Source organism: Embleya sp. NPDC050154, assembly GCF_044460165.1.
GTDB lineage: Bacteria > Actinomycetota > Actinomycetes > Streptomycetales > Streptomycetaceae > Embleya.
Map to the genome: position 1 here is coordinate 1 of NZ_JBITJP010000035.1, position 57,671 is coordinate 57,671.

Consider the following 57,671-nt stretch of genomic DNA (forward strand, 5'->3'; position numbering starts at 1 on the left):
CGCCCCTGACCGTAGGTCGCCAACAACGCCTGCGCCTCGATCGGATCACCCAACCGCGTACCCGTACCATGCGCCTCGACCACATCGACCTCGTCCGCCACCAGAGCGGCATTCGCCAGGGCCCGCCGAATGACGCGCTGCTGCGCGGGCCCGCTGGGGGCGGTCAGACCGTTGCTGGCACCGTCCTGGTTGATCGCCGAGCCGCGCACGAGGGCGAGTACCTCGTGGCCGTTGCGACGGGCATCGCTCAACCGCTCCAGGAGCAGTACGCCCACGCCTTCGGCCCAGCCCGTGCCGTCCGCGCCCTCGGCGAACGCCTTGCAACGGCCGTCCTGTGAGAGCCCGCGTTGGCGGCTGAACTCCACGAACATGCCGGGGCTGGACATCACCGTGACGCCGCCCGCCACGGCCAGCTCGCAATCGCCCACGCGCAGTGCCTGCGCGGCCAGGTGCAGGGCGACCAGGGACGAGGAGCAGGCGGTGTCCACGGTGACGGCGGGGCCGCGCAGACCGAACGTGTAGGGGACACGGCCGGAGAGCACCGAGATGAAGTTGCCGGTCAGCAGATATCCGCCGGCCTTCTCGTCCGCCTCGTGCAGTCGCGGCCCGTAGTCCTGGGCGAGCGCGCCGAGGTAGACCCCCGTGCTGCTCTCGCGCAGCGCGGCCGGATCGATCCCGGCCCGCTCCAGGGATTCCCACACGGTCTCGAGAATCAGGCGCTGCTGCGGGTCCATGGCGAGGGCCTCGCGCGGACTGATACCGAAGAACTCGGCGTCGAACCCATCCGCGTCGTGCAGGAATCCGCCCTGGCGGGTGTACGAGCGGCCCGCGCGGGACGGGTCGTCGTCGAAGAGGGTGTCCAGGGGCCATCCCCGGTTGACGGGGAAGCCGGAGACGGCGTCCTTCTCGTCCAGGACGAGCCGCCACAGGTCTTCCGGTGAGGCCACGTCACCGGGGAAGCGGCAGGCCATGGAAACGATGGCGATCGGCTCGTCCGGCGCGGCAGCGGTGATCACCGGTTCGGCGGGCGCCGCCTCGGCGGCGGTGCCGGTCAGTTGCGCCGCGAGGTGGCGGGCGAGTTCCGCCGGCGTCGGGTGGTCGAAGAGCAGGGTTACCGGGAGCCGCAAGCCGGTGGCCTCGACGAGGCGGTTGCGCAGTTCCACCGCGCGGGCGGAGTCGAGGCCCAGGTCCCGGAACGACTCCGCGCCGTCGACGCCGCCGTTGGGGTCGAGCCCGACGACCAGGGCGGTCTCGGCACGCACCAACTCCAGGAGACCGTCCGTGACCTCATCCGAGACGCGCGCGCCCGCCGTGGCCGCGGCCTGCTCGTCCGCGACCCCGCCTCGCGACGGGGCCGGGCGCGCGGGCAGTTCGGTGAGCGCGGAGTCCGGGCCGAACGCCGGCCGCCAGTCCACGGTGACGCCGCCGGTGTGCAGCCGCGCGAGCGAGGCGAGGAAGCGGCGTGCTCCGGGTTGGTTGCGGCGCAGCGACTCCACCAGGATTGCGTCGGACCCCAGGTCGTCCAGGGTCTGCTGGAGCGCCATGGTGATGACCGGGTGCGGGCTGACCTCGATGAAGACCTGGTGGTCCGCGTCGAGTGCGCGCACGGAGCGCTCGAAGCGCACGGTGTTGCGCAGGTTGGCGTACCAGTAGGCGGCGTTCAGCGCGGTGGTGTCGAGGAAGTCGCCGGTCACGGTCGAGTGGAACGGCACGGTGGCGGTGTGGGGCTCGATCGGCGCCAGTCCGGTGAGCATCTCCTCGCGCAGTGCCTCGATGTGCGGGGAGTGGGCCGCGAGGTCCACCGGGATCCGCTTGGCCGCGATGCCCTCGGCGGGGAGTTCTTCGAGCAGCCGGTCGATGACGTCGCGGTCGCCGGACAGGATCACCGCCTGCGGTCCGTTGACCGCGGCGACGGCGAGTCGGTCGCCCCACTCGACGAGTTTCGGCTCCAGCGAGGCGAGCGACGCCGCCACGGAGATCATCGCGCCCCGGCCCGCGAGTCGTGCCTGGGCCTTGCTCCACAGTGAGACGACCCGCGCCCCGTCCTCCAGGGACAGGCCGCCTGCGACGACGGCGGCGGCGATCTCGCCGTTGCTGTGTCCGAGCACGGCCGCGGGCCGCACCCCGAAGGACTTCCACAGCTCGGCGAGGGCCACCATCACCGCGAACAGGGCGGGTTGCACGACGTCGTCACGGTCGAGGGACGCGGCGCCGGGTGTTCCGCGCAGCACGTCCTCCAGCGACCAGTCGATGTGCGGGGCGAGTGCCCGGGCGCCGGCCCGGATGCAATCGCGGAACACGTCGGAGTCGTCGAGGAGTCCGGCAGCCATGCCGATCCACTGGGAGCCCTGACCGGGGAAGACGAAGACGACCCGGTTTCGCGCCTCGGCGTTGCCGCTGATCCGGGTGGCGCTGCGCTCGCCGTGGGCGAGCGCGGTCAGTTCGTCGGTGAGTTGCCGGCCGTCGTCGGCCCAGGCGACGGTCCGGTGGCGCACGGCGGAGGGTTCGGAGTCGGCGTGCGCGGCCGCGAGGGACAGGGCGAGGTCGCGTGGCGCGGACCGGTTCTCCTCCCGGTGCGCGAGCAGGTGACGTGCCCGCTCCCGTACGTCGTCCTGGGTCGCTCCGGAGACGATCAGGGGCAGTGTGGCGGTGCGAAAGCCCGGGCGTCCGGTGGCGAAGTCCCCTTCCGCGGCGGCCTCGACGAGGATTCGGCAGCCCGCGCCGCTCGTGCTCGACGAGGACCGGCCGTGCCGGACCGACAGCACGGCCTCCAGCAGCGCCGCCATGCCGGATGCCGGGCCCGACTCGCGTGGCGCCCCGTCCGGTCCGTCCGTCGCGTCGGTGTCGTCGGCGTGCAGTACCGCGTGTACGTGATCGCGGTCGGCTCGGGCCCGGGTGAGCGTCTTGAGCACCAGCACGACGCCGGCGGTGCTTTCGGGGCCGTCGACCCCGCCCGCGAGCGCCACGTCGGTCCGGCCCTCGCGCAGGCTCCGCGCGGCCAGGAGTACGGCCCGCGGCGCGGACGCGGCGCCGGTGGTAACGGTCGGCGCGAGTCCGCGCGGGCCGACGGTGCGGCCGGTGTCCGGCACCGCGAGGAACAGTTCGTCCCCGCCGCCGCGGAGGTCTTCCGGCGCGATGCCGGCGGTCGCCAGTGCCTTGCGGACCAGGGTGCGGAGCCGTCTGCCGGCGCCGGCGGTGGAGCCGGGCTTCGGGGCCGGCACCCGCCCCTGGGTGAGCAGCTTCCAGTAGGACTCGGGGTCACGGGCACCGGGGAGGCTGCAGGACATCCCGACCACGGCCACGGGGTCCCCGGCAAGTCCTGCCGCGCTGCGGGTGTCGTCAACAGACATGCCATTCCTCACTGGTGGTCAAGTGGTGTCCGGGGAGGGCCCGCGGCGGGCGGTTCGCGGCCGGCGGGGCGGACGGGTGTGTTCCGTCCGTGCGGCGCGGACCGGGTTCCGCACCGCGGCCCGCGTCGGCTCCGGGTGCTCCCCGTCGGCATCGACGACCGCGGCCCCCGGGATGTCCCGGTGTCCGCCCCGGTGGACCCATCGGGTTCGGTGGGCCCACCGAGGGGCGGGGCCGCGCGGTGTGCCGCGCGGCCGGACGACTCCGGTCGTTGCGCCGCGGGCGGCGGACGAGCCGGTTGCGGGGCGGCTGCTGGGTGCAGCGGCCGCCCCGGGTTCGAGGGCGACGACGGCGGGGACTCCCGCACCGTCGTCGCCGGAGCGGGCCAACCCGTCGCGGGCGTCGAGGAACGAATCCGAGGTCGCGGTTGCCGACAGGGACCGGAATTCATCCGGGTCGTGCGCGCCGGGGGCATCGCACGACATCGCGATGTCGGTGCTGTCGGTGGCCGTGGCACACATGCGAACCCCCTTCCGGTTCCCTCGACGTACGGCTCTCACGGGTTGCGCTGTGGTCACCGCCGGGAGGCCAACAGCTTCAGCAATGCGTCCGGCGCGTGCATGAAGTCGTGGTGGCCGCCGTCGACGACCCGGATGTCGACCGAGTCCGAGTACGCCCGCCATCCCTCGAGTTGGTCGAGGCTGACGTCGGGGTCGTCCCGCCAGTGCAGTACGACGATGGGACAGTGCAGCACGACCGGCTCCACCCGCCGGTACTCGCGCGCCGCGGCGAGGTCGCGCAACAGCACGGCCATGCCCAGGTCGACCATGTCCGGCCGCGGCTCGATCCCCCGGCCGCGCACGACCGACTCCAACTCGGCGCGCAATCGGGTCTCGCTCATGGTGAGCATCCGGTCGTTCGAGGCGTCGTGCGGTGCCGGCTGGCCCGACACGAACAGGCACTCCGGCCCCGGCAGGCAGCGTTCGGCGAGCCGGATCACGGTCTCGAACGCGGGCAGCGCGCCCGCGCAGTGCCCGAAGAACGCAAACGGCCGGTCGAGCCGCGGCACCAGGGATTCGGTCAGGTCGGCGGCGAGGTTCTCGTAGGTGTCGTAGTGGGGTTCGGCCAACCGATTCTCCCGGCCGGGGAACTGCACCGGGCAGACCTCGACGTCGTCGATGGCGGCCGGCCAGGCGCTGAAGGCCGAGGCTCCGGACCCGGAGTAGGGGAAGCAGAAGATCCGGGCGCGGTGGTCGCCGGTCTGCGGTCGGACGAACCACGGCGACGGGGCGGCGGAACCGGAGGTCATGGCGTCGTTCGTTTCTGGGCGACGATGGGGAGGTGGGTCATCCCGGCGATGAAGTACGAGCGCAAGTGCTGCGGTTCACCGCCGAGTTCGATCGATCCGAACCGTCGGAACAGTTCCTCGAAGAAGATCCGCAGGGTCATCCGGGCCAGCGGTCCACCGATGCAGTAGTGCGGGCCGAAGCCGAACGCGACCTGACGGCTCGCGTTCCGCGTCACGTCGAAGGTGTGTGGGTCGGTGAACCGGGTCTCGTCCCGGTTGGCCGACCCGATCCACGCGACGGTTGCCCCACCGGCCGGGATCGTGCCCTCGCCGATCCGGGTGTCGCGCACCGCGTACCGCATGAAATTACAGGCGGCCGAGGTCCAGCGCAGCCCTTCCTCGACCAGGTTCGGTACCAGCGACGGGTCGGCCCGGACCTTGTCGAACTGTTCGGGCCGCTCGATCAGCGCGAGCACCGTGCCCGAGACGGTGTGCGGCGTCGTCACGTTGGCGCCCAGGAGGATGCTGTAGCCGTCGAGGGCGATCTCTTCGTCGGTCAGCGGCGCGCCCCCCGCCCGCACGCTCATGAGGTGGTCGAGCAGGCTCCCGTCCTCACCCCCGGTGGATCGCCGCCGTTTGACCCGGTCCGTGACGTAGGTGACCAGTTCGTGGTGGGAGATGGCCAGGGTCGCGGCTTCGCTGCCGTGCTTGAAGTGCGGATCCGAGGGCGCCGTCACCATCGCGGTGAGCTGCACGAGCTCGTCCCAGTCCCGCTCCGGGATGCCGAGGAGCGGCCCCGTGACGATCGCCGGGAGGCGCAGCGCCTGTTCGGCCAGGTCCCAGGTGTCGCCGTCGAGCGCGGGTTCGAGGAAACGCGCGACCGACTGCCGGATCCGGTCCTCCCAGGGCGCCACCGCGCGCGCGGTGAGCTTGGCACCGATCGCCCTGCGGACCTGGGTGTGTCGGGGCGGGTCGGTGGAGGTCAGCAGTTTGCCTGCCGCGACGTCGTCCACCCCGAGGTGGGTGACCACCGTGCCGCGCTCCGAGGTGAACTCCCGGTGGTCGCCGAGCACGCGGCAGACATCGTCGTAGCGGGTCACCGACCAGAACTCGCGCCCGTCCGGCAGGACTTGGTGGTGCAGGGGGGCCTTGGCCCGCATCACGTCCCAGATCGGGTGCGGATCGCCCGAGGTGTACAGGTCCAGGTCGAACAGGTCGACCCGGTCGAGGTCGACGTCGCGTGCTGCACCCGGCGTCAGCCTCACGTCCCTCCCCTCCCCCGCTCGATCAGCGCGGCGACCCGGGAAGGGGTCTGCGCCAGGTAGAACTCGCGCACGGACAGTGCGACGCCGTAGTCCTCGGACACCCGGTCGATGATCTTGATCCCGATGAGCGAATTGCCGCCGATCGCGAAGAAGTCGTCATCCGCCGCGACTTCGCGACCGTCGAGATATTCGCTCCACAACGCGGAGATCTCCCGCACGAGTGACTCCGGTGCGCTCGAAGGCGCGGCTTGCCCGTCCGATGCCTCGTCCTGCCCACCTCGCCGATGGACCTGCGGCGACGATTCCATTGCCAGCCTTTCCTTTCTCCGCCGAACCGGAGTGCCCACCCATGCCATTACCGGCACCATCCATCGGACCGTCACCGCCTTCGCGGCCGCCGGGGGTCCCTTTTCCCTGTCGGCCCGGCGAGACGAATTCTCTTGAACAGCCGGGCGAATGTCTTGCGAATGTCTTCCGCGCACGCCGTGCCGGTGGTGTTCGGCGGTCGGATCACGCCGCGGTTTCATCGGTGCGAGTTTTCGACCGCGCACCGGGGTCATCGTGCGGCCAACGTATTTGGCCGGGAAAGCCAGGGCAAGAGACGTCGGTACGGACCCTGCTCCGGACACCTCTTGTCCCGCCGACGGGACATGCCACGTGGCACCGATCCCCGACCCGCCGTGAAGTCGGCACGAATCACCCGGGTATCGAATCCGACACCGGCGCCTCGATCCGTCCTCCGGCCGGAGCGGTGCCGTAATCCGTCCGGAAATTCACGATGTCGCGCCGATGGCGGGAATCGGGGTGTCACGCATACAGTCGGAGCGGATGGCGCAGGAAGAAGGCGCCTAGCGGGCCGTCTCCCGGGCCGTGGCGGAGAGGCCCCGGACGGTGCCGGAGATGAGGTCGGTGACCTCCCGGCTGTGCTCGTCGAGGTAGAAGTGGCCGCCCTGGAAGACGTGCAGGGCGAACTCGCCGGTGGTGTGCTCCCGCCAGGCTTCGGCCTCGGCGATCGTGGTGTGCGGGTCGTCGGTGCCGACCGACATCGTGATGGGACAGTCGAGCCGGACATCGACGACCCGGGGGTGGGTCTCGATGGCCGCGTAGTCGCCGCGGACGGCGTACAGGATCGAGGCCATCATGTGTTTGTTCTCCAACCAGACGGGGTCGGTGCCCCCGACGGAGCGCAGTTCCTCGAGGATGCCGGCGTCGTCACGACGGTGGACCGTTCCGCCGCGCAGTCGCGAGGGGGCGGGGTAGCCGGAGGCGAACAGCCAGGCGGGCGGAGCACCGGTGTCCTCCTGGAGGCGGCGGGCCACCTCGAAGGCAAGGGTCGAGCCCATGCTGTGGCCGAAGAAGACGGTGGGCCGACCGTCCTCGCAGCGGCGCAGCGCCGCGTAGGTGAGGTCGGCGAGTTCGGCCACGCTGTCCACGCAGCCCTCGGCACGCCGGTCCTGCCGTCCGGGGTATTGGATGGCGAGCACGTCCAGTTCCGGCGAGAGGGCTTTCGAGAGTGTGTAGTAGTAGCTCGCCGAACCCCCGGCGTGCGGAAAGCAGACGACTCGGAACTCGCTGTCGTCGCGGGGATGGAAGCGTTGGATCCACTCCCCTGTGAATTTCGCCGATCCCGTCATGCCCAACCCTTCCGTGAGTCTGCCGATTTCGCTGTGCGGCCCCGCCTGTCGGCGGCGGCTTCAGGAGGCCCGGTCGGCCGAACGGGCGGCCTGCTCGTCCAGCAGGGACGCCACCAGGCGTGGCTCGACGTTGCCGCCCGAGACCAGTACTCCGATGTCTCGGGCGCGCCCGTCGGCGGCGAGACGCAGGGCCCCGGCCACGGCCGTGGCGGCGGCGGGCTCGATCAGCAGTCGGGCACGCAGAAGCACCAGGCGCATCGCCTCGGCGATGGCGCTCTCCTCGATCGTGAAGACCCCGGCGACCGTGTCGTGGACCAGGTCGTAGGGCAGTCGGCCGATCCGGTCGGGGCGCAGTCCGTCGGCGATCGTGGGCTTCGCGTCCACGGTGACCGGTCCCCCGGCGCGCAACGCCTCGGTCAGGGCCGGTACGGCGCCGGGCTCGGCACCGTAGACGTCGATGCCTCGGCCGGCGGTGGCCAGGCAGGCGCCGGCCACCGCGCTGCCGCCTCCGACGGGCACCACCACCGCGTCCAGGCGGCCGTCGGCCGCGGCCACCTGGTGGATCAGTTCCGCGGTGGCGGTTCCCTGGCCGACCACCACGTCCGGGTTCTGGTAGGGGTCGATCTCGTCGTAGCCGCGGGTGTGCCCGAGTTCCTCGACCACCGCGATCCGCTCGGCCAGGGTGGTGCCGGCCAGGAGCACCTCGGCGCCGGTCTCACGAATGCGCCGCACCTTGGTCGGCGCGGCGTCGGTGGGCAGTACCAGCACGGCCGGCAGTCGGCATCGGGCGGCGGCCAGGGCCACGGCTATGGCGTGGTTGCCGGTGGACTGCGCGACCACGCCGACGCTGCCGGCTCCCGTCAAGCGATCCATGGCCAGGAGCGCGCCGCGTATCTTGAAGGAGCCTCCACGCTGGAGGTTCTCCGCCTTCAGCCAGAGCCGGGCCCCGGTCGGCCGCTCCAGTTCCTCGCTGCGGACGACGGGCGTCCGCGTCACGCGGCCGGCGATTCGCCGCCGAGCGTCCTGCACGCCTTCGAAGCTCAGCAGCGGTGGCTGGTCGGTGACGGCCACGGCGTCCCGGCCGATCGGCATCACGCGTCTCCGTTTCGCCGCGACGTCGAGGTGTCCTTCGCGGATCCGACGGAAACGACCCGGTGATCGCGGGCGGATTCCGCCGCTATCACCTCCAGCACCTCGCGGCCGAGATCGACCAGGTACATGTGGTCGCCCGGGAACTCCACATAGCTGAACGCGCCCGTGGTGGCGTCCCGCCACTGGCGGGCCTCTTCGGCGGTGACCAGGCCGTCGGAGTCGCCTCGCAGCGAGCAGATCGGCACCGACACGGGCTCGTCGACGCTCGGGACGTAGTTCTCGTGCATCTCGCAGTCGGCCTGCAGCACCGGCAGGATCAGTTCACGCATCTCCGGGTGGTCGAGGGCCTCGTGCCTGAACCCCGCGAACTCCTCCACCCGGGCCAGGAATTCCTCGTCGGGGAGCCCGGTCGCCCGCCGCTCCCGCTGTGTCCACGGGCCCGGCGAACCGCTGACGACCAGCCGCTCGACGTGCACGTCGCGCTTGCTCAGCAGATGCACCAGCTCGTACGCGAGCACCGCGCCCAGGCTGTGCCCGAACAGCACCACCCGCGCCCCTTCGCCGAGGTCCGCGACGATGCCCTCGATCTCGTTCTCGGCCGCCTCGACGACGTTCCGGTACGGCGTCTCCAGGATCCGTCGCTCCCTGCCGGGCAGTTCGACCGAGAGCACGCGCCACCGGTCCGCGGCCGGCGCCCGCCACGGGTGGAAGAACGACGGTCCCGCTCCCGCGAACGGCACGCACAGCAGCGCGGTCCGGTCCCCGTTGTCCGCGGACATGCCGGGTTCTTTCACCCCGACCAACCCCAATCATGCATTCGATGGTTCGGCGAATCGGTTCCGGGAAATCGTTGTCCGGTCATTCCGCCAGCTTGCGGACGATGACCTCCATGGCTTCGGCCACGGGTGCGGGCATATTCATTTCGTGGTGCGAGGCGTGCACGTCGTGCACCTCGATGGAACCGAGGACGTACGGCCGCCACAGGTGCGCGTACGAACCTTCCTGATCCGTCGCGCTGAAGAACAGCACATCGCCGCGGTAGACCGGCGATTGGAAATCCATCATCAGGTTCGTGTTGTTGGCCAGCACCTTCGACATGGTGTCCAGGGCGGATTGCAGATTGTCGGTGCCGATGTATTGGCCGAAGTATTCCTCGAGTTCCGCCCGGTAGTCGGAGAGGGTTTTGCCGGCGTGGATCTCGGTGAACCCGTGCCCTCCCGGTTGGGAGTCCAGGATGGCCGTGAGAGCGACTCGGTGCCCACGCCGGTCGAGCCCCTCCGCGACGGCTTGCACGAGTGTGCCGCCGTAGGACCAGCCGACGAGGTGGAAGGGCCCTTCGGGCTGGATCTTCAGCATCTCGGCGATGTAGTCGTCGACCATCTCCTCCACGGACCCCACCGGCGTGTCCACGCCGTCGGAACCGCGGGACTGCAGGGCGTAGGCCGCCCGGTCCCGCACGTACGGCACGAAACCGAAGAACGCCCAGCCCAGCCCGCCGCCCCCGTGGAAGAACCACAGCGGCGGCTTGCCCGTGCCGGGATCGTTGTTCAACGGCAGCACCACCGCGAACGGGTCGGGGTTGTCCACGGGTATGCCGCCGATCACCACCAGCGAGGCCAACTCGGCCACCGTGGGGTACTTGAGGATCGTCCTGAGCGGCATGTCGACGTCGAATCGACTGCGGATGCGGTCGCTGAGCCGGGTGGCCAGGAGCGAGTGCCCGCCGAGCGCGAAGAAGTCGTCGTCGATCCCGACCTTCTCGATGCCGAGCAACTCGGCGAAGAGGGAGCACAGTTCCTCTTCGTGGGCGTTGCGCGGCTCGCGACCGACCTCGGTGTTCGCATCCTCGGCCGGCAATGCCTCGCGGTCGAGTTTCCCGTTCGGGGTCAGCGGGATCTCCGAGAGCGGAATCACCGTGGCGGGCACCATGTACTCCGGGAGGCGCCCCCGCAAGTACTCGGGCAGCTCGGCGAGCAGCGCCTGCACGCCGTCGTCGGCCTCGGCCGGCTCGGGCATCACATAACCCACGATGCGCTTGTCGCCGTCCTGGTTCTCCCGCACCACGGCCGCCGCCTGGGCCACGCCCGGATGTCCGGTCAGCACATGTTCGATCTCGCCCAGCTCGATCCGGAAGCCCCGGATCTTCACCTGGAAATCGGTGCGCTCGATGTAGTCCAGCAGACCGTTGCCGTCCCAGCGCACCACGTCCCCGGTCCGGTACATCCTCGCGCCGGCCGGGCCGAACGGGCACGCCACGAACCGCTCCGAGGTCAGCTCGGGCCGACCCTGGTACCCGCGGGCCATTCCGGCACCGGCGATGTACAGCTCACCCCGCACCCCGGGCGGCACCGGATGCAGCCGCGAATCGAGCACGTACACCTGGGTGTTCCCGACCGGCAGTCCGATCGGCACACCGTCCCCCACCTTCAGGCGCGCCTCGGTGCACCACGTCACCGTCTCGGTCGGGCCGTACATGTTGAACACCTCGGCGGCCTGGGCCGCCAGGGTCTCGGCCAGGCGCAGCGGCACGGCTTCCGCGCCGATGATGATCCGCAGGCCCTTCGCGGCGGTCGGCTCGTGCATCAACAACATCTGCCAGAACGCGGGCGTGGCCTGCACCGCGGTGACCTCGTGCCGGCGCAGCATCGCCAGCACGGCCGACGGATCGGTGACGGTGTCCTTCCCCGCCATCACCATGGTCGCGCCCGCGATGAACGGGAGGTACAACTCGGTGTTCGCCATGTCGAACGCCACCGTCGTGCTGAACAACATCCGGTCCGCGGCCGACAACGGGAACCGCCGCTGGGTCGTGGCCAGGTAGTTCGCCACCGCGCCGCGCGGGATCGCCACCCCCTTCGGTTTGCCCGTCGACCCCGACGTGTAGATCACGTACTGGGCGTTCTCCGGGCGCACGACCACCTCCGGTGGCGCGTCCGGATACCCCGAACAATCCGCGCCGGCCAACGCGTCGGCGTCGAGCACCAGCAGCGGGTCCGCGTGCTCGAGGATGAAGTCGATCCGGGAACGCGGGTGATCCGGATCGATCGGCACGTAGGCGCCACCGGACTTGAGCACCGCCAGCAGCGCCACCACCAGATTCACCGTCCGGGGCAGGAGGACGGCGACCCGCGACTCCGCCCGCACACCGCGCTCGACCAGCCAGTGCGCCAGCCTGTCGGATCGCGCGTCCATCTCCCGGTAGCTGAGCGACTCCTCTTCGCCGATGATCGCGAGTGCCTCCGGGGTCGCCTCCACCTGCCTGCGCACCGCCGCGATCAGGCCGTGCTCCAGGGTCGGTTCGGCAGTGTCGTTGACCTCCGTCACCAGCCGCTGCCGCTCGCCCGCACTCAGTACGTCGACATCCCCGACGCACATGCCCGGATCGGCGACCGCCTGCTCCAGGACACGCACGAACCGGGCGGCGATGGCCTCGACCGTCTCCCGCTCGAACAGGTCGGTCGCGTACAGGATGTTGCCCCGCAGCGCCCCCGATTCGTCCGCGATCACGTTGAAGAACAGGTCGACCTTGGAGGTCGACGGGAGGGCCTGCTCGGCCTCCAGGGTGAGCCCGGCCAGTTCCAGGTCGGGCCGCTCGTAGTTCTGTAGGCCGAGCATCACCTGGAACAGCGGCTGGTAGGCCGCGGAGCGTTCGGGGTTGATCGCCTCGACCACCATGTCGAACGGCACGTCCTGGTGCTCGTAGGCGGTCAGCGCCTTGTCCCGCACCTGCGCGAGCAGGTCGATGAACGACGGGTCGCCGGAGAGGTCCACCCGCAGTACCTGGGTGTTGACGAAGAACCCGATCAGATCGGCCAGCGCTTCGTCGGTCCGTCCGGCGATCGAGCTGCCGATCGTCACGTCGTCCCCGCCGCCGAGCTTGCGCAGCAGCACCGCCAACGCGGCGTGCAGGACCATCGACATGCTCGTCCCGCGCTCGTCGGCCAGCTTCTGCAGCCCCTTCGCCACCTCCGGCTCCACCACGAGGTCGACCATGGCGCCGCGCCCACTCGTCTCCGCGGGTCGCGGGCGGTCCAGCGGCAGGTTCAACGGCTGTGGCACTCCGGCCAGTTCCCTGCGCCAGTACTCGACCTGTGTCGCGGCGAGACTGTTCGGGTCCGTGACGTCGCCGAGTACCTCCCGCTGCCACATCGTGTAGTCCTTGTACTGCACGGGCAACGGCTCCCAGCGCGGCGCCTCGCCGTCGCGGCGGGCTGTGTAGGCCGTGGCCAGGTCCCGGGCCAGCGGCGCGCCCGAGCTGCCGTCCGAGGCGATGTGGTGAAGCACCAGGACCAGCACGTGTTCCTCCGGCGCGCAGCGGAACAGGCGTACCTGAAGCGGAAGTTCGGCGGTCAGGTCGAAGCGGTACGCGATCGCCTCCTCGATCGCGCCGGCCATGTCCTCCGCCGCCACCTCGACCACCGACACCTGCGGCGAGGCCGCGGCGGTCGGGAGGATCCGTTGCCCGAGCTCACCGTCGTCGTCCGTCACGTAGATGGTGCGCAGGATCTCGTGCCGCTCGACCACGTCGCGGATCGCCGCGGCGAGGGCGGCATGGTCCAGGGGTCCGGTCAGCCGGAAGGCCGCCGGCATGTTCCAGTTCTCCGACCCGCCCTCCATCTGGTGCAGAATCCACATGCGGCGCTGGGCGAATGACAGCGGAATCATGGCTTTTACTCCTCTACGAACATCTTGCGCAGCCCGGGGCGACGGGGAGCGGCCGATTCCTCCGACCACGCGGCGAGCGCGGACACGGTCGGCAGGTCGAAGATCTTGCGGATGGGGATCTCGATCCCCAGTTCGGCGCGGGCGCGGCTGATCAGCCGGGTGGCGAGCAGGGAGTGCCCGCCCAGGTCGAAGAAGCCGTCGTCGAGGCCGACCCGGTCCACGCCGAGCACCTCGGCGAACAGCGCGGCCAGGGCTTGTTCCCGGGCGGTGCGGGGGGCCCGGTAGGCGGCACCGGTGTACTCCGGCTCGGGCAGCGCGGCCCGGTCCAGCTTGCCGTTCGGGGCCAGTGGCCACCGGTCGAGGACGACGAAGGCGGACGGCACCATGAAGTCCGGCAGCCGCTCCGAGACGAAAGCGTGCAGGTCCCTGGGATCCGGGCCCAAGGGGGCCTCGGACGTCGTGCCGTCGTCGGTGACCGAGGGCACGACATACGCGACCAGTCGCCTGCCGGTGTTGCCGCCGCGCCCGTCACGGGCGATCACGGCGGCCTGTGCGACGGCGGGGTGTGCGGTGAGCGCGGCCTCGACCTCGGCGGGCTCGACGCGGAAGCCGCGCACCTTGACCTGGGTGTCGCCGCGACCCACGTATTCCAATTCGCCGTTGCCGTTGACCCGGGCCAGGTCACCGGTGCGGTACATGCGTGTGCCGGCCGGACCGAACGGGTCGGCGACGAAGCGTTCGGCGGTCGGCGCGCCGCGGCCGTGGTAGCCGCGGCCCACGTTCCCGCCGACGTACAGCTCGCCGATCGCCCCCGGCGGCACCGGAGCCAGGCCGGGGCCCAGGACGTAGGTGCGCATGTTGCCGAGGGGGGTGCCCACCGGCGCGCTGCCCGACCGGCCCCGGGGATCCGCGTCGACGGCGCAGGTGGTGGCGTAGAACGACTCGCTCTGCCCGTAGGCGTTGACGATCCGTACTCCCGGGAAGGCGGCCCGGGTCCTCTCCACGAGCGACGAGGGCAGGGCCTCGCCGGCGAAGACGACCGTCTCCACGGCGGTGCGATCGGAGATCTCGTCGACGAGTTCGGCGAAGGCGGACGGCACGGTGGAGATGACGCTGCCGCTCCAGCCCTCGCGGTCGCCCAGGACCAGGACGTCCTGGACGACGTCGACGACGCCGCCGGTGGCGAGGGTCGTAAAGATCTCGAAGGCCGAGACGTCGAAGTTGATCGACGTGCCCGCGAGAAGCCGCTTGCCCGGCCCCATGCCCACACGCGCGGCGAGCCGCAGCACGCCGTTGACCACGTTCGCGTGCGTGATGGCGACGCCCTTGGGCTTGCCGGTGGAGCCGGAGGTGTACATCACGTATGCCAACTGCTCGGCGTGGATCCGACGTTCGAGATCCGGGGCGTCCTGGGAAGGCTCGAGTGTGTCGAGGAGCAGATCCGGGGCGTCGTGCTCGGGCAGCACCGCGACCGTCGCGGAGTGCGCCACGACCAGGTGCGGCCGCGCCTCCTCGAGGATCGCGACGAGGCGGTGGCCGGGATACCTGGGATCGACCGGCAGATACGCGCCGCCCGCCTTCAGGACCGCGAGCAGTGCGATCACCAGGTCCGCCGTCCGCGGCAGCGACACCGCGACCAACGCTTCCGGGCCCACGCCGCGGTCGACCAGTTCGCGCGCCAGGCGGTCGGCCCGGGCGTTCACCTCGCGGTACGTGAGCGACTCGCCCCCGGCGACCACGGCGACCTCGTCCGGGGTCCGCGTCGCCTGTGCTTCCACGAGCCCGGCGATCGTGACGTCCGGGGTCGGGACGGCCGTGTCGTTGAACTCGACGAGGAGTCGGTGGCGTTCGGCCGGGTCCAGGACGTCGAGCTGCGCGATCCTCAGCTCGGGCGTGGCCGCGAGTTGTTCCAGGACGCGCACGAATCGGTCCGCGTACACCTGCACCGTGTCCCGGTCGAAGACACCGGGCGCGTACTGGAGGAGGAACTCCAGGCCCGGATCGGCCGCCGCCATCAGCGCCAGGGGGTAGTGGGTGCCGTTGGACGGGCGCATGCCGAGGAAGGCGATCCCGTCCGCGGCCTCGGTGGCGGCGCCGATGCCCTCCCGGTCGACCGGATAGGACTCGAAGACGACCAGCGTGTCGAAGAGGGTCTGCAACCCCACCACACCCTGGATCTGGGTGAGGCTGTAGTGGTGGTGCTCCAGGAGGCCGGCCTGCCGGTGTTGAAGGCGGGTGACGACCTCGGCGAGGGTGTCGCCGGGCGCGTACTCCACACGCACGGGCAGGGTGTTGATGAACATCCCGACCATCGACTCGACCCCGGTCACCTCGGCCGGGCGCCCGGAGACGGTCGCGCCGAACACCAGATCCCGGCGGCCGGTGAGTTGGCCGAGCAACAACGCCCAGGCGGCCTGGACCACGGTGTTGATGGTCACGCCCAACTCGGACGCGCGCCGGTTGAGTCGGCTCGACAAGTCGAGGGGGAGTGCGAACTCGACCTGGTCGAGGCCGTCTTCGCTCGCGCCCTTGGAGCCGGGAGCCAGCAGGGTCGGCTCCTGGACCCCATCGAACTCGGCCGCCCACGCCCTTGCCGCCTCGTCCTGGTCCTGCCGTGCGCGCCAGGCCAGGAACTCGCCGTAGCTCCGCGTTTCGGGCAGCTCGACGCGGTCGCCGTCGGCCGCGTAGAACAGCAGCAGTTCGCGCATCAGCAAGGGCGTGGACCAGCCGTCGTAGAGCGCGTGGTGGGTGGTCAGCACGAGTTCGGCCCGATCGGGCCCGAGCACGACCAGCGCCAGCCGCGTCAGCGGCGGGTTCTCCACGTCGAAGTGGGCGGCCCGATCCCGGACGAGGAACTGCTCCAACGCCTCGGTTCGCTCCGCCTCGCCGCGCCCGGTCAGGTCGAGGTGCTGCCACGGCAGGGTCACCCCGGCCGCCGGCACCACCTGCACGAAGTCGCCGTCGGATCGGTTGACGAACGCCGCACGGAGGTTGGCGTGACGCTCCAGCAGTGCCTGCCCGGCCCGGCGCATCCGCTCCGGGTCCACCGCACCGGCCAGGTGGAACGCCATTTGCACGTGATAGGCGTCGAACGAGGATCCGGCCAGCATCGAGTGGAAGAGGATCCCGGACTGCGCCGGGGTCACCGGCCACACCTCGGCCAGCCGGCCGAATCGGGCCTCCCAGGCGTCGATCTCCCCCTGGCTCACCCCGACCAGGGGCGCGTCCGTCGGGGTCATCCCGCCCGCGTCGGGGCTCGCGGCGTGCCGGGCCAGGGCGGTCAGTGCCTCGACCCACAGCCCGGCCAACTCGGTCGCCTCCTCGCGGGAGAGCACACCGGTGGGGAAGGCGAACCAGGCGGTCAAACGCTCGCCGTCGGGGGCGCCGGCGGCCACCGCGTTGATCTCCAGCGCCGACAGCACCGGCATGTCCGCGTCCGGCGCGGCGATCAGGTCCGGCTGTGTGGTGTCCGGTGCCCAACCCAGGCCCCGCAGTTCCTCGGGGATGTCCGCGCCGGAAGTCCGACCGAGGTAGTTGAACCCGATCTGCGGTTCCCGTTCCGCGGCCAGCGCGGCGGCGGTCTCCGGGTTGAGCCGGCGCAGCAGGCCGAAGCCGATCCCGTTGTCCGGAACCGCCCGCAGTTGCTCCTTGACCGCCTTGATCGCCCGACCGGCGGCCGGACCGCCGGCGAAGGCTTCCGCCACGTCGACGCCGGCCAGGTCCAGCCGCACCGGATACATCGCGGTGAACCACCCGATCGTGCGCGAGAGGTCCGCGCCGGGCACCACCTGCTCCTCCCGGCCGTGCCCTTCCAGGCGGACCAGCGTCGAGGAGGCGGGCACGCCCCGCGTGCGACGCCAGTGGGCCAGCGCGAGCGCCAGAGCGGCCAGCAGCCCGTCGTCGACGCCGCCCCCGAAGATCGCGGGCACCGTGTTCAGCACTGCCTCGGTGACCTGTGCCGGTACCTGGACGCGCACCGTGTCCACGGTGGCGGCGACATCCCGCGCCGGATCCGGCTTCCGTGCGCCGAGCACCGGCTCGTCATCGCGCAGGATCCGCTGCCACAGGGGCAGTTCCGCCACCCGCTCCGGGTTGTTCGCCTCGTCGGCCAGCGCGTGTGCCCAGCGGCGCAACGAGGTCCCCACCTCGGCGAGTTCCGGCACACGACCGTCGCGGACCCGCTCCCATGCCGCGACCAGATCCGGTAGCAGGATCCGCCACGAGACCCCGTCGACCACCAGATGGTGCAGCACGATCAACAACCGGCCCGCGTCCGTGGGCGAGGTGAACCACACGAACTGCGCCATCACCCCCGCGTCCGGATCCAGCCGACCCGCCGCCGCGTGCAGCTCGGCGAGGGCCGCGTCCGCGGCGGTGCCGGTGTCGCCCACGGCGACCTCCCGCAGCAGCGTGTCGGCGTGCACTCGGCCGGGCGATTCGATCCACAGGCCCGACCGCGCCCGATCGAGCCGCGAACGCAACACGTCGTGCCGGTCCAGCACGGCCTGCACCGTCGCCACCAGGCCGGCCCGATCGATGTCCTCGGGCAGGGTCAGCATCGCGGTCATGCAGAGCCGGGACAGGCCACCGCCGAGCGCGAGCACGTGCTCCGCCGTCGGGGGCAGCGGAGCCCACCCCGTGCCGCCACCCGGCAGTTCCGCCAAGGTGAGGCGTTCCTCTTCGCGTCCTTCGACCAGTTCCGCGAGCCGAGCGACCGTGCGGTGCTCGAAGATCTCCCGTGTGTTGATGTCGATGCCTCGGGCCCTGGCCCGCGCGACGATCTGGATGGAGCGAATGCTGTCCCCGCCACTGGCGAAGAAGTCGTTGTCGACGCCGACGCGCTCGACGCCGAGCACTTCCGCGAACAGCGCGCCGAGGGCCTCCTCGTGTTGACCGCGCGGTGCCCGGCCGGTCGATACCCGCGCGTATTCCGGCGCGGGCAGAGCCCGGTGGTTCAGTTTTCCGCTCGGAGTCAGCGGTAGCGCCGAGAGCGGCACGATCGCGGTCGGCAGCATGTAGTCGGGGAGACGCCCACGCAGGTATTCGGGCAGTTCGACGAGCAACGCACCGATCGATCTGGCCAGTGCGGGGGCGTTCGCCCACATGCGCCCGCCCGCACCGGTGGGAACGAACGAGCCGGAGACGGTGCGCGGTCGGATCTGCCGCTCGGGCAGCAGCACCGCTTCGAAGCAGCGCGCGTCCTCGCCCGACCAGGTGAGAATCGCGTCCCGACCGTTCTCGCGTGCCCACCGGAGCAGATCCTGCGGATCCACCGGTGCTCCCGGCGGGGACGCCGAGTCCAGGAGACCGGCCGCGACGGTCACGGCGACCTCCTCGACCAGACGCGCGTTGGGTATCCCGCTGACCCGTACCGGGCCCTGTGCCGGGTCCGCGTGGCGGGCCAGGTCGGCCAGGTCGGCCGACTGCCCACCCCACGGCACCGACCGCACGCCGGCCAGGTCGAGGACGTCGGCCGGTTGCTTGTGCAGGACGACCTCGTAGCGGTGCCGGGTCAGCTCGTTCTGCGCCCGCCCGGGCTTCAACCGGATGTCGACCGCGACCGGATCGCCTCCCGCCCACTCGGTGAACCACTCCGGAGCGATCACCAACTCCTGCTCGGCGAGCAACGCCTTCTCCACCAGCCGGCGCAGCTCCTCATGGGAGGCGTGGGGGTTTTCGGCGTATTGCACGGCGGTCAGCAGCAGGCGGCGGGTCGTGGCGTTGCGGACGTCGCCGACGATGACGCGGCCGCCGGGCACGAGGAGTTCCATCACCTGGCGGAGCACCTGGTCCAGGTACTCGATGCTCGGGAAGTACTGCACCACCGAGTTGAGCACGACGGTGTCGAACCGACCCCGGGGCAGCCCGGAGACGTCGTCGGCCGGTTGGGCGCTCAACCGGACCCGGTCGCCGTATCCGGCCTGTTCGGCCTGCGCCCGGACCCGGTCCACCACCGTGGCCGAGATATCGGTGCCCCAGTACTCCTCGACTTCACCGACGATCTTCCCCAGGAGCAGACCGGAACCCACGCCGATCTCCAGCACCCGCCGCGGCGCGTACCGCAACACCTGTGCGACCGCCGCGTCCTGCCACTCCAGCATCTGCTCGAGCGGGATCGGCTCACCGGTGTAGCTGGAGTTCCAGCCTCCGAAGTCCTCGCCCAACACCTCGTCACCGGAACCGGCGTAATTGTCGTCGTAGAGGTGACGCCACTCGTCCACCTGGGCGCCGGCATCGGCCGGCGCGGCATCCGGCCTGGGCACCACGTATCCCACGAGCTGCTTTTCGCCCTGCTCGTTCTCCCGCAGCACGACCGCCGCCTGCGCCACACCGGGATGGCCCGCCAGCGCGTGCTCGATCTCCCCCGGCTCGATCCGGAAACCACGGATCTTGACCTGGAAGTCGGTGCGGCCGAGGTATTCGACCTGGCCGTCCCGGTTCCATCGCACCAGGTCCCCGGTGCGGTACATCCTGCTTCCCGGTACACCGTAGGGGCACGCGACGAACCGATGCGCGGTCAGATCCGGTTGCCCGAGGTAGCCCCGGGCGAGCCCGACGCCGGCCAGGTACAGCTCACCGGCGACCCCGGGCGCGACCGGGCGCAGCTCCGTGTCCAGCACGTACACCCGGGTGTTCCAGATCGGCGCGCCGATCGGCAGCCGGTCCGAACCCGGTACGTGCTCTCGCGCGGTGACCTCGACCGCCACCTCGGTGGGGCCGTAGAGGTTGTGCACGGCACAACCCGGCAGCAGGTCGGCGACCTTGTCGGCCAACTCGGCGGGGAACGCCTCACCTCCCGCCTCCACCCAGCGCAGCCCGGAGCACCGCGCCGCCGAGGGCTCGGCGACGAACACTTCCAGCAGCGAGGGAACGAAGAAGGCGCCGGTCACCCCCTCCCGCCGGATCAACTCGGCCAGATACGCCGGATCCCGGCGCCCGTCCGGTCGCGCGATGACCACGGCCGCACCGGCCAGCAACGGCGTGAACGACTCCGGCACCGAGGCGTCGAAGCTCGCCGACGAGCTCACCAGCACCCGGTCCCGGACGCCGATCCCGAAGTAGGCCAGGCGCCACGCCATCAGGTTCATGATCGACCGATGCGAGACCTGCACACCCTTGGGAGCACCGGTGGACCCGGAGGTGTAGATGACATACGCGGGGTTGTCCGGCGACAACGACCGCTGCGGGTTGGCCTCCGAGTACCCGGACACCTCCGGAAGCTCTTCCTCGAGCACCAGCAGCGGCCTCGCGGTGTCCAGCAGATACCGCACCCGGTCCTCGGGCAGTTCGGTGTCCACCGGCAGATAGGCCGCGCCCGTCTTGATCACCGCGTAGATCGCCACCAGCAGATCCACCGAACGCGGGATCCGCACCACCACCAGCCGCTCCGGACCCGCGCCCTGCTCGACCAGCCAATGCGCGAGTTGATTGGCGCGCCGGTTGAACTCCCGGTAGGACAGCGTCTCGTGCTCGCCGATCAGCGCCACCCGGTCGGGCTCGCGCGCCACCTGGGCCTCGAACACGCCCGGCAGGGTGTCCGCGACCACCGGATGTGCCGTGTCGTTGACCTCCCCTATCAACCAGTCCCGTTCCTGTGTCGACAGCACCTCGATGGCGCCGACCGGCAGCGTCGGGTCCTCGAGCACCTGCTCGAGGATGCGCACGAACCGGTCGACGATCCGCACGGCCGTGCCGTGCTCGAACAGGTCCGTCGCGTACTCCAGGAGCCCGAGCGCGCCCCCGGACGCCTTCGGGACGATGTTGAAGAACAGGTCGAACTTCGCGGTACCGGTGCCCGCCCCGACCGGGGTGACCCGCAGACCCGGCATCTCGATCTCCGGCCACACGAACTGCCAGCCCAGCACCGTCTGGAACAACGGCTGGTACGCGGTGGAGCGATCCGGGTTGAGCAGCTCCACCAACCGTTCGAACGGAATGTCCTGGTTGTCGTACGCGGCGAGGGCCTTGTCCCGTACCTGCTCCAACAGCTCGCCGAACGTCGGGTTCCGCGACAGATCGGCGCGCAGTACCCAGGTGTTGACGAAAAACCCGATCAGGTCGTCGAGTTGCTCATCGGCGCGCCCCTCGATCGGACTGCCGATCGTCACATCCTCCCCCGCGCCCAGCTTGTGCAGCAGCACCGCCAGCGCGGCCTGGGCCACCATCGGCGCCGTGCCACCGTGGTCCACGGCCAGCTTCTGCAACCCGGACAACACCTCGGGTGCCAGCTCGAAGTGCACTTCGCCGCCGCGATAGCTCGCCACCGTCGGCCGCGGCCGATCCAGCGGAAGTTGCATGGGCTGCGGAACTGCGGCCAACTCGTCTTTCCAGTAAGCGAGTTGCGCTGCGGCTACGCTCTCCGGGTCGGCTTCGTCACCCAGCACCTGCCGCTGCCACAGCGTGTAGTCCTTGTACTGCACCGCCAGCGGTGCCCACTCCGGCGGCCTCCCCCGATGGCGGGCCTCGTACGCCGACATCAGGTCCCGCAGGAACGGCGCCATCGACGCCCCGTCCGCGGCGATGTGGTGGAACACGAACACCAGGACGTGCTCCTGCGGAGTGATCCGGAACACACTGGTTCGCAACGGAAGTTCGGTGACCAGGTCGAACGGCTCGCGCGCGAACTCGTGCAGCGCGGCATCCACCGCGTCCGCGGCCACGTCGACCACCCGAAAGGGCAGGGTGGCCTCCTCCGGAGACAGGATCCGCTGCTCCGGCGTACCGTCCGCGTCCTCGACGACCAGGGTGCGCAGGCTCTCGTGCCGGGTTGCGACATCCGTCACGGCCGCGGCCAGGATCGTGGTGTCCAGCCGTCCTTCCAGGCGCAGCGCGAACGGCACGTTATAGGTCGCGGAGGGGCCTTCCAGGCGGTGGAGGAACCACATCCGACCCTGGGCAAAGGACAACGGGATCATCGACGCTTCTCCTCTATGGTCATCTGTCGCAGCTGGGGGCGCTTCGATGTGGCCAACTTCTCGATCTGCTCCGCCAGCTGGGCAACGGTCGGATTGCGGAACACCGTCGTGACCTTCACGTCGACGTTGAGCTCGCCGCGGATGCGGCCGGTGAGCCGGGTGGCCAGCAGCGAGTGCCCACCGTGCTCGAAGAAGTTGATGTCGATGCCGACCTCGTCCACCCCGAGCAGCTCGGCGAACAGTCGGCACAGGACTTCCTCGGTGTGGTTGCGCGGCCCTCGCCCGGCGGCGACCTCGGCGTGGTCGGGTGCCGGCAGCGCCTTGCGGTCGAGCTTCCCGCTCGATGTCACGGGGAACTCGGCGAGCGGCACGATCACCGAGGGGACCATGTACTCCGGCAACCGCTCCCGGGCCAGCTCCGCCAGGCCGATGAGGTCCGGCTCGAACGGTTCCGCCTTGCCGTTGCCCGGCACCACGTACGCGACCAACCGCTGGTCGCCGGAGCGCTCCTCGCGCACCACGACCACCGCGTGCTCGACGTCCGGGTGCGCGGTCAGCGCCGCCTCCACTTCGCTCAGCTCGATCCGGAAGCCGCGGACCTTGACCTGGAAGTCGGTACGGCCGAGGTACTCGACCCGGTCGTCCTCGTTCCACCGCACCAGGTCCCCGGTGCGGTACATCCGGGTTCCCGGTGCTCCGTACGGGCAGGCGACGAAGCGGTGTGCGGTCAGGCCCGGTTGCCCGAGGTAGCCCCGGGCGAGTCCGGCACCGGCCAGGTACAACTCGCCGGCGACCCCGGGCGGGACCGGGCGCAGCGCCGCGTCCAGCACGTACACCCGGGTGTTCCAGACCGGTGCGCCGATCGGCACCCGGTCCGCGCCGGGCACGTGCTGCCACGCGGTGACCTCCACCGCCGCCTCGGTGGGCCCGTAGAGGTTGTGCACACCACACTCCGGCAGCAGTTCCGCCGCCCTGTTCGCCAGCGCGGCCGGGAACGCCTCGCCCGCGACCTCGATCCAGCGCAGGCTCGTGCACTGCTTGGCCGAGGGCTCGGCGACGAACGCCTCCAGCAGGGAGGGCACGAAGTCCGCGCCGGTCACCCGCTCCCGGTGGATCAACTCGGCCAGATAGGCCGGATCCCGGCGGCCGTCCGGGCGCGCGATCACCACGGCCGCCCCGATCTGCAGGGGGGCGAACAATTCGGGCACCGAGACGTCGAAGCTCGCCGAGGTGCTGAGCAGCACCCGGTCCTCGGCGCCGACGTCGAAGTGCGCCAATCCCCACTTCAATCGGTTCATGATCGAGCGGTGCGACACCAGCACACCCTTGGGGCCGCCGGTGGAGCCGGAGGTGTAGATGACGTACGCGGCGTTGTCCGGCGACAACGTCCGCTCCGGATTCACCACCGGGTAGCCGGACACGTCCGGGAGCGCCCCGTCGAGCACCAGCAGCGGCTCGGCGCTGTCCAGCACGTGCCGCACCCGGTCCTCGGGCAGGTCGACGTCCACCGGCAGGTAGGCCGCACCCGCCTTGACCACCGCGTAGAGCGCCACCAGCAGGTCCACCGAGCGAGGGATCCGCACCGCGACCGCGCGTTCCGGACCGGCGCCCTGCACGACCAGCCAATGCGCGAGTTGATTGGCGCGCCGGTTGAACTCCCGGTACGTCAGCGTCTCGTGCTCGCCGATCAGCGCCACCCGGTCGGGCTCGCGCGCCACCTGGGCCTCGAACGCGCCCGGCAGGGTGTCCGCGGCCACCGGATGCGCCGTGTCGTTGACCCGCCGCACCAGCCGGTCCCGCTCGTCCCGCACCAGCACCTCGAGGGCGCCGACCGGCGCCGTCGGGTCCTCGAGCACCTGCTCCAGCACACGAACGAGCCGAGCCGCGATGAGCTGGGCCGCTTCCCGGTCGTAGAGGTTGTTGCGGTAGTCGAGGGAGAGCCTCAGGTAGGGGTCGGACGCGTTGAGGGTCAGGGCGTAGTGCGAGCCCGCGAACGGCCGGATGGCGTCGATCGTGAACCCCGCCGCGGTGTTCGCGTCGACGATGCCCTCGCGGTCGACCGGGTAGTTCTCGAACACGACGATCGTGTCGAACAGGGCGGGCAGTCCGACGCCGCGTTGGATGTCGGCCAGCCCGTAGTAGTGGTGGTCGAGCAGCGCGGTCTGCCGCTCCTGCAATGCGGTGACGATGTCGCCCACGCTGTGGTCCGGCGGGCAGAACACCCTGGTCGGCAGGGTGTTGATGAACAGGCCGACCATCTCTTCCGAGCCGGGGAGATCCGCCGGGCGGCCGTTGACCGCGGCGCCGAACACCACGTCCCGCCGCCCGGTCAGCTTCGAGAGCAGGATCGCCCACGCGCCCTGCAGGAGCGTGTTCAGCGTGACCCCGAGTTCCGCGGCGCGCCCGGCGAGTTCACGTCCCTGGTCGATCGACAGCGGTACCTCGACCCGCCCCAGGGCCGCCGCCTTCTCCTGGAGGGGAGCATCCGGGGCCATCAGGGTCGGCTGGTCGAATCCGGCGAGCTCGGCCCTCCACCGCTCGGCCGAGGCCGCCCGGTCTCGTGTGGACAGCCAGGCCAGGTAGTCACCGTAGCTCCGGACCGGAGCAAGTTCGTGGGTCCCGGAGTACAGCCGAATCAGATCCTTGAACACCAACGGCGACGACCAGCCGTCGAACACGGTGTGATGCGCGGTGATGACGAGTTTGCCCCGCTGCGCCCCGCAGGTGAGCAGTGCCAGGCGGAACAACGGCGGCCGGGTGGGGTCCAGCCGGTCGGCCCGATCCTCGGCGAGGACGTTGTCGAGCACCGCGTCCTGCTCGGCCACGCTGCGATCGCCCAGCTCGATGTGCCGCCAGGGCAAGGCGACGTGTTCCGCCACGACCTGCACCGGATCGCCGCCGGCCCTGATCAGGAACGCGGAGCGCAGGTTCGGATACCGCTCGAGCAGCGCCTGCCCGGCCGACCGCATGCGCTCCGGGTCCACGTGCCCGGACAGGTGCAGCACGAACTGCATGTGGTAGACGTCGAAGGAGCCGTCGGCGATCGCGGCCTGGAACTGGATCCCGGACTGGCCCGGCGCCTGCGGCCACACCTGGGTCAGTCGGCCGTAGCGCTCTTCCCACGCCTCGATCTCGTCCTGCCGCACCGGAACCAGCGGGGCGTCCGACGGCGTGAGCCCGCCCGTCCGCGGCTGTGCGGCGTGCCCGGCCATGCCGTGCAGCACCTCGACCCACAGGTCGACCAGTTCGCGGACACGCTCGCGGGAGAGCAACCCGGTGGGGAACATGAAGGCCGCCTGCAACCGGGTGCCGTCGGCGGTGTCCGTGGCGACCGAGCCGACCTCCAGCACGGACAGCGCGGGCAGGTCCGGGTCGGGAGCCGGGATCAACTCGGTGGACCACGACGCCGGTCCCCATCCGTGCGCGCGCAGGTGTTCGGGCACATCGGCGTCGGAGATCCGGCCGAGGTAGTTGAATCCGATCTGCGGCGCCGGGTGCTCGGCGAGTTGCGGGGCGGTCTCCGGGTTCAGATAGCGCAGCAGTTGGTAACCCACGCCCTTGTCCGGGATCCCACGCAGTTGCTCCTTGACCAGCTTGATCGCCTTCCCGGCCGCGGGTCCGCCCGCGAGCACGTCGGCCGCGTCCACCCCGCGCACGTCGATCCGGGCCGGGTACATGCTGGTGAACCACCCGACGGTCCGGGAGAGGTCGGCCCCGGGAACGAGGTCCTCCGCGCGACCGTGCCCCTCCATTCGGACCAGGGTCGAGTCCTCCTTGCCGCGCCACCGGTTCACCGCCAGAGCGAGCGCGGCGAGCAGCACGTCGGTCCCGGTGCCCCTGTACGCCGCGGGAAGCCTGGTCAGCACCGCGTCGGTGACATCGGCGGGCAACTGCACGCGCACGCTGTCCACCGTGGACATCACATCCACCGCCGGATCGAACGCCCGCGTGCCCAGCGGGGGGTTCGGCGCGGCAAGCAGGTCGCGCCAGTACGCCACTTCCACCTCGCGCTCGGGGGCGAGCGCCTCGCTCTGCAGCGCCGACGCCCAGCGCCGGGCGGAGGTCCCCACCGCGGGCAACTCGGGCGTCCGGCCGGACCGGACCTGCTGCCACGCCTCGGCGAAGTCCGACATGAGGATGCGCAGGGAGACGCCGTCCACGACCAGGTGGTGCAGGACCACGAGCAGCCGGCCCGCACCCGACTCGGGGGCGAACCAGACGAAGTCCGCCATGGTCCCGGCTTCCGGGTCGAGTCGCCCGGTCGCCTCGTCCAGTTCCGCCTTCGCCGCCTCCACCGAGGACGGCTCGTCCCACCGGCCGGCACAGGAAACCCGGCGGATCAGATCCGCGGCCCGTACGGCGCCCACCGGGCGTACGACGAGCGAGGGTTCGTCGCCGCGCACGAGTCGCGCGCGCAGCAGGTCGTGCCGCTCGAGCACGGCGTCCAGCGTCGCGGCCAGACCGCTCGCGTCGATGCCCGCCGGCAGTTCCAGAGCCATCGCCATGGCGAACCGGTTCGTCCCGCCGCCGTTTTCGAACACCTGGCGCGCCACCGGCTGCAATGGCATCGGGCCGATGCCGCCACCCTCGTCCTCGGCGAGCGCGGGCGTGCGGTCCCGGCGGGCCGAGGCCACTTCGGCCAGCCGGCCCGCCGTGCGGCACTCGAAGATCTCCCGCGTGGTGAGGTCCAGGCCCCGGGCCCGGGTCCGCGCGACCACTTGCAGCGACCGCAGACTGTCCCCACCGACCGCGAAGAAGTCGTCGTCGACCCCGACCCGGTCCACACCGAGCACGTCCGCGTACGCCGCGGTGATGATCGCCTCGGCCTCGGTGCGCGGCTCCACGTAGGTCTCGCCCACGAACTCCGGTTCGGGCAGCGCCGAGCGGTCCAGCTTGCCGGTCGGCCCATACGGCATGCGGCCAAGCGTCACGAACGCCGACGGCACCATGTAGTCGGGCAGCCGTGCCGCGACGAACCTGCGCAGTTCGGCGGCCGAGGCGCCGGCCAGGAGTTCCACATCGCCGATCCCACCGGCGCCGTCGTCACCGACGGCTCCGTCGCCGGCGTGCACCACGTACGCGACGAGCCGACGCCCGCCCGAGGGCACCTCCCGGCTGATCACCACCGCCTCGCTGATCCCGGGGTACAGCGCGCACGCCGCCTCGACCTCCGCGGTTTCGATCCGGAAGCCGCGCACCTTCACCTGGCCGTCGACCCGGCCGACGCACTCCAGTTGCCCACGGGCGTTCCAGCGGGCCAGGTCGCCCGTGCGGTACATCCGCTCGCCCGAGGGGCCGAACGGGTTCGCCACGAACCGCTCGGCGGTCAGGCCCGGAAGGCCGTGATAGCCGCGGCCCAGGCAGATCCCGACCACGTACAGCTCACCGATCACGCCCTGCGGCACCGGGGCGAGTCCCGGGCCCAGCACGTAGGCGCGCATGTTCCCCAGGGGGGTACCGATCGGCACAACGTCGTTCTCCGCCCATTCCTCGGACCCCGCGAGGGAGAACGTGGTGGCGTAGAAGCTCTCGCTCTGCCCGTAGGAATTCACCACCTGCACCCCGGGCAGCGCCTCGCGCACCTGGCGCACCAGCCGGGCCGGGAGCAGGTCGCCCGCGAATACCACCGTGCGCACGTCGGGCGTCTTGCCCAGGTGACCCACGAGTTCCCCGAGCACCGAGGGAACCGCGCTGATCACGTGACCGTCCCAGCCGTCCCGTTCGCCGAGCGCCAGTGCGTTCGGCACCACCTCGGCCGTGCCGCCGGTGGACAGCGTGGACAGCAGTTCGAAGACCGAGACGTCGAAGTTCACCGAGGTACCGGCGAGCATCCGCCACCCGGGCGGCGCGTCCAGCACGCGCACCAGTTCCCGCACTCCGTTGACGACGTTGCGATGCGTGATCGCGGCGCCCTTCGGCTTGCCCGTGGAGCCGGAGGTGTACATCACGTACGCCAGGTTGTCCGGACCCAACGGCGAGATCCGGCTCGCGTCGTCCGGCGCCCCCTCGGGCGAGTCCCATTCCGCGCGCAGGTCGAGGTCGACGGTCGAGATGTCGTTGCGCGGCAGGTTCCGCCATGTCCCGGTGTCGGTGACCGCGAAACGCGGAGCCGCCTCGGCCAGCACGCTCTCCGCCCGCCCGCCGAGATACTGCGGGTCCATCGGCAGGTAGGCGGCACCGGACTTGAGGATCCCGAGCAGGCCGACCACCAGGTCCTCGGTGCGCGGCAACGCCAGCACCACCAGGTCCTCCGGACCGGCACCACGCCGGATCAGTTCCCACGCGACGCCGTTGGCCCGGTCGTCGAGTTCCCGGTAGGTCAGCGTGCGGTCGGCGCAGACGATCGCCGGGGCATCCGGCGTCCCGGCCGCCCGGCGTTCGAACAGTTCCGGGATGGTTGATTCGGACACCGTCGCGGCGGTGTCGTTGTAGCGGGTGAGCAACCGGTCCCGCTCGGCGTTGTCGAGCACGTCGAGGCCGCCGATCCCGCGTTCCGAGTCGGCGACGAGCCGGCTCAGCACGCGGACGAACCGGTTCGCGATGCCCTCGACCGTCTCCCGGTCGAACAGGTCGGTGGCGTACTCCAGACGGCACGCCGCCCCGCCCGAGCCGTTCGGGATCATGTCGAAGAACAGGTCGAACTTGGCGGTTCCCGTCTCGAGCCGCTCGGCCCGGACCTCGAAGCCCGGCAGTTCCAGATCCGGTACGGGCGGCTGCCAGGAGAGCATCACCTGGAAGAACGGGTCGTAGGCGGTGGACCGGTCCGGGTTCAGCAGCTCCACCAACCGCTCGAACGGCATGTCCTGGTTGTCGTACGCGGCGAGGGACCGGTCCCGCACCCGCCGGAGCAGTTCGCGGAAGGTCGGGTTCCCGGAGAGGTCGACGCGCAGTACCCAGGTGTTGACGAAGAACCCGACGAGGTCCCGCAGTTCCTCGTCCGTCCGCCCCGCGATCGGCGCGCCGATGGGGACGTCGTCCCCACAGCCGAGGTGGTACAGGAGGACACCCAACGCGGAATGCATGACCATCGAGACCGTGGTGTCCGCTTGCGCCGCCACCTTTTCCACGGACCGGAGCAGGTCGGGGTCGATCGAGAACGGGACCCGATCGCCGCGGCGGCTCATCGCCTTCGGACGCGGGCGATCGGTGGGTATCGCCAGCGGCTGTGCCAGGTCGGCCAACGCTTCGCGCCAGTAGGCCAGTTGCCTGGCCGCCAGGCTGTCCGGATCGGACTCGTCACCGAGCACGTCCCGCTGCCACAGCGTGTAGTCCGCGTACTGCACCGCGAGCGGCTCCCACGCCGGGGCCCTGCCCTCCCGGCGGGCCGCGTAGGCCGTGGCGAGATCGCGGAACAGCGGTCCGAAGGACTCCCCGTCCACGGCGATGTGGTGCACCACCAGCACCAGGGTGTGGTCACGCGGTCCGCACCGGATCAGCCGGGCACAAATCGGCGCGTCGGCGGCCAGATCGAAGGTCGCGGTGGCCACCTCGTCGATCGCCGCCGCCCGTTGCTCCTCCGCCGCGACCTCGACGACCGGCAGGTCGAACGGCTTGCGACCGGATGGCAGCACCTGTTGGTGCGGAACGCCGTCGTCGTCCTCGACGATCACCGTGCGAAGGGCCTCGTGCCTGTCGATGACATCGTGGAGCGCCGACTCCAGCGCACCCACGCTCAATTCACCGGTCAGTCGCAGGGCGGACGCGCCGTTGTAGGTCGGCGAAGGGCCTTCGAACCGGTCCACGAACCACAGCCGACGCTGCGCGAACGACAACGGGATCATTGTTTCTCCAAATCGGCAGGACCACGAGGGAGCGAGCCGTCACTCAGCTCTGATCGAGCACCGTCAAGAGGTCGGTGTTGTAGAAGTCGTCGATGGAAATGGCACCCGACAGCGTCGAGAAGTACCGATCGATCAGCTCCTGGTGACCGACCAGGTTGCGCAGCAACTCGGCCCGCCCCTCGGGCTTCAACTCGGCCACGTTGAGCGCGCCCTGGTAGAAGCCGGAGAAGGTCTCGTCCAGGTCTTCCTCGTAACGCTCCAGCGCCTGTTCGAGCGCCGCGTCGTCGTGCAACCGCTGACCGATGTGGTCGGTGAGCGACTGGGCCTGGACGAAGGCGTCGGTGATGCCGCGGGCGGTGATGGAGTCCTTGTGGTGCACCGCGTCCCCGAGCAGCGCCCAACCGGGCCCGAACGCCTTCCGGAAGAAGTTCTCCTGATGGCCGGTGCCGTACAACTGCTCCACCCGCCGGCCCGCCGACATCCGCTCGGACAACCGGGGAGCCGTCGAACGCACGGCTTCGAGGTAGGCGGGCTCCACCGCGGTTCGGACGTCGGAGAACTCGTCCTGCGGGAAGTAGGTCATGATCAGCGTGAGGTCGTCGTTGGTGGGGATGACACCGATCCAGCGCCCCTGCCGTTCGTACAGCTCGAAGTGCGCGGGAACGTCCGCCCAGTAGCTGTAGTAGGTGCAGGTCATCCGGGGGTGCTCGACGACGTTCGGTGCGCCGACCTTGCGGGCCACCAGCGAGCGCATGCCGTCCGCGCCGACGACCAGCCGCGCCCGCTCGCTCGCCTCGGCGCCGCCGGGCGTCGTGTACCGCACCCCGACGACCCGATCGTCGGCGAACACCAGATCGGTGACCGAGCAGGACTCCCGGAACTCCACGCCGGCCGCCACGGCGGCGCCGGCGAGGATCGGGTCGAGCACATACCGCCTCGGGGCGTACGTGGTCCGTTGGCCGTCGACCGGCAGGGAGAAGCCGTCCAGCCGCACACCGGGCGCCTCGTAGCTCTGGTGGTCGATCGGCCGGCAGCCCGCGTCGCGGAGTGCGTCGAGCAGCCCCCATCGTTCCAGCAGCGCCACGCCCGGCTGGTGGATGTAGTGCGAGGACAGCGTGTCCTGTGGGAAGCGCGCTTTCTCCAGGAGCAGGACGCGATAGCCCTGCCGGGCGAACAACATGGCCGCCGGCGAACCCGCACAACGGGCACCGATGACAATGACGTCGTACATGGCGCCTCTCTTACCGATTGGTAATTGGATCACAATGCGGCAGCGGTCGGATAATTCGCGGTGATCGAGCGCGCCGGCGACGCAGCGGGCGGAAAACCGCTGCCGAGCACGAATGTGATGCTAACCGTCCGGGCCCACGGGAGAAACGACCCGGCAGCGCGGGCCCATTCTCGCGACTCGAAAAGGAAATTGTCGGGATGGCCGTCACGAAGTGACTTCGAATTGGAAATCGTCGGCCCGGGCGACGCCATAACCCGTCACGCGGCGACTCGGAATCGGAAATCTCCGGCCGGGTGCGAGGCTCGCCGTTCGACGTCGTCCCGTCGACGGGACACCCGGCATCCACAGCCGGCCCGGAATGCCGACGCCACCGTAGGACTCGACCGCCGAGGGTCACAAGGGCGACAGGATCGCCGACTTCCCGGCCGAACGCCGTCCCCCGGGCCCCTGATCCCGGCACGAGTGGGCGACGGCCTGTCGTCGTCCGCGCGACCGCCCGCATGCACCCCACGCGCGACACGGGTGATCTACGCTGCCGCCGACGGACCGCGCGGGTACGGCACACGGCCGAGTACGGACGACTCCCAGGAGCGCGCAATGACGTTACGCAAGAGATCCAGGGCCGCCGCGATCGGCGTGGCGGCGGTCCTGATGGCGGCCACCGCCTTCACCGGTTCCGCCCAGGCGTCGCGGGACGCGTCCTGCCCGCCCGGCGACCACCGGGCGACGCAGCGCGCGATGGACGCGGCCGTGCGGGCCGGTGTTCCCGGCATCACCGCCCAGGCGCGAGACGGCGACCGGGTCTGGAAGGCGACATCGGGCGTGGGCAACCTGAGGACGGGTGCGCCGCGCGGCAGGAACGACCGGTTCCGCATCGGCAACATCACCGACACCTTCGTGGCGACCGTCCTGCTCCAGATGGAGGCGGAGCGAAGACTCGCTCTCGACGACGCCGTGGAGCGCCATCTACCCGGCTTGGTGCGAGGCAACGGCAACGACGGCCGCACGATCACCGTTCGGCAGCTTCTCAACCACACCACCGGCCTGTTCGACTACCTTGCCGACAAGGAGTACGGCGAGACGTACCTGGAGGGCGACGGCTTCCTCCGGCACCGCTATGACACCCTGACGCCCGAGAAGCGCGTGGCGGTGGCCTTCTCCCACGCACCGCTGTTCGCGCCCGGCGCCAGACACTCGTTCTCCGGCACGAACGACGTCCTGGCCGCGCTGATCGTCGAGAGGGTCGGCGGCAGGTCGTACGAGGACGAGGTGCGCGATCGCATCATCGAACCACTGGGGCTGAGGGCGACGTCCCACCCCGGCGACAGCGTCCACCTGCCCCGGCCGAGCAGCCGCGCCTACTCCAAACTCTTCAGGTCGCAGCCGGATCGGATCGAGGACGTCACCGCGATGAACGGGTCCCAGACCTGGGGCAACGGCGACATCATCGCCGACGCCGAGGATCTGAACGTGTTCTACCGGGCCCTGATGCGCGGGAGACTGCTGCCGTCGCGGCAGCTCGAGGCGATGATGACCACCGTCGACAATCCCGACTTCCCCGGCGCGTCCTACGGACTGGGCATCGAACGGTTCACGCTGGGCTGCGGTACGACCCTGTGGTACCACGACGGAGGCACCGCGGGGTCGACCTCCCTGGTCGCCACCACCGAGGACGGCCGCCGGCAGATCGCGATCAACTACAACAGTGACTGGGGAGGAGAGACCGGCCTGGCGATTCTGAGCGCCGAATACTGCCCGTCCTGACCACCGGGCACCCGAGACCGCGTGCTTGCGCTCGCTGTACGCGAATGCCACGGTGCCATGATGGCGCCATCACCGTCGACCATGGCCACAGGCCACTCGAACCACCCTCATCCGGCGGCCCGCAGAAATGCGAACGATGACCACCGGCCCATCGAAACGCCGTGTTCACCCGGACGCGAGGGCCGCGGAAAACTACCGGGCCAGGCAGGCGCCGCGCGGCGCAATCAACGTGCCATCATGATTCCATGGAACTACGGGAGTACGTCGAGGCGCTGCGCGACGAGCTGGTCACGGCCTCCGCGGCAGGGGATGCCGAGACCCGCGCGGTTGCCGAGCGACTCGTCGCTCCGCTGGAGTCGGCCGTCCGGCTCACGTTGCTCAAGGTTTTGTCGGCCGCGGCCGACGAGATCACCCGCGACCTGGCGCCCGGCTCGGTGGACCTGCGCCTGCGGGGGATGGAACCCAGTTTCGTGGTGACGGCGCCCTCGGGCAACGGCGCGGGGGAAGGCGCCGCGGAGGAGACCGACGACGCGGCGGGCGACTGGTCGACCGGTACGGCCAGGGGCGGCGCCACGGCCCGGATCAATTTTCGGCCTCCGCAGGAGATGAAGGACGAGATCGAGAAGGCGGCGTCCCGGCAGGGCATCTCGGTCAACACGTGGATGGTCCGAGCCTCCGCCGCGGCCCTGTCCAACAGCAGGCGATCCCACCGCGGCAAGCAGCAGTTCAGCGGCTGGGTGCAGTAGCCGCCGCGAACGAGCACCAACCGAACCCGGCCGGCCGACCGCGCACCCACCCGTTACCGACGGGATGCGTGTGCGGTCCGCATCCCGTCGACGGCCGGGGAAGACTTGACGAAGGGCCGCCCCGTCCCGCGCGTCGCGTCGTACCCGCCGTCCCTTCGACGAGAGTCGTTCGTCAGGCGCGGTGGATCGTGATGTCTCCGTAGGAGGAGTGCGCCCGCACCTCGATGCCTTCCTCGGACGACGCGGCGACCTGCTCCAGCATGTTGTTCACCCGCCCGTATCCGGTGGCCACATCCAGCTTCGCCGGGCGGTCCCCGCCGATGCCGACCTCCAGGTCACCGGAACCGGTCTTGAGCACGACCTCGCCGCGACTGACCTCCGCGATACGGATGTTGCCGTTGGAGGTCTTGGCGTCGGTCCTGGACCCCGAGGCGTGGTCGATGGAGATGTCGCCGTTGGAGTTGCGGACCTGGACGTCGCCGGTGACCGTGCCGATCTCGGTGTCGCCGTTGGAGTTCTTGGCCTTGATCGAACCGTCGATCTCGCCGATCCGGATCCGTCCGATGGAGGTGCCGACCTCGGCGTCGCCGTCGACCCGGCCGACGGTGATGTGGCCCGCCGAGTTCAGGCGCAACGGGCCGACGTGGTCGAGGTGGACGATCGCGGTGGAGGTCTTGTACGCGCACTCCCCCAGGCGACCGGAGGAGCGCAACTCTCCCAGTGCCGCCTTGCCGTGTACGTGCGAGCCGACGGGCAGCGCGATCGTGACGTCCACCGAACGGGTCTTCCGGGAGAGGTCCAGTCCCGCGAGCGGCTTCGGGCCCTTGACCACCAGTACGCCGTCCGCGTACTCGACGGTCGTCTCCTTGGCGGCCTTCACATCCGAGGCATCGCTCACGTCGCTCGGCCGTACCTCGACGACGGTGTCGGTCCGGTCTTCGGCGGTGATCTGCACGTCGCCGACGTGGAGTTCGATCGTGACCGAGATCGACTTGGGCGTATCGAAAACAGGCATGGCTGTCCTTCTCATCACGAACGGGCCGACATCGATGGCGCCATCATGGCGCACATGATGTGCCATGGCAAGCTGCAATGACCCCGATGGCGCCATCACAGTACTCGTGCGTACGCCCTGCGGAACACTCCCCGTACGCTACTCGGCCCGACACAGCCGGCGTGTCCGCCAGTCGCACCGCCTCCTCCCCACGACCGGTCCGCCCGGTGTGGTCACCCGACGCTACTGGGATATCGCACCCAGGGATTCGATGTACGCGGAGATCGACGCCACCGTCGGGTTGAGGTACATCCGGTCCGCCGGGACCTCGACGCCCAGTTCCTCGATGAAGGCTCCCTGGATCCTGGCCATGATCACCGACTGGCCGCCCAGGGCGAAGAAATCGTCGTCGACGGATATGTCGTCGCGCCGGAGTTCCCGGCACCAGATGGCGTGCACCCGCTCGGCAATCATCACAGTCCTCTCCGTTGTGTCATCAAGGTCCGTCGACTATGCCGAAGTGCCGCTGTCGGCGTACCGGTTCCGGCACGCGTCGAGCAGCGCCGCCCGGTCCACTTTCCCGTGCGGACTGAGCGGGATCCGCGGGATGTTGACGAACCCGACCGGAACCATGTTCCGCGGCAGCGTCTCCAGCAGGCGGGCGCGCACGTCGTTCTCGGCGAGATCGTCGCCCGTCGGAACGATGAACGCGATCAACTCGGCCTCGCCGGAGTCGGTATACCTGGTCACCACCGCCGCCTGCCGGACCCCGGCCAGCCGACCGAGCGCGCGCTCGATGTCGGTGGGGTCGATACGCATGCCCCGCACCTTCACCTGCGCGTCCATCCGGCCGGCGACGACCAGGTCCCCGGCCTCGTTCACCCGACCGCGGTCGCCGGTGCGGTACAGCCTGCGCGGCTCGCCGTCGACCACGATCGTGGTGAATCGCTCGGATTCGGGACCCGTGCCGTTGAGGTAGCCGGCGCCGACGCTGGTTCCCGAAATGCAGATCTCGCCGTACTCCCCCGCCCCGACACCGCGCATGTCCTCGTCGACGAGGTGGAGATCGGTGTTGTACGCCGGTCTGCCCACCGGTGCGATCTCGTGTTCGCCGGGCCGGTAGTCGGCGAGGTCGTACGACGACGCGACGTCCGTGCACTCGGCGACGCCGTACTGGTGCAGGAGGGTGCACGTGTTCCCGGCGCGCCCCGCCCAGTCGGTGAGCCGTTCCGCGTGCAGCGGCTCGCCGCCGAAGAGCACGTAGTCCAGCCGGGTGAGCGCGTCGCCGCCGCGTGCGGTCTCCCAGTCCACCAGCAGGTACAGCGTGCTGGAGGCGCAGTGCACCGTGCGGATCTCGTGCCGGTTCAGCATGCCGTAGGCCATCGCGGCGTCGAAGTTGCGGCTCGCCATCAGGTACTGGGTGGCACCACAGAACAGCGGCATCATCAGGCTGCGTTGCGAGAGGTCGAACCCGAACGCGCTGACGACCAGGTTGTTCGACCCGGAGTGCAGACCGTACTCGATCATCAGCCAGTTCAGCAGGTTGAACCAGCCCTCGTGCCGCACCGCGGTCAGCTTCGGCGTACCGGTCGACCCGGACGTGAAGACCGCGTAACACACGTCGTCCCCGGTGACCGGGACGTCGGGACCGGTCGTGGGAAGCGTGTCGAGGTGCTCGGACAACTCCTCGAGGACGAGCACCTCGACGGCCGCCGACTCGACCAGTTCGGCCGTGGCCGGGGAGGCCACGATCAAGGCGAGGTCGGGGACCTGCCCCAGCAACAGTCGCAACCGCGCCGCCGGGTACGCCGGGTCGAACGGAACGTAGGCCGCGCCCGCCTTCAGCGTGCCGAGGATGGCGACCACGATGTCGATCGAGTAGTCCAGGCAGACGCCGACCTTCGCACCCGGGCCGTGTCCGCGCGCGGTGAGGAAGTGCGCGAACCGGTTGGCCTTCGCGTCCAGTTCCGCGTACGTCACCTGCCGTCCGGCGCAGAAGACGGCGACCTCGTCCGGCGTGGCCCGCGCGTGCGCCTCGAACCGCCTGTGCACGACGGGCACCGCGGGCAGGGCGACCCGCTTTCCCTGAAGGATCATCAACTGACTCCGATGTGACGGGTGTCCGGTCGACCAGGGCGCGCCGGCACACCACGGGGAACGGGCTGGTCCGGCGCTCGGCGGGCGGCGCGCCGCTCGGCGTCTCCTCGACGGGCTCGGTCGGTCCTCCGCCGTCAGTCCGCCGCCATCGCCTCCTGCAGGCTCTTCGGGCGCATGTCGGTCCAGTTCCGCTCGACGTACTCCAGGCAGTCGGCCCTGGACGCCTCGCCGAAGACCACGCGCCAGCCCGCGGGCACGTCGGCGAACACCGGCCACAGGGAGTGCTGCTCCTCGTCGTTGACCACGACGTGGAAGCGGCCGTCCTCGTCATCGAAGGGGTTCGTGCTCACGGGCACCGTCCTTAATCGTCACGACGCGACTGTGGATTGAAAAACGCGGGACCGAGCGGCATTCGATCGGCAGCGGGAAATCAGGATTGCAATTCGCCGCGCTCCGGGCGACCCCCGACCGTCACGGGGCGAATCGGGTACGCGCGATTCCGGAATCGGGCGCGGGTTCGCCTTTTCCGTGTCGTCCTGTCGACAGGACACCCGGCATCCGCAGCCGAACTCGGCCTGCCGACACCACACGGTAGGGCGCGACCACCGACGCCACAATGCCGAATGCTCGCCCATCTCCCGGTGTTCCATCCGAACCCGTACCGCACCGAATTCCGTGCCACCATGACCGGGCATCGGGCCCGGGCCCCGTCATGGCTGCGCCCGAGTCGTGCGATCGCCGTGTACGTGGGCGCGTACCCCCTGCATGTCGAACAGGACGAGGAGTTCCACCGCTCCGCCGTCCGCGCTTCCCAGCCAGTGCGGCAGTGAGGTGTCGAATTCGGCCGCGTTGTCGGCCTTGACCGTCAGATCGCGCTCTCCGACCACCAGTCGCAGCGTGCCACTGAGCACGTACAGCCATTCGAAGCCCTCGTGCGTCTGCAAGGTCGGTTCGAGTGGCTCCGCCCGCGCCGGAATGATCATCTTGAAGGCCTGCGTTCCGCCCGGCCGCCGGGACAGGGGTACGAACGTCATCCCGAATCGCCGAATCGGCTTCAGATGCATCCGCGGGTCGCCGGTGCGCGGCGCACCCACGAGATCGTCCAGCGGGACGTCATAGACCTGGGACAGATGCAACAACAACTCCAGAGTCGCCCGGCGCTGACCGCTCTCCAGACGGGACAGCGTGCTTTCCGACACCCCGGTGCTCGCGGACAGATCGGCGAGGGTGATCCCGCGGGCACGGCGCAGCGCCCGCAGCCGCGGACCGACCGCGTCGAGCACGTCTTCCATTGCAGAGTCCATGGGACCAGCTTGCCGAAACGGCAAGGATCCGCGCCACTTCGTGACCCACCGGCCGAGACTGGCCGCACGGAAACCGAGTGGAAGGAACCCTCATGGAGCGCTCCGACGCGGCCGAATACTGGGACGACGTCTACGCGGAGCGGCCCGCGTCCGCCGACCCGCGGCCGAACGACCGTCTCGTCGAGACGGTGACCCCGCTGCCGCCGGGCGACGCGCTCGACCTCGGATGCGGTGGTGGCGGCGACGCGCTGTGGCTCGCCCACCGGGGCTGGCGGGTCACCGCCCTCGACGTCTCGGCCGTGGCGACGACGCGACTCGCCCGGCAGGCCGAAGCGCGCGGCCTGAGCGACCGGATCAGCGCCAGGCAACACGACGCACGCGACTCCCTGCCCGAAGGCCCGTTCGATCTGGTCACCGCCCACTACTTCCACACCCCGTACGCACAGGACAGAACCGCCATCCTCCGCTCTGCCGCCCACCTGCTGCGTCCGGGCGGACGACTCCTGGTCGTGGACCACGGATCGACGGCGCCGTGGTCATGGAATCAGGACCCCGACGTGCGGTATCCGACCCCCCGAGAGGTCGCCGCACCCATGCGCCTGTCCCCCGATCGGTGGACGGTCGAACGCGCCGACACGCCGCGCCGAGTCGCGGTCGGCCCCAACGGGCACACGGCCGAAGTCGTCGACCACGTCCTGCTCATCCGCCGAACCGGCTGACACCACCCCACACGGAACCAAGCACCAACCCAGGAGAACCGCCGTGCCCACCGCCTCCCGCCGCCGCGACACCCCGCCGCCCCGCACCGCGAACAGCGAAGCCGACGTCCTGCGCGGATTCCTCGACTACCTGCGCGCCTCGATCGCCAAGAAGGTCGACGGAGCCCCGGAGCCTCGAGTCCGGACGCCGGCAGTCTCCTCGGGCACGAATCTGCTCGGCCTCCTCAACCACCTGATCGCCGTCGAAAAGGCAACGTTCCTCGGCGAAACGGTCACCGACTGGCCTGCGACATTCCACCCCACCCCGCAGGACAGCGTCACCGACCTCGTCGCCCGCTACCGGGCAACCGTCGACCGCGCGAACAAGGTCCTCGACGCATGCGGCGACCTCGCCGCCCCTCTCCCCCGACCCGGACGCTCCGGCTCCGCCCCCAGCATCCGCTGGGCCCTCACCCACATGATCGAGGAAACCGGCCGCCACACCGGCCACGCCGACATCCTCCGCGAACTCATCGACAACACCACAGGCCGCTGAACCCCGCCTCTTCGCCGACGTGGCGTCACCGGGAGGGATGATTCGCACGACGAAGCCGGGCGGATCGGCCCCCCGCCGGCGGTACTTCCCGCGCCCGGTCACAGCCCGGACCACGTGGGGCGGCTTCTCCCGGCACGAGATGATCCGCTCGTTCCCGCGCGGCCGCGACCGCGGCCGAGAGAGCGGGCGTGGCGGTGTCGATCACCGGTTCGTCGGCCGGACAACCACGGCGGCCACTGCGGTTCGTACCGTACGCGTCCTCACAGGGCTCTCCCTCTCGCCGGAGATACCCCATGACGTCCCATCACATGACCCTCAGTGAATACTTCACCACTCTTGGTGGTTGTCCGACACCATCGGACTCGCGAAAGCGGTGAGCCGGTCGGCCGCGTCGGCGACCCGACGGACCGCATCGGCCGCGCCCGCCCCAATGCCGCGGAGTTCACCAACGGCCCGGCAGGTGCCCCCGGTTGCGGAGGCGGCCGGTCGGGTGTGCGGGTTCAGGCGTACGGGTGGGGGTGTTGGGCCCGCCAGGTGTCGGTGGCCACTCCGGACATGACGATCATCACGATGTCCTCGGCCAGGGAGTCGGTAATCGGGAGGTGGCCGAAGAGGGCGCGGTAGTAGGTGGTGGACGCCAAGAGGTCGAGCAGGAGATCGAGATCGGTGTCGGGCCGGATGTCGCCGCGGTCGATGCCCCGGCGCAGGGCGGTGGCGGTGGCGGCGCGTCGGGGGTCGAAGAGGCGGGCGAAGAAGGTTTCGGCCGGCGCCGGATCGGCGGCGATGTCGGCCACCAGGGCGGGCCACACGCGGCGGGTGCCGGGGCCGGCGAAGGCGGTGGTGAGGGTGGCGATGCCGGCGATGAGGTCGCAGTGGGTGCAGCCGGTGTCGGGCGTGGGGGCGTCGCCCATCGCGGCCGCGAGGGCGTCGACGACGAGGGTGCGTCAGGGCCGGCGGCGACGGCCCTGACGCACCACCACGGCGCGGGTATGGGAACCGCGCTCGGCGTGACGTTCGGGCTGACGGCGCTGCTTGCCTTGACGGCCGTGGTGGTGTCCGGCCGGATCAAGGCACCGGCCGAAGTCTGAGAACTCGGCGAGTGACCAAGGTCGAATCCCGGGCGCCGGACGTACGCGTCGCCGAGCATGGCGGGTGGATACGCACATGCTCGGCGACGAGTGACGATTCCGCGGGCCGGGCCGTTGGCCGTGCGACTCTCCTCGGGTTACCCGCTACCGGATCCGACGCGCGTCACGACGGCCCGCCGGGCCCGTGGACTCAGCGGGACGGCAGGTCGAAGTTCCAGCCCTTGGCCTTGTATTCGATGATGAGTCGATCGACCGCGTCCACGGTTTGTTGGCGGTCGCCGCCCGCGTCGTGCAGGGTGACCACGCCGGTCGGGGTGATGCCGTCGCGAAGCCGCTGGAGGAGGACGTCCACGCCGGGCAGTTCCCAGTCGCCGGGCATCAGCGTCCAACTCAGTGGACGCAGGCCGAGGTTGGCGGCAACGGCGGGCGACTGGCCCCAATTGCCGTACGGCGCACGGAAGTAAGGGATCTCGACACCCGGTACGGCGGCGCGGATCCGGGCGTCGGTCTGCTTGATGTCCGCTTCGATCTCCGCCGGGGAGACGGTGGTCAGGTCGCGGTGGCGGTAGGTGTGGTTGCACAGCGTGTGACCGTCGGCGACGATCGCGCGGACCGTCGCCTCCTGCCACTCGACCTGCTCGCCGACGACGCAGAACACCGCCTTGACCTGGTGCTTCTTGAGGACTTGGAGCAGTTGCGGGGTGTACTGCGGACTGGGCCCGTCGTCGAAGGTGAGCGCGACCTGGTTGCCCGGGTGGGCGGTCGTGGTGATCAGCGCGGGACTCACCGGGCCGCCGGCGGGGGTGGTCGTCGCGGCCGTTGAGGCGGTGGTCGGCGTGGGCGATGCGGTGGCGGTGGGAGAACCGACCCACGCGGTCGCGGCGCAGGCGAGCACGGCGGCCAGGGTTGCCATCCGGCGGCGGCGCGGCTGGGGGTGGGAGCGGGACTGGGTGCTGCGGGTGGGTGACATCGGGGTGGTTCCCTTTCCATGGAGCGTCGGTCGTGGTGCTGTTCTGCGACCGGGGTCGAGGCGCGACGGACTCCGGGCCTCGGTGGCATCGCCCGTACGCCGGAGCGACCCTCGCAGGGGCGCGCGGGCATACCGCAGTGGCGGCGGGAGCCGGGGTCGGCTCGGCCGTCGCTGTTCGGTTGATTCCTGGTTGGAATTGGATATCGGCCGTACATCTTTTGGACTACCGGCCGACACCGTTACGCGAGACAGGCCGAACTTTTATCGCCCGCACGTCGTGCCGCCTCGACCCCGATTGCGCGCGGCGCATCGGGTTCGACCGGCGGATCCGAGCCCGAGAATGAACCGTCCGTAAACGGAACCCTTCCGGAACGCGCACACACCAGAGCCTTTCGGTTCTTTTGCCACCGGTCTAGACCTATCGTAGCTGTATGTGTCCTTCATCTGACTGTGTGGAATTGCACCTGGTCATTGGCTTGACCTGGCGAACCAATCTCGATCATAATCGAGCATGTTCGCAACCTTTTGATCAATGAAGTGCATTGAAGAAACGTTTCGGCACCCCATTAATACACGTTTCCGTCACGCCACAAGCGGCGCGCAGTCGATTGGCAGCCTTCACGAAAATCAAGCCAAGCTCCCAATATCCAGCCAAGGCATAAATCAGTGCACCGAATATCGGTGCATCCCGGGAAATTGGTCCGATAAAAGAGCCCCGCCTCCCCGACCACGAAGTGGCGGAGAGGCGGGGCGCCGGATTGCGGCTTTCCCGGCACGCCGCGTGGCGGCCGCGCGGGATCCGCTCAGCCGCGGATCAGATGCCGAAGGCGGGCGCGGCGCCGCCGGGCGCGGCCGCGTGGTGCGAGTCGCGGTCGCGTCCGGCGGCGAGGTGGGATCACCTCGTCATGATCTTGTTGCTGGTGCCGTTGTCGACGATGTCGGGCTTGCTGCCGTCGGACTTGACGCCGTAGAACAGCAGGCTGTTCGAGCCGGTCACCCGCACCGATCGGTCGGGGCGGTTGACGACGGCGGTGCCCGCGTCGTTCGGCGACCTTGCGCGCTATGCCAAGAGGTCCGGCGCGGCCCGCAGTTCCTCGCGCACCGCCGACTCCCAATAGCCGACGAAGCCGTTGCCGTCGCTGCGGAGAGTGCGTTCGAGCCAGTGCGCGGGCAGGGGGCTGGTGCGACGTCCGTCGGCGGCGCGGACCATCCAGGCGTTGCGGCAGCGGATCTCGAGGGCGACCGCGCGCTGATGGACGGCGCGTGTGCTGACGCCGACGACGAACACCCCGTGACCGGCGAGCAGCGCGAGGTCGGCGTCGCCCATCGCCGCGATCGCCTTGCGCGCGGCCTCGGAGTTGTTCACCGCGCCGTCGTACTCGTCGACCAGCGTCAGTTCTCCGCCGCCGAGGGTGGAACTCTGGTCGTACGCGGGCGGCACCTCGCCCATGTCGGCCCACACCGTGCCGAACCGCGGGTGGTTGTGCATCGCGACCCGGACGTTCGGGCGGGCCCTGTGCAGTTCGAGGTGCAGGGGGATGCCGAGCGGCACCGGCCAATCACCCTCGACGACGTTGCCGTCCAGGTCGATGCGGATGATGTCCCGCGGGCGGATCTCGTTCCACGTCAGCAACCAGGGGTTGCACAGCAGCGTGCCGTCTCCGAGGTTGTAGGTGATGTGGCCGGCGAGGTGGTCGTCGTAGCCCTCGCGCCACAACGTGCGCGCCAGCAGCACGATCTCCTGCGCGGGGCTCAGGTCGGGGGCGAGCTTGTCCGGCGTCGGGGTGAATGTCATCGAAGGCCTTTCGCGGAAGGGGAATCGACGGGCAGGAAGGCGCGCGGGAATCGACGGGACGGGGCGCGGAGTCGACGGACGGGGAGGCGCGCGACCGGCGACGACCTCGTCAGGCGTCCAGCGGCAGGACCACGTCGGGCAGCGGGTGCCGGTACAGCTTCGCGGCGTTCTCGCTGCACATCATCCGCAGCTCGTGCGCGGGGATGTCCCCCCAGTGGCGCGCGACGACGTCCTGGGTGTGTGGCCAGGTGCCGTCGCCGTGCGGGTAGTCGGTCTCGAGCATGATGTGGTCGACGCCGATGACATGCCGCAGCGCGATGGTGGAGGGGTCGTCGAGGGTGCAGAACCAGAAGTTGCGGCGCAGCACGTCGGCGGGGCGTTCGTCCCAACCCAGGCCGTAGCCGGAACGGTCGATGATGTTGTCGAGCCGGTCGATGAGCATGGGCACCCAGCCGATGCCGCCCTCGCTCATGGCGATCTTCAGGTTCGGGTGCCGGAGCGGGTAGCCGGACCACAACCATTCGCTGCACGCCCCCAGCGACAGTTGGCCGAACATCGTCGCACCGAGCTGGAGCGCGGGGCCGCCGGGCGGTACGGGGTGCATGCCGGAGCTGCCGACGTGCAGCGAGATGACGGTGCCGGTCTCGTCGCACGCGCGGATGATGGGGTCCCAATGGTCGCGGTTCCACAGCGACGGCAGGCCGATCGCGTGCGGGCGCTCGGGGAAGGTCACCGAGGTGAAGCCGCGGTCCGCGTTGCGCTCGATCTCGGTCACGGCCTCGACCGGGTCGGCGAGGTAGGTGATCCCTCCGGGGATGATCCGATCGGGGTAGGCGCGGTGCCATTCCTCGTACATCCAGTCGTTCCACGCGCGCACGCACGCCTTCCCGACCTCGACGTCCCGGGCGTGCGCGAACACCCGGCCGCAGAACCCGGTGATCTGGGACGGGAAGTTGAGCATGGCCCAGATGCCGCCGAGGTCCATGTCCTTGACCCGGGCGTGCACGTCGTAGCAGCCGGGGCGCATCTGGTCGAAGCGCGCGGGTTCCAGGGTGAAGCTCTCGGGTCGACGACCGGCGACGGCGTTCATGCCCACCTGTGAGTAGCGCTCGCCCTCGAACTCCCAGACGTGCGCGCCGTTCGCGTTCTCGACGATGCGCGGGCCGCGTTCGCGGAGCGACGCCGGCAGGTGGGTGTCGAACAGGTGCGGCGGTTCGACGACGTGGTCGTCGACCGAGATGACGGTGTAGCGCACGTCGGCGGGCTCGGGGTCGGGGAGGAACAGTTCGGGATCGAGGGTCGTCACGACAGCTCCCTGGAGAACTTGTGTATCGCTATGTGACACGCTATGTTGCTCAGTGATTCGCAATGTACCGGAGGGCGCGTCATGGCCGTCAAGCCCCTACAGAGCCTCGCCCGCGCCCTGGAAGTGCTCGAGGTCATCGCCGCGCACGAGCCGATCGGGGTCGCGGAGCTCGCTCGGATCACCGGCGTGGACAAGAGCGCCCTGCAGCGGATCCTGGTGACGCTGCACACGTGCGGATGGCTGCGGCCCACCGCCGAACCGTCCACCCGGTGGAAGTTGACCACCCGCCCCCTGGTCCTGGCGGCCCAGGCGCGACGCCGTGACGACCTGCTGACCCGCGCCCGTCCCGTCCTGGCGGACCTTCGCGAGGAGACCGGCGAGACGGTGACGCTCGCGGTGCCCGACGCCGGTCGCATCGTCGCCGTCGACGTCGCGGAGAGCCGGCAACTCGTACGCACCGTCCCGCGCATCGGACTGGTGTTCCCTGCGGCCACCAGCGCGGCCGGGCAGGCCCTGTGCGCGGCCACTCCCCCCGACGAATGGGACCTGTCCGGGATCGATCCGAGCGACACGGCCTTCCAACGGGAGGTGGCGGGCACCCGCGAACGCGGCTGGTCGCTCAGCATGGGCGCGGTGGACGCGGACATCACCAGCGTCGGGGCGGCCGTCCTGGACTCCACCGGCCGACCGGTGGCCGCACTGATCGTCAGCGCCCCGTCCGGCCGACTCGACCAAGTCGCGTGCAGGCGCGTCGGGATGATGGTCGCCCGGGCGGCCGACAGCCTGGGCGAGCACGGCCGGCCCTTCTGAACCCCCGCCACAACCCACGCCGCCGGCCGCACCCCCCATCCCGCACCCGCATCCCGCGTCCCGCATCCCGCGCCGAGTGAGCGGACGGTGGGGCGGGCGAGTTCCCCATCCCGCCGCCGCGTCCCGCATCCCGAAACCGAAATCCCGTGACCCGGACGGGCGAAGCGGGGAGTGGGCCGGTCCCGGTCGGGGACTCGTACTCCGTGTTCGGGTCCCCCTTCCCCCGCAAGAGCCGGCGTCCGCGCACCGTGGCGGCGGTACTGGCGGCGATCCTGCTGCTCCTCGGTGCCTGCACGTCGCACGACCGCGAGGACCGCGACGCGGACCGGGCCGCCGAGCCCACCGCGTGGGAGAAGGTCATGGCGATGACCGGGCCCGACGGTACGGTCTCCACGCAGATGGCCTTGTCGGCCTTCGCCACCGCCTTCGGGCCGATCCCCGGCGCGCAGGCCCAGACCGGGAGCCGCGCGGACCTGAGATCGGGTTCGGCGGCACTGCGCTGGATCTCGGGCCACTGGGCGGATCTGGCCGACGATCAGCGCGCCGCGGTGCGTGACCTCTCCGGTTGGGGCGACCTGCCCATCGGGTCGGGCGGGGGCACTCCGGCGGCCGGCCACACCGCCGGCCGGTCCGCTTCGCTCCCGCAGGCGCGGGCCACCTGCGCTCCGGGCGCGAGTGCCGACACGGTGTTCGCATCCAGGATCCGGGACTGGTGGACGAAGCTGGCCGCGAAATTCGGCGTCCCCGCCTCCACGGTGATCGCCGCGTGTCGGACCGAGAGCCTGTTCACCCCCAGCCCGGGGGCACCGGGCATTGCCACCGTGCCGGCGAGCGCCGGCGGGTGGAACGACGTGACCGGTCCGCAATGCCGCATCGTGATGTATCCCGCTTTCCGGGCGTCCAACATGCCCGACCCACTGCGCGACGAGGTACTGGTCCACGAACTGACGCACTGTGTCGAGGGCATCATCATCAACAACCCCTCCGCGTTCGACGCCATGCCCGGCTGGGTGGCCGAGGGTCTCGCCGACTGGGCGGCCGGCAAGCTCACCGGTCACTACTCCAGCCCCGGAATCTGGCAAAACTACCTGGTCCGGAAGGACCCGGTGTTGACCAAACTGTCCTACTCGGCCATGGGCTTCTGGTGGGAACTGGACTACCGGGGAGTGGACGTATGGTCGACCTCCCGGGCCGCCATCGCCGCCTCGGCCAACGGCACGACCCCCATGAGCCAGGCCGCTTTCGCCGCCGCGCTCGGCGGCAAACGGCAACAGGTCCTGGAGGGCTGGCCGGCGAGCTTCCTGCGCGACCTGGCCCGGGAACTCGCCTGGGACATCAACGGGGTCGGCATCACCGGCGACAAGGTCAAGCTGAGTCCCCCGCTCGTGGTGGCGAGTTCCAAGCAGACCGTCCGCGTCACCAGTCCCGCCTTCAATCCGAACCTGACCCCCCTCGACATCTCGGCGGAAGTGTTGCGCCTGGCGCCGAACGGACCGGTCTTCGGACGGTTCGGCCCGGGCCCGGGCGACTACCCGCTCGGCGCCCACATGGGCGACATCTTCTGCACTCTCGGCTCGAAGTGCGAGTGCCCCGAGGACACCCCGGGCGCCGGGACAAGGTTCGAAATCATCAAGCCGGGCCGCGGATTCGTCGCGGTGAGCGGCGGTGAGGTCGACGCGTCCCTGGGGCTCACCGGCCAGACGCTCAAGAGCTTCTGCGGTGAGCCCAAGGACAAGCCCAAGCCGCGTCCGTCGGCTCCGAAATGCCTCGCCCAGTGCCCGGACGGTCCGCACGGCGGCAGCAACGGCGACCCGCACCTGACGACGTTCGACCGGCTCTACTACGACTTCCAGGCGGCCGGCGAATTCACCCTCGTCGCCTCCACCGACGACGATCTGCGCGTGCAGGCCCGGCAGGTGCCGTACCCCGACGTGGGCGACGTCAGCGTCAACTCGGCGGTCGCGGCCAGAGTCGCCGGGGCGCGGGTCACCTTCGCCCTCGATCCGAAGCGCGGCATGACCACGGTCCGCCTCGACGGCCGGCCGCTCGCCCCCGGGGCGCAGACGCCGCTCCCCGGCGGGGGCACGCTGGCCCGCACCGGCGACGGGGCCGACGCCCGATACGCGCTCTTCTGGCCGGACACGACCACGCTGTACATCACGCCGATCGGCGCGTACGGCCTCAAGGTCGACATGGCCCTGCCGCAAAGCCGCAAGCGGCATGTCCAGGGCCTGCTCGGCAACGCCGACGGCACCGCCACCAACGACCTCGACCTGGGCGGCGGACGCGTGCTCGCCAGACCGTCCGGCGGCACACCGCCATCGTTCGACGACCTCTACCACGTGTACGCCGACCACTGGCGGATCCGCCAGGAGGAGTCGCTGTTCGACTACGAGCCCGGCCAGTCGACCGCGACGTTCACCAACCGCTCGTTCCCACGACGCCCGACCCAGGTGGCGACCGCGCCCAACGCCGACGCCGCCCGCACGCAGTGCACCGCCGCCGGCGTCACCATCCCGGAGATCCTGGACGGCTGCGTCCTGGACGTCGCTCTCACCGGCCGCGCCGAATTCGCCGAAGCCGCCGCTGCCCAACAGGAGTTCCTGGCGGGCACACCGCAAACCGGGATGCCCGACGAGTCCGACGAACCCGTCGAACCGCCGGAGTCCGTGACACGGCTGGGCCCGTTCTCCGGGGACGCCACGTGCACCATCACCGGGGGCTGGGTGGCCGGCTGCTCGGGCACCCTCGCCGCGACCCGGCCGAGCGCCACGATCCGCTTCGCCGTGGAGGGCTTCCAGAAGCTGCTGCTCGTCGCCGAGACGTGGGCGGATTGCCGGGTGCGGTTCGCCTTCTTCAAGGACGGCGACAACACGCCGCTCCTGGGCGACCGCTCGATCTGCGAGCTCCAGGCCACCCCGGTCGAGATCGGTCAACCCGACCACACCATCCGCCTGAGTTCCGCAGACCCGGCGGTGACGCTGGAGTACGCGTTCCTGATGGGCGGGATCCGCTAGCGGATCGAAGGCACGCCCCGGCGAACCGTGGTCGCGCGGCCTCCGGTCACTCCGCCTGGCGGGCGGCGGCGATGCCGTGCAGGAACTCCAGTACGTCGCCGACGCTTTGCTCGGCGAGTTCGTGGAAGTTCAAGTCCTTGAGATCGTAGACGAACCCGAGGCGGTCCTCGATCATGGTCAGCCACTCGACCGTCTGGAGCGAATCCATCTTCAGCGTCCCGAACGCGACGTCCGCGTCGGGCACGGGGGTGCCGAGGACCTCGGCCAGCATGTCGAGCGCTTCCGGTGCGGACACGGTTTCCATGACAGCTCCTCTCACGTGCGTACGGGCGAAGCCGCCGTGCGCACCTTCGACGAATCGGCGGGCGGACTCGGGTCGGGGTGCCGCACCCGGCGATGCGATCCGAAACACCGGGCGGATCGGGTGAATCGAGCGAAGTGCGTGGATCGAGGCGCCGGGGTGCGTCGAGTTGCGTAGGCGTGATCCGTGCCGGCTCCGTCGACGACCCGGTCTTCGGCCCGCGGCGAGATCGCGACGGCACGGACAAGGCGTTCCGTCGAGTCCGCGGAGTCATCCAACTACGCGTGATAGGCGACGCCTTCCCCGTGCGCCGCGCGTCGGTGCCGACTATCGCACGGGAGCAGGGTCGGATCAATCGGGTCGCCGCCGCGTCACCGCGCGCGGGCCTGGGCCGGGAGCGGTGCTCGGGTCGCCTGGTCGGGCGACCGGTCCACCGGTTGCCACTCGACCACGAGCCGGGCCAGGCCGCGCGTGGCCAGGCCGTCCTTCCAACGCACCGCGTCGGGCCCGTCGGCCAGCCTCAGGTCCGGGAATCGAGTGAGCAGCCGGCCCAGCACGACGTGGAGTTGGAGTCTGGCGAGCGGAGCGCCCAGGCAGCGGTGGATACCGTGCCCGAACGCGAGGTGGGTCGGCCCCCGACCGTCCGCACGGAGCAGATCGGGTTCCGCGAAGACCTGCTCGTCGCGGTTGCCGTGCATCAGCGAGACGATCACGGCCTCTCCGGCGCGGACGTCGACGTCGCCCAGCCGTACCGCTTCCGTGGCCACGCGCGGGAAGCTCAGCGGCGACGCGGAGTCCAGGCGCAGCAGTTCCTCGACCACCGCCGGCAGTGAATCCGGGTCGTCGAGCAGTGCGCGGTGGGCGTCGGGTCGGGTGAGCAGGGTCAGTACGGACATGCCGATCTGGCCGATCGTGGTCTCGTAGCCGGCCATCAGCAACGCGAGTGCCATCGCGAGCATTTCCTGCTTGGTCATCCCGTCCCGGTCGCGGGCGGCGATCAGCATGCCGAGCAGGTCGTCGTCCCCGCCGCCGGTCTTGCGTGCCAGCAAGTCGGCCATGTACCTGACCAGTTCGAGTCGCCGCCGGGACATCTCCGCCGGTCCCGAGGTGATGTCGAACAGCACCTCCACCGAATCGCCGAACACCTCGGCGTCGGCGAGCGGGACGCCGAGCAGGCCGCACAGCACGGCGATCGGCAGCGGCGCCGCGAGACCCGCGATCAGGTCCGCCGGTGGCCCGGCGGCGGCCAGTCGGTCCAGGTGTTCGTCGGCCAATCGGGCCACGGTCGGCTCGGTGGCGGCGATCCGCTGTGCGGAGAAGGCCCCGGCGACGATACGGCGCAGTCGCGCGTGGTCGTACCCGTCCATGCTCATCATCGACTGCGGGATGGGTTGCACCTCGGCGAACCGCGGCGCATGCGCGGTGGTCGCCTCGGACCTGCTGAATCGCGGGTCGGACAACACCTGGCGGGCGAGGGTGTAATCGCGCACCATCCACATGCGATCGCCGGCCGGCGTCCGGATCGATTCGACGGCTTCCTTCGGGGACCGCAGGACGTCGGGGAGTGGCCCCGAGAGATCCCTGCCGTGTGGGCTCACCATTGGTTCCTGCCTTCTTCGCTCGTCTCGGCACAGATGTGCGGCCCCGGCCGCGCGGGGGTCGCCGGGGTGCGCGACCGGGACGACAAGCACTCGAACATCCCTTCCGACCTGCGTTCAACTGCCGCGACAGCACAGTTGAACACGCGTCCACGGAGCTGCCGGAGCGAGCATTGATCGGGCCTCGGGCCGTGTGTCATCGTGAGCCGCGTCGGCGTCGAACATACGGAATACCATTCGAAAATGGGCTCGTGTTCCGAAGGATTGGAACGATGCCCGGATTTCGATACTTCCCCCTCCCGCGATCATGTGGCGGCTTTGGGATATCGGCGGCGCGCATGGTGCTCCCGGAAACGTCGACGACCCGGTGAATCCGCGAATTCGTCGCGGCATTGCGGACCGCTCGAAGGGCCAGTGACCATGAACACGGATGACACCCGCGTCGTCGTGACCGGACTGGGCGCGACCACCCCGGTCGGCGGTGAACTGGCGTCCACGTGGGCCGCGTTGCTGGCCGGGCGGTCGGGTGTGCGCCGGCTGGCGGACGGCTGGCCGGACGACATTCCCATCCGCGTCGGCGCGCCCGCCGCCGTCGATCCGGCCTCGGTGGTCAGCCGCACCGAGTTGCGGACCATGGATCGCAGCACGCACCTGGCGATGACCGCCGCCCGCGAGGCGTGGCGGGACGCCGGCGCGCCCGAGGTGGCACCGGAGCGGCTCGGCGTCTCGATCGGTACCGCGCTGGGCGGACACCTCACCTACCTCGCCGCCTACGACACCCTGCGCGAGCGGGGTTGGCGACGGATGTCGCCGTACACCGCGCCCAGGGTGATGCCGAACAGCGCGGCGGGCTGGCTGAGCATCGAGCTGGGCGCGCGGGCGGGTGCGCACACCGCCGCGGGCGCGTGCGCCTCCGGCGCGGAGGCGATCGGCTACGGGATCGAGATGATCCGTTCGGGCCGGGCCGACGTCGTGGTGGCCGGTGGCACCGAGACGCCGATCACGCCGATGTGGGCGGCGATGTTCGCGGCGCTCCAGGCGCTGTCCCTTGCCGAGGACGAACCGCTGCGCGCGTCCCGGCCGTTCGACAAGGCCAGGGACGGTTTGGTGCTGGGTGAGGGTTCCGGGATGCTCGTCCTGGAATCGGCCGCGCACGCGGCGCGCCGAGGCGCGGCGGTACACGCGATTGCCGCGGGGGTGGGCTATTCGGCCGACGCGCATCACATCGCGGTACCCGAACCTGACGGTGCCGGACTGGCGTTGGCGATGACCCATGCCCTGGCGGACGCCCGTCTCACCCCGGAGCAGGTCGTACACATCAACGCGCACGCCACCTCGACCAAGGCCGGGGACAGCGCCGAGGCCCGGGCGATCCGTCAGGTCCTGGGCGCGGCCACGGCCGGCGCGGTGGTCTCGGCGACCAAGTCGATGACCGGGCACCTGATCGGCGGCGCGGGAGCGGTCGAGGCGGTCGCGGCGATCTGTGCCCTGCGCGAGTCGACCGCGCCGCCGACGCTGAATCTGGACGACCCCGACGACGAGGTCACCGCGACCGGGATCACCATCGCGCCCGAGGCGCGCGAACTGCGTGGCGGCCCGGGCGTACGAGCCGCGCTGAGCAACTCGTCGGCCTTCGGCGGCCACAACGTGACACTCGCGTTCACGGCGGTCTGAGCGGTCCGAGGCCCGCGGGCTCCACGAAGTCCACCAGGTCCACCGGGTCCACACCGCCGGGTCCACCGGGTCCGCGCAGTCCGCGCAGTCCATGAAGCGCGTCACCGTCCCGGTGTTACCGGTAGGCCACCGCCGCCGCCCACGGCTCGGGGCCACGAGAGGCCACGAGCGGGTGGGCGGCGCCGGCCGGTCGCCTCAGGTGCTTGCCGCGCTCGCCTCCATGGCCTCGATCAGGCTCTTCGGGCGCATGTCGGTCCACGATTCCTCGATGTAGTCGAGGCATTCCTGACGGCCCGCCTCGCCGAAGGCGGTCGTCCACCCGGCGGGTACCTCGGCGAAGACCGGCCAGAGCGAATGTTGTCCCTCCTCGTTGACCAGCACCAGGAATCTCGCCTCGGTGTCGTCGAAAGGATTCGTCACCATGCCGTCCTTTCCCAGGAATCAGCCATGCCTCATGGCTCTTCGGGTCACTCTGGCCGACCCGTCCCGGCGCATCAATAGGGCGACTTCGCCGCCCTGCGACCGTGTGCCGTTCAACTGCGTCACGGCCCCGGTTGAACACTCGACATCGCATCGGTTCGACGAATTCCGAACTGTGCCGCGGAGTTGGCGTCGCACCCGCCGATCCGCGGCTGTCCCCGTCCCGATTCCCGCGGGACGCGCCGTCCGAATCCCGGTTCTGTTTCCCGGATCTTGTGGCCCGGCGCGTCTTGGTACACGCTGTCCGGTGTGGTGGGGCGAGGGGATCTGACCAATGCCGAATGGGCGCTTCTCGAGCCCCTGTTGCCGGCCGGCGGGCGACGCGGCGGCCGGTGGGGCGAGCATCGCCGGGTGATCGACGGGGTGTTGTTCCACACCCGGACCGGGGTGCCCTGGCGCGATCTGCCCGCGCGGTTCGGCCCATGGCAAACCGTCTACAAACGTGATCGGCGCTGGTCGGCGGATGGCACATGGGAGCGCTTGGCGCGATATTTGCAAGTAGCGAACCGTGAAACGGGGGCGGGCGACCGGCATCGCCGCGATCTGTCGGCCCGGTTGGCGGAGGTCGCCCGGGCGGGTCGGGCGCCGGCCGTCGCCGCACCCGGGCGCAGGGCCCGCGCCGCCTCGCCGGCCGCCGTACCGCCTCCTCGGCCGGGCCCGAATCGGGCCGGTCGAACCGTCGATTCCGAGCCTGCTCACGGCCCCGACTCCGCACGCGTGGACGGCCGTTCGCAAGGTCCGGCGGATGATCCGGGAAACGGGACCTCACCCGATCCGGCGCCGCCGAGGAGCACCCGCCGGATTCCGGTCAAGCCTGCCGATGATCCCTCGTCGAGTCTCGACAGCGCTCTCTCGAACAGTGACCATGAGTGAGTATGCGACGACCAAGGGAGGCGTACGGAAGCGACTGACGAACTCGATACGGCCGAACCGATAACGGGTGCGTCGATCGGTGAACACCGACGGCGTCGGTCCGGCGTCACTTCCTGGACATTTCGGGAAGCAGCGGTTTCGCGACCATCGGAACCCGGGCGGTGCCGGGTTCGCGGACGATGGTCGGTGATCGCGGATCGAACCGTGATCACTGTCGCGCGTCGCGACGCGAAACGCCACAGGTGACGGCTCCCGCCGCGTCGAATGCGGGACGTCGAACGTACGGAGCGTGGCTCGTACGTGCGACGGACGCGGGCGGTCCCGCACGTGTGGGCGCCGGAACACATGGCACACGATCGGTGTCGATGGCTCGATCCATTGCAAATCTCACGAGAATCGGATCCTGGATATTCATCCAACGGGGGAGATTGAGATGCAACATTCGGACGCCAGAGCACTTGAGGTCGCGCGTCACGAAGGGGCGCCCGATCTCGTTGTCGAGCAGGCCCTGAACAAACACCGCGTCAAGGAGATTCTGACCGTCCCGATCGCCTCGCTCGTGCCGGGCGAATCACCGCGCTCGGAAGGTCAGGACCAGGAACACATCTCCCGACTCGCGGAAATCGACGAACCGCTTCCACCCATCCTCGTGAACCGGAACACGGGGCAGGTGATCGACGGGATCCATCGCCTGATGGCGGCCCTGTCGAAAGGGCGGGAGGTCATCGATGTCGAGCTTTTCGACGGCACCGACGAAGACGCATTTCTGCACGCGGTCAAGGCGAATGTAGGGCATGGCCTTCCGCTGTCACAGGCGGATCGCCGGGCCGCCGCCACCAGGATCATCGCGTCGCATCCGCACATGTCCGATCGGGCGATCGCCCGGATCGCGGGCCTGGGCGCGAAGACCGTGGGGGCGATCCGACGCCGTTCAGCCGGCGCGCTGCCGCAGTTGAACGCCCGGATCGGCCGCGACGGCCGGATCCGCCCGCTCAACAGCGTGGAGGGTCGGCAACGGGCCGCCGAGGTGATCGCGGCGCATCCCAAGGCATCCCTTCGGGAGATCGCCCGGCTCGCGGGCATCTCGCCCGCCACCGCGAGTGATGTCCGCAAGCGCCTGGAATCCGGCGAGGGACCCGTGGGCGTACTGCCGGTCGAGGTCGACACCCACGACGACACCGAGGTCGGCCGTTCCGCCGGTTCACGGGTCGAACGCAAGGTGCGCACGCTCCAACCGGATCCGGGCTCGGTGGTCGAGAAATTACTCAGGGACCCGTCCTTGCGGCACAAGGAGGAGGGACGGCACCTGCTGCGGATACTGCGGCAGAATGCGATCGGCATGGAGGAGTGGGCCGAATTGACCGCGGCGGTACCACCGCATTGCGGGGCCCTGGTGGTGCATCTCGCGCGCCAGTACGCGGAGACGTGGCTGGGATTCGCGCAGGAACTGGACGAGCGTGTCCGCTCCGTGAGCAGCGGGGCCGTCGGCATGTGAGCTACTGCCGGCCAAGGGTATCGGGGATTTCCTGGCCAGGAGCAATGATGGGCATCAGAGCCCGATCATGCTCGCCGGAAGGGTTTCGGCGGGCAGACCGGGCTCCGATCGATCGGTAGTCCCATGAGGGGCCACCCGACGGCGGCTTCGCCCGCTCGGGTGACCCCTCACGTCGGTTCCCGTGCGGGAACCGACGGCGTATTCATCGCTGTCGCCGTCGACGACGGCCACTGCCGTCGGCCACGACCGGGGCCGGGTCGGCTGCATGCCGTGTCGTCTGGGCACGCCGCGCGAACGGCGTACGACCCGAGCCCGACGTCGCGGTCCGCCGTCGCCCTCGGCCCTCCGAGGGCGGCCGTATCCGTCATCGGTGTACATGCCCGTGATCGGCTCGCGGGGTGCCATACTCCGGGAACGGTGCGGGGTACGCGTCACCGATCCCACCGGCCTCACCGGCCTCACCGCCGGAGGGCGGGAGGGACGGCCGTGCGATCGGTGGATCGGCCCGACGGCCCGGTCGGCCACCTCGATCGGCACTGCCGGCGACCGTCCCGCGGCACCCGCCGACGCGACGCGACAACCGCGAAGGCGCAACGGATTTCCCGTGCACGCCCGCGTCCCGTGACGCCCCCCGGCGTGACCGTCGTTCGTACCCGACTGCCCTTTGCGGGAGGTACCTCCATGACCGTGTCAACGAGCACCGGCCTCGCGTCGCCCGGCCCGCCCGAACGCGTCACCGGCTCGGGAACCGTCGCCGACCCCGGCCCGCGACCGGTCCTCGGATGAACGACGGCATCGGCGACGGCCTCGTCACCGACTTCGGCAACGGCACCACCGAGCCCTCGCCGCCCGACCCGGTCGTCGCCCACCTGTCGAGGAAGCAGCTCCACGGCAGCGTCTGCGATCCGGTGCTGGACACGATGAACTTCCTCAACGAGATCACCCATCGCCATCCCGAGGCGATCTCGTTCGCGCCGGGCCGCCCGTACGACGGCTTCTTCGACACCGAGCAGATCTTCACGCACATCCGGCGTTACCTCGATCACCTCGCCGACAGCGGATACTCGCCCGCCCGCGTACGGGACACGATGTTCCAGTACGGCCCCACCGCCGGGCTGATCCGCGACCTGATCGCCGACTCGTTGCGGCGGGACGAACACATCGACGTACCGCCGGAGTCCGTCGTGGTCACCGCCGGCTGCCAGGAGGCGATGTTCCTCGCCGTGCGGGCGCTGATCTCCGGCCCCGGGGACGTGCTGCTGGTCTCCAGCCCCTGCTACGTCGGGATCACCGGTGCCGCCCGGTTGTTGGACGTCGCGTTGACCGCCGTCGACGAGCGACCGGACGGCTTCCGCTGCGCCGATCTGGCCGCGGCGATTCGCGCGGAGCGCTCGCGCGGACGCCGGTGTCGGGCGTTCTATCTCGTCCCCGACCACTCGAATCCCTCCGGCAACACCGTGTCGACGGCCGAGCGGCACGCGCTGCTCGACCTGGCCGAGCGCGAGGACTTCCTCATCCTCGAGGACAGCCCCTACCGAATGGTCAGCCCCGGGGCGCAGTTGCCCACCCTCAAGTCACTCGACCGCAACCGTCGGGTGGTCCACCTGGGCTCGTTCGCCAAGACCCTCTTCCCGGGTGCCCGAGTGGGCTTCGTCGTCGCGGACCAGGTCGTCGCCGACGAGGCGGGTGGCACCGGACTGTTGGCGGACGAACTCACCAGGATCAAGAGCATGGTGACGGTGAACACGTCGCCGCTGGGCCAGGCGGCGGTGGCGGGCATGCTGCTCGCGGCCGAAGGTCGGACCTCGGCCCTGAACGTCGACACCTCCGCCTACTACGGGCGCGCCATGCGCGCCACCCTCGAACGCCTCGACGCGTGCTTCCCGGGCGGCGGACTCGGTCCCCACGACGGCTCCCGCGATCCCGGCAATCCCGGGGGTCCCGGTGCCCCGACCGTGCACTGGAACCGGCCCGACGGCGGCTTCTTCCTCGCCGTCGACGTCCCGTTCCGCGCGGACAACGCCGCGCTGGACCGCTCGGCGCGGGACTTCGGCGTCATCTGGACGCCGATGTCCTACTTCCATCCGCAGGGTGGCGGCGAGCACCGACTCCGACTGTCCGTCAGCTATCTCACCGAGGCCGAGATCACCGAAGGTATCGCCCGGCTGGCCCGGTTCATTCGGGCCGAGAGCCGATCCGCACCCGACGCCCACGCACACTGACCGATCCACCCGCCCCTCGATCCACCTCGGACCGATCCACCCTCCGACCGATCCACTCCCACCGAAAGGACGATCGAAGTGTCCACAGCGGTACGTCGCACTCGAAGCAAGCCCCGCATGTGGGGATGGACCTTCCAATGACCCTCGCGCTGAACCCCTCGAACGTCGCCTCGGTCGCCGCGCTCACCTCGACCCTCGCGCCCGCCTCGCCCACGTCCACGTTCGCGCCCGAGCGCAAGGACATCCCCGGCGTGCCCCGGATCCTCGGCGTCGGCACGGCCGTCACCGAACACTCCTACTCGCAGCGCGAACTCCTCGACCTGTTCCGGATCTCCGATCCGAAGGTGCGCTCCGTCTTCCTCAACAGCGCGATCGAACGACGCTTCCTGTCCGTGCCCGCACGGGACGCCACCGGAGCGGCGACCATCGAGACCCAGGGCGAACTCCTGGCCAAGCACAAGCGCTTGGCCATCGAGATGGCCGCCCGGGCGATCCACGCCTGTCTCAAGGACGCCGGCATCGAACTCGCGGACGTCGGCTACCTGTGCTGCGTCACCACCACCGGCCTGCTCACCCCCGGTCTGAGCGCGCTGCTCATCCGGGAATTGGGCATGGATCCGCGCTGCAGCCGCGTCGACGTGGTCGGCATGGGCTGCAACGCCGG

General features: G+C 70.4%; 33 protein-coding genes and 1 pseudogene (1 of these 34 running past the window's edge). 11 read left to right on the top strand and 23 right to left on the bottom strand.

Annotated features, from left to right (window positions below; genetic code table 11):
* The 11 genes from ACIBSV_RS44670 to ACIBSV_RS44720 form a co-directional block, all read right to left on the bottom strand.
* A partial coding sequence (locus ACIBSV_RS44670) for a beta-ketoacyl synthase N-terminal-like domain-containing protein (RefSeq protein ID WP_395873247.1) occupies nucleotides 1–3,350 on the bottom strand: 3,350 nt, incomplete at its 3' end.
* Between the two features lie 572 nt (nucleotides 3,351–3,922).
* Entirely contained in the window at nucleotides 3,923–4,657 is a 735-nt protein-coding gene (locus tag ACIBSV_RS44675) for a thioesterase II family protein (protein ID WP_395873248.1), read from the bottom strand.
* Nucleotides 4,654–5,901, bottom strand: a complete 1,248-nt coding sequence (locus tag ACIBSV_RS44680) for a cytochrome P450 (RefSeq protein ID WP_395873249.1) — start codon at nucleotides 5,899–5,901, stop codon at nucleotides 4,654–4,656. Before ACIBSV_RS44680 ends, ACIBSV_RS44675 begins: the two co-directional genes overlap by 4 nt.
* Nucleotides 5,898–6,119 carry a phosphopantetheine-binding protein gene (locus ACIBSV_RS44685; protein ID WP_395873250.1) on the bottom strand — a complete coding sequence of 74 codons (222 nt, stop codon included), beginning with the start codon at nucleotides 6,117–6,119 and terminating at the stop codon, nucleotides 5,898–5,900. The genes ACIBSV_RS44680 and ACIBSV_RS44685 overlap by 4 nt, the downstream gene beginning before the upstream one ends.
* Nucleotides 6,120–6,749: 630 nt before the next feature.
* Nucleotides 6,750–7,535, bottom strand: a complete 786-nt coding sequence (locus tag ACIBSV_RS44690; RefSeq protein WP_395873251.1) for a thioesterase II family protein — start codon at nucleotides 7,533–7,535, stop codon at nucleotides 6,750–6,752.
* A 60-nt stretch (nucleotides 7,536–7,595) separates the two neighbouring features.
* Complete coding sequence (locus tag ACIBSV_RS44695) at nucleotides 7,596–8,627, bottom strand: threonine/serine dehydratase (RefSeq protein WP_395873252.1); 1,032 nt, start codon at nucleotides 8,625–8,627, stop codon at nucleotides 7,596–7,598.
* Nucleotides 8,627–9,406: a thioesterase II family protein gene (locus tag ACIBSV_RS44700; protein ID WP_395873253.1), complete on the bottom strand. Its 780-nt coding sequence runs from the start codon at nucleotides 9,404–9,406 to the stop codon at nucleotides 8,627–8,629. Before ACIBSV_RS44700 ends, ACIBSV_RS44695 begins: the two co-directional genes overlap by 1 nt.
* Nucleotides 9,407–9,485: 79 nt before the next feature.
* Nucleotides 9,486–13,292 (bottom strand): amino acid adenylation domain-containing protein, encoded by a 3,807-nt coding sequence (locus ACIBSV_RS44705; protein ID WP_395873254.1) that lies wholly within the window; start codon nucleotides 13,290–13,292, stop codon nucleotides 9,486–9,488.
* Between the two features lie 5 nt (nucleotides 13,293–13,297).
* Nucleotides 13,298–22,207, bottom strand: coding sequence for an amino acid adenylation domain-containing protein (locus ACIBSV_RS44710; RefSeq protein WP_395873255.1), 8,910 nt, complete (start codon nucleotides 22,205–22,207; stop codon nucleotides 13,298–13,300).
* A complete protein-coding gene (locus ACIBSV_RS44715) occupies nucleotides 22,204–29,988 on the bottom strand; it encodes an amino acid adenylation domain-containing protein (RefSeq protein ID WP_395873256.1) in 7,785 nt (2,594 codons plus the stop codon). Before ACIBSV_RS44715 ends, ACIBSV_RS44710 begins: the two co-directional genes overlap by 4 nt.
* Before the next feature lie 43 nt (nucleotides 29,989–30,031).
* Nucleotides 30,032–31,219: an NAD(P)/FAD-dependent oxidoreductase gene (locus ACIBSV_RS44720; protein ID WP_395873257.1), complete on the bottom strand. Its 1,188-nt coding sequence runs from the start codon at nucleotides 31,217–31,219 to the stop codon at nucleotides 30,032–30,034.
* 597 nt (nucleotides 31,220–31,816) lie between these two features.
* On the opposite strand from ACIBSV_RS44720, the gene ACIBSV_RS44725 reads away from it, so the two are divergent.
* On the top strand, nucleotides 31,817–32,983 hold the full coding sequence (locus ACIBSV_RS44725) for a serine hydrolase domain-containing protein (protein ID WP_395873258.1): 1,167 nt from the start codon (nucleotides 31,817–31,819) through the stop codon (nucleotides 32,981–32,983).
* Nucleotides 32,984–33,228: 245 nt separating this feature from the next.
* Nucleotides 33,229–33,729, top strand: a complete 501-nt coding sequence (locus ACIBSV_RS44730) for a hypothetical protein (RefSeq protein ID WP_395873259.1) — start codon at nucleotides 33,229–33,231, stop codon at nucleotides 33,727–33,729.
* Nucleotides 33,730–33,901: 172 nt separating this feature from the next.
* Here the strand turns inward: ACIBSV_RS44730 and ACIBSV_RS44735 are convergent, their stop codons facing one another.
* The 5 genes from ACIBSV_RS44735 to ACIBSV_RS44755 form a co-directional block, all read right to left on the bottom strand.
* A complete protein-coding gene (locus ACIBSV_RS44735; protein ID WP_395873260.1) occupies nucleotides 33,902–34,744 on the bottom strand; it encodes a DUF4097 family beta strand repeat-containing protein in 843 nt (280 codons plus the stop codon).
* Between the two features lie 222 nt (nucleotides 34,745–34,966).
* Nucleotides 34,967–35,197, bottom strand: a complete 231-nt coding sequence (locus tag ACIBSV_RS44740) for an acyl carrier protein (RefSeq protein ID WP_395873261.1) — start codon at nucleotides 35,195–35,197, stop codon at nucleotides 34,967–34,969.
* A gap of 36 nt (nucleotides 35,198–35,233) precedes the next feature.
* Nucleotides 35,234–36,820 (bottom strand): amino acid adenylation domain-containing protein, encoded by a 1,587-nt coding sequence (locus tag ACIBSV_RS44745; protein WP_395873262.1) that lies wholly within the window; start codon nucleotides 36,818–36,820, stop codon nucleotides 35,234–35,236.
* Nucleotides 36,821–36,954: 134 nt separating this feature from the next.
* Complete coding sequence (locus ACIBSV_RS44750) at nucleotides 36,955–37,170, bottom strand: MbtH family protein (RefSeq protein WP_395873263.1); 216 nt, start codon at nucleotides 37,168–37,170, stop codon at nucleotides 36,955–36,957.
* Between the two features lie 360 nt (nucleotides 37,171–37,530).
* Entirely contained in the window at nucleotides 37,531–38,124 is a 594-nt protein-coding gene (locus ACIBSV_RS44755; protein ID WP_395873264.1) for a helix-turn-helix domain-containing protein, read from the bottom strand.
* A 92-nt stretch (nucleotides 38,125–38,216) separates the two neighbouring features.
* Between ACIBSV_RS44755 and ACIBSV_RS44760 the strand changes: the two genes are divergently transcribed.
* Both ACIBSV_RS44760 and ACIBSV_RS44765 read left to right on the top strand, forming a co-directional pair.
* Complete coding sequence (locus ACIBSV_RS44760) at nucleotides 38,217–38,843, top strand: SAM-dependent methyltransferase (RefSeq protein WP_395873265.1); 627 nt, start codon at nucleotides 38,217–38,219, stop codon at nucleotides 38,841–38,843.
* Between the two features lie 43 nt (nucleotides 38,844–38,886).
* Nucleotides 38,887–39,378, top strand: a complete 492-nt coding sequence (locus tag ACIBSV_RS44765; protein WP_395873266.1) for a DinB family protein — start codon at nucleotides 38,887–38,889, stop codon at nucleotides 39,376–39,378.
* Nucleotides 39,379–39,878: 500 nt separating this feature from the next.
* Here the strand turns inward: ACIBSV_RS44765 and ACIBSV_RS44770 are convergent, their stop codons facing one another.
* From ACIBSV_RS44770 to ACIBSV_RS44785, 4 genes are all read right to left on the bottom strand, one after another.
* Complete coding sequence (locus ACIBSV_RS44770) at nucleotides 39,879–40,289, bottom strand: TetR-like C-terminal domain-containing protein (protein ID WP_395873267.1); 411 nt, start codon at nucleotides 40,287–40,289, stop codon at nucleotides 39,879–39,881.
* 367 nt (nucleotides 40,290–40,656) lie between these two features.
* On the bottom strand, nucleotides 40,657–41,436 hold the full coding sequence (locus ACIBSV_RS44775; RefSeq protein ID WP_395873268.1) for a polysaccharide deacetylase family protein: 780 nt from the start codon (nucleotides 41,434–41,436) through the stop codon (nucleotides 40,657–40,659).
* 1,060 nt (nucleotides 41,437–42,496) lie between these two features.
* The gene (locus tag ACIBSV_RS44780) at nucleotides 42,497–43,231 is read right to left on the bottom strand and encodes a class II aldolase/adducin family protein (protein WP_395873269.1); all 735 of its coding nucleotides are present in this window, start codon (nucleotides 43,229–43,231) and stop codon (nucleotides 42,497–42,499) included.
* A 109-nt stretch (nucleotides 43,232–43,340) separates the two neighbouring features.
* Nucleotides 43,341–44,537 carry an amidohydrolase family protein gene (locus ACIBSV_RS44785; RefSeq protein ID WP_395873270.1) on the bottom strand — a complete coding sequence of 399 codons (1,197 nt, stop codon included), beginning with the start codon at nucleotides 44,535–44,537 and terminating at the stop codon, nucleotides 43,341–43,343.
* An 81-nt stretch (nucleotides 44,538–44,618) separates the two neighbouring features.
* Between ACIBSV_RS44785 and ACIBSV_RS44790 the strand changes: the two genes are divergently transcribed.
* Nucleotides 44,619–45,347 (top strand): IclR family transcriptional regulator, encoded by a 729-nt coding sequence (locus ACIBSV_RS44790; protein WP_395873272.1) that lies wholly within the window; start codon nucleotides 44,619–44,621, stop codon nucleotides 45,345–45,347.
* 203 nt (nucleotides 45,348–45,550) lie between these two features.
* A complete protein-coding gene (locus tag ACIBSV_RS44795) occupies nucleotides 45,551–48,364 on the top strand; it encodes a VWD domain-containing protein (protein ID WP_395873273.1) in 2,814 nt (937 codons plus the stop codon).
* Between the two features lie 46 nt (nucleotides 48,365–48,410).
* Here ACIBSV_RS44795 and ACIBSV_RS44800 read toward each other — a convergent pair whose 3' ends face one another.
* Nucleotides 48,411–48,668 (bottom strand): phosphopantetheine-binding protein, encoded by a 258-nt coding sequence (locus tag ACIBSV_RS44800; protein ID WP_395873274.1) that lies wholly within the window; start codon nucleotides 48,666–48,668, stop codon nucleotides 48,411–48,413.
* A gap of 368 nt (nucleotides 48,669–49,036) precedes the next feature.
* Complete coding sequence (locus ACIBSV_RS44805) at nucleotides 49,037–50,158, bottom strand: cytochrome P450 (RefSeq protein ID WP_395873275.1); 1,122 nt, start codon at nucleotides 50,156–50,158, stop codon at nucleotides 49,037–49,039.
* Nucleotides 50,159–50,683: 525 nt separating this feature from the next.
* On the opposite strand from ACIBSV_RS44805, the gene ACIBSV_RS44810 reads away from it, so the two are divergent.
* On the top strand, nucleotides 50,684–51,937 hold the full coding sequence (locus tag ACIBSV_RS44810; protein WP_395873276.1) for a beta-ketoacyl-[acyl-carrier-protein] synthase family protein: 1,254 nt from the start codon (nucleotides 50,684–50,686) through the stop codon (nucleotides 51,935–51,937).
* A 195-nt stretch (nucleotides 51,938–52,132) separates the two neighbouring features.
* Here the strand turns inward: ACIBSV_RS44810 and ACIBSV_RS44815 are convergent, their stop codons facing one another.
* Nucleotides 52,133–52,360 carry an MbtH family protein gene (locus ACIBSV_RS44815; RefSeq protein ID WP_395873278.1) on the bottom strand — a complete coding sequence of 76 codons (228 nt, stop codon included), beginning with the start codon at nucleotides 52,358–52,360 and terminating at the stop codon, nucleotides 52,133–52,135.
* Nucleotides 52,361–52,669: 309 nt separating this feature from the next.
* Between ACIBSV_RS44815 and ACIBSV_RS44820 the strand changes: the two are divergent.
* From ACIBSV_RS44820 to dpgA, 4 genes and pseudogenes are all read left to right on the top strand, one after another.
* Nucleotides 52,670–52,915 (top strand): annotated as a pseudogene (locus tag ACIBSV_RS44820) (transposase); the annotation flags it as partial.
* Between the two features lie 664 nt (nucleotides 52,916–53,579).
* Nucleotides 53,580–54,785, top strand: a complete 1,206-nt coding sequence (locus tag ACIBSV_RS44825) for a transcriptional regulator (protein WP_395873279.1) — start codon at nucleotides 53,580–53,582, stop codon at nucleotides 54,783–54,785.
* Nucleotides 54,786–55,567: 782 nt separating this feature from the next.
* On the top strand, nucleotides 55,568–57,007 hold the full coding sequence (locus ACIBSV_RS44830; RefSeq protein ID WP_395873280.1) for a PLP-dependent aminotransferase family protein: 1,440 nt from the start codon (nucleotides 55,568–55,570) through the stop codon (nucleotides 57,005–57,007).
* A 137-nt stretch (nucleotides 57,008–57,144) separates the two neighbouring features.
* Nucleotides 57,145–57,671, top strand: partial view of a 3,5-dihydroxyphenylacetyl-CoA synthase DpgA gene (gene dpgA, locus ACIBSV_RS44835; RefSeq protein ID WP_395873282.1) — the start only. It continues 697 nt past the right edge of the window; the window shows 527 of its 1,224 coding nt (coding positions 1–527); the start codon lies at nucleotides 57,145–57,147; its stop codon lies beyond the right edge, outside the window.

Coding starts and splice junctions, on each gene's coding strand:
- ACIBSV_RS44780 (WP_395873269.1), bottom strand. CDS start 43,231: ATGACATTCACCCCGACGCCGGACAAGCTCGCCCCCGACCTGAGCCCC.
- ACIBSV_RS44815 (WP_395873278.1), bottom strand. CDS start 52,360: ATGGTGACGAATCCTTTCGACGACACCGAGGCGAGATTCCTGGTGCTG.
- ACIBSV_RS44725 (WP_395873258.1), top strand. CDS start 31,817: ATGACGTTACGCAAGAGATCCAGGGCCGCCGCGATCGGCGTGGCGGCG.
- ACIBSV_RS44690 (WP_395873251.1), bottom strand. CDS start 7,535: ATGACGGGATCGGCGAAATTCACAGGGGAGTGGATCCAACGCTTCCAT.
- ACIBSV_RS44730 (WP_395873259.1), top strand. CDS start 33,229: ATGGAACTACGGGAGTACGTCGAGGCGCTGCGCGACGAGCTGGTCACG.
- ACIBSV_RS44770 (WP_395873267.1), bottom strand. CDS start 40,289: ATGGGCGACGCCCCCACGCCCGACACCGGCTGCACCCACTGCGACCTC.
- ACIBSV_RS44775 (WP_395873268.1), bottom strand. CDS start 41,436: ATGTCACCCACCCGCAGCACCCAGTCCCGCTCCCACCCCCAGCCGCGC.
- ACIBSV_RS44790 (WP_395873272.1), top strand. CDS start 44,619: ATGGCCGTCAAGCCCCTACAGAGCCTCGCCCGCGCCCTGGAAGTGCTC.
- ACIBSV_RS44705 (WP_395873254.1), bottom strand. CDS start 13,292: ATGATTCCGCTGTCATTCGCCCAGCGCCGCATGTGGATTCTGCACCAG.
- ACIBSV_RS44695 (WP_395873252.1), bottom strand. CDS start 8,627: ATGCCGATCGGCCGGGACGCCGTGGCCGTCACCGACCAGCCACCGCTG.
- ACIBSV_RS44830 (WP_395873280.1), top strand. CDS start 55,568: ATGAACGACGGCATCGGCGACGGCCTCGTCACCGACTTCGGCAACGGC.
- ACIBSV_RS44715 (WP_395873256.1), bottom strand. CDS start 29,988: ATGATCCCGTTGTCGTTCGCGCAGCGTCGGCTGTGGTTCGTGGACCGG.
- ACIBSV_RS44740 (WP_395873261.1), bottom strand. CDS start 35,197: ATGATTGCCGAGCGGGTGCACGCCATCTGGTGCCGGGAACTCCGGCGC.
- ACIBSV_RS44805 (WP_395873275.1), bottom strand. CDS start 50,158: ATGGTGCGCGATTACACCCTCGCCCGCCAGGTGTTGTCCGACCCGCGA.
- ACIBSV_RS44710 (WP_395873255.1), bottom strand. CDS start 22,207: ATGATCCCGTTGTCCTTTGCCCAGGGTCGGATGTGGTTCCTCCACCGC.
- ACIBSV_RS44800 (WP_395873274.1), bottom strand. CDS start 48,668: ATGGAAACCGTGTCCGCACCGGAAGCGCTCGACATGCTGGCCGAGGTC.
- ACIBSV_RS44675 (WP_395873248.1), bottom strand. CDS start 4,657: ATGACCTCCGGTTCCGCCGCCCCGTCGCCGTGGTTCGTCCGACCGCAG.
- ACIBSV_RS44755 (WP_395873264.1), bottom strand. CDS start 38,124: ATGGACTCTGCAATGGAAGACGTGCTCGACGCGGTCGGTCCGCGGCTG.
- ACIBSV_RS44720 (WP_395873257.1), bottom strand. CDS start 31,219: ATGTACGACGTCATTGTCATCGGTGCCCGTTGTGCGGGTTCGCCGGCG.
- ACIBSV_RS44700 (WP_395873253.1), bottom strand. CDS start 9,406: ATGTCCGCGGACAACGGGGACCGGACCGCGCTGCTGTGCGTGCCGTTC.
- ACIBSV_RS44735 (WP_395873260.1), bottom strand. CDS start 34,744: ATGCCTGTTTTCGATACGCCCAAGTCGATCTCGGTCACGATCGAACTC.
- ACIBSV_RS44760 (WP_395873265.1), top strand. CDS start 38,217: ATGGAGCGCTCCGACGCGGCCGAATACTGGGACGACGTCTACGCGGAG.
- ACIBSV_RS44745 (WP_395873262.1), bottom strand. CDS start 36,820: ATGATCCTTCAGGGAAAGCGGGTCGCCCTGCCCGCGGTGCCCGTCGTG.
- ACIBSV_RS44810 (WP_395873276.1), top strand. CDS start 50,684: ATGAACACGGATGACACCCGCGTCGTCGTGACCGGACTGGGCGCGACC.